General features: G+C 67.3%; 53 protein-coding genes and 14 pseudogenes. 22 read left to right on the top strand and 45 right to left on the bottom strand.

From position 1 onward, the window contains the following. Together KVT44_RS50600 and KVT44_RS50595 are read right to left on the bottom strand one after the other, a co-directional pair. Positions 1–961 (bottom strand): annotated as a pseudogene (locus tag KVT44_RS50600) (transposase); the annotation flags it as partial. 155 nt (positions 962–1,116) lie between these two features. Next, entirely contained in the window at positions 1,117–1,650 is a 534-nt protein-coding gene (locus KVT44_RS50595; RefSeq protein ID WP_254650999.1) for a class I SAM-dependent methyltransferase, read from the bottom strand. Positions 1,651–2,061: 411 nt separating this feature from the next. Between KVT44_RS50595 and KVT44_RS50590 the strand changes: the two genes are divergently transcribed. Next, the gene (locus KVT44_RS50590) at positions 2,062–2,931 is read left to right on the top strand and encodes an IS5 family transposase (protein WP_217575353.1); all 870 of its coding nucleotides are present in this window, start codon (positions 2,062–2,064) and stop codon (positions 2,929–2,931) included. A gap of 138 nt (positions 2,932–3,069) precedes the next feature. Here KVT44_RS50590 and KVT44_RS50585 read toward each other — a convergent pair whose 3' ends face one another. From KVT44_RS50585 to KVT44_RS59335, 3 genes and pseudogenes are all read right to left on the bottom strand, one after another. Beyond that, positions 3,070–4,233 (bottom strand): DUF6183 family protein, encoded by a 1,164-nt coding sequence (locus KVT44_RS50585; RefSeq protein ID WP_217575352.1) that lies wholly within the window; start codon positions 4,231–4,233, stop codon positions 3,070–3,072. A gap of 119 nt (positions 4,234–4,352) precedes the next feature. Beyond that, positions 4,353–4,751, bottom strand: coding sequence for a hypothetical protein (locus KVT44_RS59340; RefSeq protein ID WP_254650998.1), 399 nt, complete (start codon positions 4,749–4,751; stop codon positions 4,353–4,355). A gap of 24 nt (positions 4,752–4,775) precedes the next feature. Continuing rightward, positions 4,776–4,940: pseudogene (locus KVT44_RS59335) on the bottom strand (hypothetical protein); the annotation flags it as partial. Between the two features lie 624 nt (positions 4,941–5,564). On the opposite strand from KVT44_RS59335, the pseudogene KVT44_RS59330 reads away from it, so the two are divergent. The 3 genes and pseudogenes from KVT44_RS59330 to KVT44_RS50570 all read left to right on the top strand — a co-directional run. Then, positions 5,565–6,124, top strand: a pseudogene (locus KVT44_RS59330) (transposase); the annotation flags it as partial. A gap of 202 nt (positions 6,125–6,326) precedes the next feature. Beyond that, on the top strand, positions 6,327–6,806 hold the full coding sequence (locus KVT44_RS50575; RefSeq protein ID WP_217575350.1) for a transposase: 480 nt from the start codon (positions 6,327–6,329) through the stop codon (positions 6,804–6,806). A gap of 52 nt (positions 6,807–6,858) precedes the next feature. Continuing rightward, on the top strand, positions 6,859–7,407 hold the full coding sequence (locus KVT44_RS50570; RefSeq protein WP_217575348.1) for a hypothetical protein: 549 nt from the start codon (positions 6,859–6,861) through the stop codon (positions 7,405–7,407). A 253-nt stretch (positions 7,408–7,660) separates the two neighbouring features. On the opposite strand, the gene KVT44_RS50565 is transcribed toward KVT44_RS50570, so the two are convergent. Next, the gene (locus KVT44_RS50565) at positions 7,661–8,227 is read right to left on the bottom strand and encodes a dihydrofolate reductase family protein (protein WP_190169429.1); all 567 of its coding nucleotides are present in this window, start codon (positions 8,225–8,227) and stop codon (positions 7,661–7,663) included. A 216-nt stretch (positions 8,228–8,443) separates the two neighbouring features. Between KVT44_RS50565 and KVT44_RS50560 the strand changes: the two are divergent. Next, positions 8,444–8,698: pseudogene (locus KVT44_RS50560) on the top strand (IS110 family transposase); the annotation flags it as partial. Between the two features lie 180 nt (positions 8,699–8,878). Continuing rightward, entirely contained in the window at positions 8,879–9,202 is a 324-nt protein-coding gene (locus tag KVT44_RS50555; protein WP_302832229.1) for a transposase, read from the top strand. A gap of 18 nt (positions 9,203–9,220) precedes the next feature. Here the strand turns inward: KVT44_RS50555 and KVT44_RS50550 are convergent, their stop codons facing one another. The 3 genes from KVT44_RS50550 to KVT44_RS50540 form a co-directional block, all read right to left on the bottom strand. Continuing rightward, the gene (locus KVT44_RS50550; RefSeq protein WP_217575346.1) at positions 9,221–9,427 is read right to left on the bottom strand and encodes a hypothetical protein; all 207 of its coding nucleotides are present in this window, start codon (positions 9,425–9,427) and stop codon (positions 9,221–9,223) included. Between the two features lie 273 nt (positions 9,428–9,700). After that, on the bottom strand, positions 9,701–10,216 hold the full coding sequence (locus KVT44_RS50545; protein ID WP_302832228.1) for a hypothetical protein: 516 nt from the start codon (positions 10,214–10,216) through the stop codon (positions 9,701–9,703). Positions 10,217–10,713: 497 nt separating this feature from the next. Continuing rightward, positions 10,714–11,256, bottom strand: a complete 543-nt coding sequence (locus tag KVT44_RS50540; protein ID WP_217575344.1) for a hypothetical protein — start codon at positions 11,254–11,256, stop codon at positions 10,714–10,716. Between the two features lie 167 nt (positions 11,257–11,423). Here KVT44_RS50540 and KVT44_RS50535 point away from each other — a divergent pair, with 167 nt between their 5' ends. Together KVT44_RS50535 and KVT44_RS50530 are read left to right on the top strand one after the other, a co-directional pair. Then, positions 11,424–11,741: a hypothetical protein gene (locus KVT44_RS50535; protein ID WP_217575342.1), complete on the top strand. Its 318-nt coding sequence runs from the start codon at positions 11,424–11,426 to the stop codon at positions 11,739–11,741. A gap of 67 nt (positions 11,742–11,808) precedes the next feature. After that, positions 11,809–12,003, top strand: coding sequence for a hypothetical protein (locus KVT44_RS50530; RefSeq protein WP_217575340.1), 195 nt, complete (start codon positions 11,809–11,811; stop codon positions 12,001–12,003). Positions 12,004–12,145: 142 nt separating this feature from the next. Here the strand turns inward: KVT44_RS50530 and KVT44_RS50525 are convergent, their stop codons facing one another. The 5 genes and pseudogenes from KVT44_RS50525 to KVT44_RS50505 form a co-directional block, all read right to left on the bottom strand. Further along, positions 12,146–12,472 carry a hypothetical protein gene (locus KVT44_RS50525; RefSeq protein ID WP_254650997.1) on the bottom strand — a complete coding sequence of 109 codons (327 nt, stop codon included), beginning with the start codon at positions 12,470–12,472 and terminating at the stop codon, positions 12,146–12,148. A gap of 44 nt (positions 12,473–12,516) precedes the next feature. Then, on the bottom strand, positions 12,517–14,490 hold the full coding sequence (locus tag KVT44_RS50520; RefSeq protein ID WP_217575338.1) for an NACHT domain-containing protein: 1,974 nt from the start codon (positions 14,488–14,490) through the stop codon (positions 12,517–12,519). A gap of 306 nt (positions 14,491–14,796) precedes the next feature. Beyond that, positions 14,797–15,090, bottom strand: a pseudogene (locus KVT44_RS50515) (transposase); the annotation flags it as partial. A gap of 215 nt (positions 15,091–15,305) precedes the next feature. After that, positions 15,306–15,917, bottom strand: coding sequence for a transposase (locus KVT44_RS61300; RefSeq protein WP_368857613.1), 612 nt, complete (start codon positions 15,915–15,917; stop codon positions 15,306–15,308). A gap of 424 nt (positions 15,918–16,341) precedes the next feature. Beyond that, positions 16,342–16,923 carry a TetR/AcrR family transcriptional regulator gene (locus KVT44_RS50505; RefSeq protein WP_180293125.1) on the bottom strand — a complete coding sequence of 194 codons (582 nt, stop codon included), beginning with the start codon at positions 16,921–16,923 and terminating at the stop codon, positions 16,342–16,344. A gap of 225 nt (positions 16,924–17,148) precedes the next feature. On the opposite strand from KVT44_RS50505, the gene KVT44_RS50500 reads away from it, so the two are divergent. The 3 genes from KVT44_RS50500 (at position 17,149) to KVT44_RS61295 (ending at position 19,620) form a co-directional block, all read left to right on the top strand. After that, a complete protein-coding gene (locus KVT44_RS50500) occupies positions 17,149–17,997 on the top strand; it encodes an aldo/keto reductase (RefSeq protein ID WP_217575334.1) in 849 nt (282 codons plus the stop codon). 51 nt (positions 17,998–18,048) lie between these two features. Beyond that, positions 18,049–18,684, top strand: coding sequence for an NAD(P)-dependent oxidoreductase (locus tag KVT44_RS50495; protein ID WP_190169422.1), 636 nt, complete (start codon positions 18,049–18,051; stop codon positions 18,682–18,684). Positions 18,685–19,227: 543 nt separating this feature from the next. After that, on the top strand, positions 19,228–19,620 hold the full coding sequence (locus KVT44_RS61295) for a hypothetical protein (RefSeq protein WP_368857612.1): 393 nt from the start codon (positions 19,228–19,230) through the stop codon (positions 19,618–19,620). Between the two features lie 235 nt (positions 19,621–19,855). On the opposite strand, the gene KVT44_RS50490 is transcribed toward KVT44_RS61295, so the two are convergent. Continuing rightward, entirely contained in the window at positions 19,856–20,215 is a 360-nt protein-coding gene (locus KVT44_RS50490; RefSeq protein WP_217575332.1) for a hypothetical protein, read from the bottom strand. 121 nt (positions 20,216–20,336) lie between these two features. Here KVT44_RS50490 and KVT44_RS50485 point away from each other — a divergent pair, with 121 nt between their 5' ends. After that, a complete protein-coding gene (locus KVT44_RS50485) occupies positions 20,337–20,474 on the top strand; it encodes a hypothetical protein (RefSeq protein ID WP_180293123.1) in 138 nt (45 codons plus the stop codon). Positions 20,475–20,665: 191 nt separating this feature from the next. Then, positions 20,666–20,977, top strand: a complete 312-nt coding sequence (locus tag KVT44_RS50480; RefSeq protein ID WP_308314366.1) for a hypothetical protein — start codon at positions 20,666–20,668, stop codon at positions 20,975–20,977. A gap of 154 nt (positions 20,978–21,131) precedes the next feature. Here KVT44_RS50480 and KVT44_RS50475 read toward each other — a convergent pair whose 3' ends face one another. The 10 genes and pseudogenes from KVT44_RS50475 to ppgK all read right to left on the bottom strand — a co-directional run bounded on the left by KVT44_RS50475 (position 21,132) and on the right by ppgK (position 27,396). After that, positions 21,132–21,869, bottom strand: a complete 738-nt coding sequence (locus KVT44_RS50475; RefSeq protein ID WP_217575363.1) for a DUF4142 domain-containing protein — start codon at positions 21,867–21,869, stop codon at positions 21,132–21,134. A 129-nt stretch (positions 21,870–21,998) separates the two neighbouring features. Further along, positions 21,999–22,442: a hypothetical protein gene (locus KVT44_RS50470; protein ID WP_254650996.1), complete on the bottom strand. Its 444-nt coding sequence runs from the start codon at positions 22,440–22,442 to the stop codon at positions 21,999–22,001. A 31-nt stretch (positions 22,443–22,473) separates the two neighbouring features. Beyond that, positions 22,474–22,602 (bottom strand): annotated as a pseudogene (locus KVT44_RS59325) (FAD-dependent monooxygenase); the annotation flags it as partial. A gap of 28 nt (positions 22,603–22,630) precedes the next feature. Continuing rightward, a complete protein-coding gene (gene zwf / locus KVT44_RS50465; protein ID WP_217575328.1) occupies positions 22,631–24,040 on the bottom strand; it encodes a glucose-6-phosphate dehydrogenase in 1,410 nt (469 codons plus the stop codon). A 48-nt stretch (positions 24,041–24,088) separates the two neighbouring features. After that, complete coding sequence (gene pgl, locus KVT44_RS50460; RefSeq protein ID WP_217575326.1) at positions 24,089–24,781, bottom strand: 6-phosphogluconolactonase; 693 nt, start codon at positions 24,779–24,781, stop codon at positions 24,089–24,091. 5 nt (positions 24,782–24,786) lie between these two features. Next, positions 24,787–25,800 (bottom strand): phosphogluconate dehydrogenase (NAD(+)-dependent, decarboxylating), encoded by a 1,014-nt coding sequence (gnd, locus tag KVT44_RS50455; protein ID WP_217575361.1) that lies wholly within the window; start codon positions 25,798–25,800, stop codon positions 24,787–24,789. Positions 25,801–25,828: 28 nt separating this feature from the next. Beyond that, positions 25,829–25,939, bottom strand: coding sequence for a hypothetical protein (locus tag KVT44_RS59320; protein WP_268255988.1), 111 nt, complete (start codon positions 25,937–25,939; stop codon positions 25,829–25,831). After that, on the bottom strand, positions 25,890–26,096 hold the full coding sequence (locus KVT44_RS59315; protein ID WP_254651004.1) for a hypothetical protein: 207 nt from the start codon (positions 26,094–26,096) through the stop codon (positions 25,890–25,892). The genes KVT44_RS59320 and KVT44_RS59315 overlap by 50 nt, the downstream gene beginning before the upstream one ends. Before the next feature lie 271 nt (positions 26,097–26,367). Further along, positions 26,368–26,517, bottom strand: a pseudogene (locus KVT44_RS61290) (transaldolase family protein); the annotation flags it as partial. Between the two features lie 105 nt (positions 26,518–26,622). Beyond that, positions 26,623–27,396, bottom strand: a complete 774-nt coding sequence (gene ppgK / locus KVT44_RS50440; protein WP_308314365.1) for a polyphosphate--glucose phosphotransferase — start codon at positions 27,394–27,396, stop codon at positions 26,623–26,625. A gap of 361 nt (positions 27,397–27,757) precedes the next feature. On the opposite strand from ppgK, the gene KVT44_RS50435 reads away from it, so the two are divergent. Together KVT44_RS50435 and rpiA are read left to right on the top strand one after the other, a co-directional pair. Continuing rightward, positions 27,758–28,561: a Cof-type HAD-IIB family hydrolase gene (locus KVT44_RS50435; protein WP_190169417.1), complete on the top strand. Its 804-nt coding sequence runs from the start codon at positions 27,758–27,760 to the stop codon at positions 28,559–28,561. A 65-nt stretch (positions 28,562–28,626) separates the two neighbouring features. Then, positions 28,627–29,280: a ribose 5-phosphate isomerase A gene (gene rpiA / locus KVT44_RS50430; protein ID WP_217575324.1), complete on the top strand. Its 654-nt coding sequence runs from the start codon at positions 28,627–28,629 to the stop codon at positions 29,278–29,280. Between the two features lie 340 nt (positions 29,281–29,620). On the opposite strand, the pseudogene KVT44_RS50425 reads toward rpiA, so the two are convergent. Beyond that, positions 29,621–29,734, bottom strand: a pseudogene (locus KVT44_RS50425) (IS5/IS1182 family transposase); the annotation flags it as partial. A gap of 74 nt (positions 29,735–29,808) precedes the next feature. Further along, positions 29,809–29,958: pseudogene (locus tag KVT44_RS59310) on the bottom strand (pirin family protein); the annotation flags it as partial. A gap of 641 nt (positions 29,959–30,599) precedes the next feature. Here KVT44_RS59310 and KVT44_RS50420 point away from each other — a divergent pair. Further along, a complete protein-coding gene (locus KVT44_RS50420; protein WP_254650995.1) occupies positions 30,600–31,745 on the top strand; it encodes a tyrosine-type recombinase/integrase in 1,146 nt (381 codons plus the stop codon). A gap of 34 nt (positions 31,746–31,779) precedes the next feature. On the opposite strand, the gene KVT44_RS61285 is transcribed toward KVT44_RS50420, so the two are convergent. Next, on the bottom strand, positions 31,780–31,995 hold the full coding sequence (locus tag KVT44_RS61285) for a helix-turn-helix domain-containing protein (RefSeq protein WP_217575322.1): 216 nt from the start codon (positions 31,993–31,995) through the stop codon (positions 31,780–31,782). Beyond that, positions 31,992–32,519, bottom strand: coding sequence for a WhiB family transcriptional regulator (locus tag KVT44_RS50410; protein ID WP_254650994.1), 528 nt, complete (start codon positions 32,517–32,519; stop codon positions 31,992–31,994). The genes KVT44_RS61285 and KVT44_RS50410 overlap by 4 nt, the downstream gene beginning before the upstream one ends. Positions 32,520–32,719: 200 nt before the next feature. On the opposite strand from KVT44_RS50410, the gene KVT44_RS50405 reads away from it, so the two are divergent. Beyond that, positions 32,720–32,962, top strand: coding sequence for a plasmid mobilization relaxosome protein MobC (locus tag KVT44_RS50405; RefSeq protein WP_217575319.1), 243 nt, complete (start codon positions 32,720–32,722; stop codon positions 32,960–32,962). A 4-nt stretch (positions 32,963–32,966) separates the two neighbouring features. Next, positions 32,967–34,599 (top strand): annotated as a pseudogene (locus KVT44_RS50400) (mobilization protein). Here KVT44_RS50400 and KVT44_RS50395 read toward each other — a convergent pair. The 6 genes from KVT44_RS50395 to KVT44_RS50370 form a co-directional block, all read right to left on the bottom strand. Continuing rightward, positions 34,600–34,932, bottom strand: a complete 333-nt coding sequence (locus tag KVT44_RS50395; RefSeq protein ID WP_217575317.1) for a DUF6087 family protein — start codon at positions 34,930–34,932, stop codon at positions 34,600–34,602. A gap of 32 nt (positions 34,933–34,964) precedes the next feature. Beyond that, positions 34,965–36,152, bottom strand: coding sequence for an ATP-grasp peptide maturase system methyltransferase (gene tgmC, locus KVT44_RS50390; protein ID WP_217575315.1), 1,188 nt, complete (start codon positions 36,150–36,152; stop codon positions 34,965–34,967). After that, the gene (tgmB, locus tag KVT44_RS50385) at positions 36,142–37,104 is read right to left on the bottom strand and encodes an ATP-grasp ribosomal peptide maturase (protein ID WP_217575313.1); all 963 of its coding nucleotides are present in this window, start codon (positions 37,102–37,104) and stop codon (positions 36,142–36,144) included. Before tgmB ends, tgmC begins: the two co-directional genes overlap by 11 nt. 5 nt (positions 37,105–37,109) lie before the next feature. After that, complete coding sequence (gene tgmA, locus KVT44_RS50380; RefSeq protein WP_217575311.1) at positions 37,110–37,412, bottom strand: putative ATP-grasp-modified RiPP; 303 nt, start codon at positions 37,410–37,412, stop codon at positions 37,110–37,112. Between the two features lie 119 nt (positions 37,413–37,531). Then, a complete protein-coding gene (locus KVT44_RS50375) occupies positions 37,532–37,864 on the bottom strand; it encodes a hypothetical protein (protein ID WP_254650992.1) in 333 nt (110 codons plus the stop codon). Between the two features lie 23 nt (positions 37,865–37,887). After that, a complete protein-coding gene (locus KVT44_RS50370) occupies positions 37,888–38,304 on the bottom strand; it encodes an ATP-binding protein (RefSeq protein ID WP_217575307.1) in 417 nt (138 codons plus the stop codon). 251 nt (positions 38,305–38,555) lie between these two features. Here KVT44_RS50370 and KVT44_RS50365 point away from each other — a divergent pair, with 251 nt between their 5' ends. Further along, entirely contained in the window at positions 38,556–39,809 is a 1,254-nt protein-coding gene (locus tag KVT44_RS50365; RefSeq protein WP_217575305.1) for a helix-turn-helix transcriptional regulator, read from the top strand. Further along, positions 39,794–40,324, top strand: a complete 531-nt coding sequence (locus tag KVT44_RS50360) for a GNAT family N-acetyltransferase (protein ID WP_217575303.1) — start codon at positions 39,794–39,796, stop codon at positions 40,322–40,324. Before KVT44_RS50365 ends, KVT44_RS50360 begins: the two co-directional genes overlap by 16 nt. Positions 40,325–40,359: 35 nt before the next feature. On the opposite strand, the pseudogene KVT44_RS59305 reads toward KVT44_RS50360, so the two are convergent. The 3 genes and pseudogenes from KVT44_RS59305 to KVT44_RS50350 all read right to left on the bottom strand — a co-directional run. Then, positions 40,360–40,470 (bottom strand): annotated as a pseudogene (locus KVT44_RS59305) (YdcF family protein); the annotation flags it as partial. Positions 40,471–40,594: 124 nt separating this feature from the next. Continuing rightward, positions 40,595–40,930: a DUF3459 domain-containing protein gene (locus tag KVT44_RS50355; RefSeq protein WP_308314364.1), complete on the bottom strand. Its 336-nt coding sequence runs from the start codon at positions 40,928–40,930 to the stop codon at positions 40,595–40,597. Between the two features lie 407 nt (positions 40,931–41,337). Then, positions 41,338–42,186, bottom strand: a complete 849-nt coding sequence (locus tag KVT44_RS50350) for a hypothetical protein (RefSeq protein ID WP_217575301.1) — start codon at positions 42,184–42,186, stop codon at positions 41,338–41,340. Positions 42,187–42,633: 447 nt separating this feature from the next. On the opposite strand from KVT44_RS50350, the gene KVT44_RS50345 reads away from it, so the two are divergent. Further along, on the top strand, positions 42,634–46,134 hold the full coding sequence (locus tag KVT44_RS50345) for a type ISP restriction/modification enzyme (RefSeq protein WP_217575299.1): 3,501 nt from the start codon (positions 42,634–42,636) through the stop codon (positions 46,132–46,134). Between the two features lie 148 nt (positions 46,135–46,282). Here KVT44_RS50345 and KVT44_RS50340 read toward each other — a convergent pair. Continuing rightward, positions 46,283–46,537: pseudogene (locus tag KVT44_RS50340) on the bottom strand (ATP-binding protein); the annotation flags it as partial. A 63-nt stretch (positions 46,538–46,600) separates the two neighbouring features. Next, a pseudogene (locus tag KVT44_RS59300) lies at positions 46,601–46,768 on the bottom strand (XRE family transcriptional regulator); the annotation flags it as partial. On the opposite strand from KVT44_RS59300, the gene KVT44_RS59295 reads away from it, so the two are divergent. Continuing rightward, entirely contained in the window at positions 46,745–47,008 is a 264-nt protein-coding gene (locus KVT44_RS59295) for a hypothetical protein (RefSeq protein WP_254650991.1), read from the top strand. The pseudogene KVT44_RS59300 and the gene KVT44_RS59295 sit on opposite strands and share 24 nt — an antisense overlap. A gap of 577 nt (positions 47,009–47,585) precedes the next feature. Here KVT44_RS59295 and KVT44_RS50325 read toward each other — a convergent pair. From KVT44_RS50325 to KVT44_RS50305, 5 genes and pseudogenes are all read right to left on the bottom strand, one after another. Further along, a complete protein-coding gene (locus tag KVT44_RS50325; RefSeq protein WP_217575297.1) occupies positions 47,586–47,867 on the bottom strand; it encodes a hypothetical protein in 282 nt (93 codons plus the stop codon). A gap of 1 nt (position 47,868) precedes the next feature. Continuing rightward, entirely contained in the window at positions 47,869–53,052 is a 5,184-nt protein-coding gene (locus KVT44_RS50320; RefSeq protein ID WP_217575295.1) for a DUF6531 domain-containing protein, read from the bottom strand. Between the two features lie 606 nt (positions 53,053–53,658). Beyond that, on the bottom strand, positions 53,659–53,928 hold the full coding sequence (locus KVT44_RS50315) for a hypothetical protein (RefSeq protein WP_217575293.1): 270 nt from the start codon (positions 53,926–53,928) through the stop codon (positions 53,659–53,661). Positions 53,929–53,981: 53 nt separating this feature from the next. Further along, positions 53,982–54,116: a hypothetical protein gene (locus tag KVT44_RS50310; RefSeq protein ID WP_308314367.1), complete on the bottom strand. Its 135-nt coding sequence runs from the start codon at positions 54,114–54,116 to the stop codon at positions 53,982–53,984. A gap of 87 nt (positions 54,117–54,203) precedes the next feature. Further along, a pseudogene (locus KVT44_RS50305) lies at positions 54,204–55,362 on the bottom strand (ISAs1 family transposase); the annotation flags it as partial.

Genomic DNA, 55,362 nt, shown 5'->3' with positions numbered 1-55,362 from the left:
CCGGGCAGGCGGTCGACCTGGAGACGGATCAACGTGCCCTCGATGACGGGGAGTTCACCAGTGTGGTCGATCCATGCGGAGCGGGTGGTCAGCCGGGGGTGGATACGATCCCAGGCCATCGCGCGGGCAGTGCCGTACCGGTCGGTGACCTGCACTGTTGCCGCGTCCGACTCACCCCAAGTCTCCGGCTTGGCGAAGCGGAGCTCCTTGCCGTGCTTCGGAGGCCGTCCGCCCTGCGGCGGGGAGATCCAGGGCACTGGGACCGGCTTGCGCATCACGCGGTCCGTGCGCATCCGTCCGAGGACCTCCACCGGCAGCCCGGCCAGGAGGTGGGCCATGCGCGGGGCGTCGTAGCCGGCGTCGAAGACGACGAGGATGTCCCGGTCGCCAAGGTGCCACCGGCCCATCTCGATCAGGTCCACGACCACTCGGCGGACCTGGGCCGCGGTGACCTCGGCGACGTCGTCGGCCGGGCCGAGACGGACGGCGTCCAGCAACTGGCACCAGGACGTGCGTCCTGATTCCAGGGCGGCGACGAACGAGTACGGCCAGCCGGGCACGAACTGGTCCGAGGAGCGGCCGCTGCGGCCGTACACGTGACAGAACAGGCGATCCGCGCTGGTCGGGGCGTCGGGGCGGAGCCAGTTGCTGACGTCTACCGCGAGGACCAGGCGGCCGTCGGCGGCCCGCGGCATGGCAGGCAGGCCAGCACCTACCGCAACCGGGGAACGCCCACGTTTCCGCTGTTCAGCGCGTCATACATGGCACCGTGCCCGCGCCGGTGCTCGGCCACCAGCGTCAGATCCACCGGCGCCCTCACCGGCCCGTCCGCACACAGCAACGCGTCGGCGAGGTCGAACAGTTCGTCCCCGCGCGCGGTCAGGCGGTCGAATAAGTCGTCCCGAAAGCGTGATGCCACAGCCAGCGCATGCCGCTGGGTCTCGTGATGCAGCAGACTCATTCCCCCACGGCCTTCGTACTGATCAGGTGCGTCTTTGATCGGAGCACAGGATCAGGCGAAGGCCATGTTCACGTCCGGGGAATCACCATACGGGTGATCACGTTCGGGACATCGTTCGAGGCCAGAGTCCAAGGAACAGCTCAGCCGGCGCAAGGTCATGCCTTCAAGGCGATGAGCTGGTACAGCGGGTCCGGGCGTGCCGTGTCCTGGTCCGGAAGCTCAGCGAGCCGTCGGCGTACGTCGGTCACCTGGTCCGCGGTCGCATGCGAGCACCAGGGGATGTGGCCCGCCTCGATCACCTCCCACCACCTGCGCGGGCTGCGGCCCTGCCCCATTCCAGGGAAGACGGTCTGCCCTGCGAGACCCAGCCCCCGCTCTGCCGCCCAACCAAGCACCTGGGCGGAACCGTCCGGGACCCGGGGTGCGTACTGGCGCCGCAACTCCGCCGTGACCTGGGCGATGTCACTCTCCTCGACGAAGTACGCGTCGTCCTTGTCGACGGTGGTGATCAGCACCCCGCCGGGCCGCAACACCCTGACCGCCTCGGCCAGCACCGATACGGGGTCTGGCAGCAGATGCAGCAACCACACGATCACGACGGCGTCTACCCCGTCCGATACGAAGGGCAGCCGCGTGGCATCGCCGCGCACGACACCTCCCGGTACCCGTTGCCCAGCAAGGCTCAGCATCCCGGGCGAACGGTCGACGCCCACCACCACCCGCTTCACCGCCTCGGGACGCGTCGTAGTTCCGGGCCTCGTAGTCGATCACCCGTCCATCCTGTCTGAGGGTCTGCCGCGTGGCGCACCTTCTGTAGCCATCCTCAGACCCCATCGTTCGAGGCCAGACCTTAAAGAACAAGCTGAGAGGTCGTTTTCATCTGCTTTGGAAGTTTATGGACTGATTCTGGGAGGGTGGAGTGGCGGTGCGGAAGAGGTAGCAGGTGCGGCTGGGGTTGGTGGGCCTGGAGGGGGGACGGGTGGGGCGGGGTGCTGCTCGTTCCTGTCTCATTCCAGGATGTCCGACTTTCAGGGCTGCGTGCTTCGGTCGTCATCGCTGTGCGCCTGGGCGCACTCGGTCCGCGGCGATACATCACGAGCATGGCGAAGCGGCGTCCGTATCCGAGTGATCTGTCCGATGCCCGCTGGGAGTTGATCGAGCCCGTGCTCTCGGCCTGGCGCTTCGAGCGCCGCGGCCGCGCCCTGGACTTCGGCCGGCCGCCCGAGCACGACCTGCGCGACATCATGGACACGATCTTGTACGTGGACCGGACCGGCGTTCAGTGGCGTTACCTCCCGCACGATTTTCCACACTGGAACACGGTCTACGGCTACTTCGCCAAGTGGGCGGACGAGGGCGTGTTCGCGCAGCTCAATGGCTTGCTCCGGCAGCTCCTGCGGGAGAAGGAGGGGCGGGATGCCGAGCCGTCGGCCTGTGTGATTGACGCCCAGAGCGTCAAGACCTCCACCAGCGTCCCCGCCGCCGGCCAGGGCATCGACGCCGGGAAGAAGATCGTGGGCAGGAAGCGGAACATCGTCACCGACACCATCGGGCTCCTGCTTGCCGTGCTGGTCACCGCGGCGAGTGTTCAGGACTCCGTCGCCGGCACCAGACTCCTGGACCAGGTCGCGGCCGAACACCCCGGCATCCGCAAGGTGCGGGTCGACGGCGGCTACCGTCAGCACGTCGTCGAGCACGCGGCCACCCTCGGCATTGACGTGGAAATCGCTCAACGCAAGCCCGGGACCAGGGGATTCACCCCGATCCCGAAACGCTGGGCAGTCGAGCGGACCTACGGCTGGCTCATGCTCCACCGCCGACTGGCACGCGACTACGAGACCCTGTCCGTCCGCTCCGAAGCCGTGATCCACATCGCCATGACCGACCTCATGGCCCGCCGCCTTACCAGCGAGAACGCCATCTCCTGGCGCGACCCGACACCGCAGACCAAACAGCAGATTCCTGGATGAAACAACGGGAGAAAACGACCTCTGACATGCGTCGGAAAGGGTCCCTCGTCCGCCGGACGCCTTGTGGGTTCGGCGGACGAGAGGCTTTCTGCCCTCCCGGGACCGCGGAGCCGCCGGCGTCGGCGGACGCCGCTGGAATCAGTCGGTGTCCGTGGCGGCGAGGACCGCGATGTCCTGTCCGCCCGGTCGCAGGACGGCCACGGCGAGGTCCCAGGCCACCTGGTGGAACCAGTCCGATGAAGGGTCGGCGATGAACCAGTGCGCCTGCTCGACCAGCATCGCCGTGTCGTCGACCGGCGCGTCCGGGGCGGCGCCGACCAGGCCGCCGAGCGAGCGCCAGACAGCGAGCCGCCCGTACGCACCGAACATGCCGCTGCCGTAGGCGGGGCTGCGCACGGCAGCGGTGAGCAGCACCCGCAGCACCCTGTCCGAGGCGGCCGGATGCAGCCGGGCCCTCTGCTCTTTCCCCGGCCACGGGGTCAGCGGCAGCCGCTCGAAGACGGCCGCGAAGTCGTCCGCCGAGACAGGGGACGTGCACCAGAACTCCTGCGCGGCGACCGTGCCGTTGGACTCCTCGAGCCAGTGCCGCACCGCGGCGCCCATGGCCTCGGCCGCCTCCGGCACGGTGACGTCCACCGGATCGAACTCGGCGCCGCGCCGGCGCATCTCCGCTGAGACATGGAGTTCGGGTCGGTCGCTGTGCTCCTTCACCGTCGCGGGAGGCAGGGTCCACGTCCAGTCGCGCGGAGCGTGCGCCGGCCTGAGCAGCGCGCGTTCCGTAGGCAGCAGGCGGAGCGGCAGGGGCGCGAGCGGATGCTGCTGCGTCACGAGCGCTTCGCCGAAGGACCGCAGAAGGGGGAACTCCGGGACCGCGACGTCTTCGAGCACCAGCTCGTGCAGCAGGCATGCCTTGAACTCGTCCGACGCCGCGATGCCCGGCTCCTCGTCGTAGACGACCGAGACGATGTCCTCGGGCCGCTGACCCAGGGCCACCAGCTGCGCCAGACGCCGCTCCGCCCTGATCTGTGCCGGCCCTTCGGCTGGCAGACTGCTCGGCAAGCACATCAAAGCGCGCAGGCTCCGCTGTCCCGCCGTCGCGGCGAGGGCCGTCTGCAACCGGTCGAGCAGGAAGGCGTGTTCGGACGAGCCCTCGCCTTCGCGGGCGGCCCGCCGGGCGAGCTCCGCGCCGAGCAGCGTCGCCCACTCGAAGTCTCCGGACGAAACCCGGCGACGGATCTCTTCGCCGAGTGCGGACGCCGCCGAGAAGTCACTGTCCAGCAGTTCTTTGATCCGTTGAGTCATGTCGTTGTGCATGGTGGAATCACTTTGCCTCACGCTCGTCAAGTGCGGGACCCGTCCGGCGCCGTACAGCGCCGGACGGGTCCCGCACCTCTGCTTCTTCTACGACACGGCGCGGGCCGCTACGGCGAAGCCACCGGATAGGCGCTCAGAATCTCCTTGGTCTGCGGATTGACCGCGATCTGCAGATACCTCTCGCCCCTGGTTCCGATCGTTCTTCCCATGGGGAAGACGAACCTGAAGGCGTCCGCGGGATCCTTTATCGCCTTGCTCTGCATGGCCCACGCCTCGTCCACCAGGGCGAGCACCTTGCCGGGGTCCTTCTCGACGAACACCGTGTGGGTCGCTCTGGAGGCATCGGCCACCGCGTGGGCGAGCACATGGTCGATCTTGTTGCCGAACCTCCTGTCGAGACCGTAGATCAGCCCGCCGGGCGACTCGAGCTTGCCGCCGCCCAGGTCGGCGAAGCCGATCGGGCAGAACGTGTTGTGCACGAGTACCGGCGTGGCTCCGGCCAGCACGTAGTAGGTGTGGATGTCGGCGACGCCGAGGTTGTAGGCGGAGTGGAGCCGCTGGTAGCGGTGGACGCGTATGACGGCGACGGTGTCACCGCTGCTGGTGCGCAGCGTCTGGCCGGGCTTGAGATCGCGGGCGTCGATCCATCGGTGGGCGCTGGGCGACCAGAACGGGTGGTGCTGGGTGGCGGTGATCCGTGACCGGCCGGCGTCGATCGTGATGTCGGCGAAGTCGGTGTCGTCCGGCGTGTAGACGGTGTCGGTGACAGCGCGGCCTTCGGGCGGGAGTCAGGGGCGCACAGCGCGGGCTGGACCAGCGTGCGCGGACGGCCGGTGTGACGGCATGACGAAGCAGCCCCTCCCCGTGGGCGACGGTGTTCCCCCGGTCGCCGAAAGACAGACGCGTGTGTCCGGATTGGTCAAGATCCACCGCACGCGACGCTCACCATAGGCAGAGAGCACGTGAACGCAACAGGGAAAATTCAGGGCCTCCGGGCGCACCCACACGCCGCTCCCGAGGAGTCGAGACCGTTCCGGAATGCGTCGTTCACGTGTGCATCCCATGCGGGACCTGTGTGATTCCTGTAAAGCGGAACGACCTGTGAAGTCTCCGACAACTTCCCGCATCCGCCATCGGGTGATGCACATCACGACCTCGAGCCGAGAGCGACACAGCAGGGAAGCGGGCGGGGACCGATGCCGGGCACACCAGCGCAGCCTGCGGCCGGCGTGAGCGGGCCTGCCGACGACAGAAATGTTCCCTGAGCTTGTTCTTTAAGGTCTGGCCTCGAACGATGGGGTCTGAGGATGGCTACAGAAGCATGGATCGACCACACTGGTGAACTCCCCGTCATCGAGGGCACGTTGATCCGTCTCCAGGTCGACCGCCTGCCCGGCGGCCACGACCCGCTGCCGCTCTGGCTGTGGTCGTCGGCCACGGGCCTGAGCGGCGAGGACGTCGACGTGCGCTGGCAGGCGTTCCTGAGGAGGTTCGATCTGGAGCACACCTTCCGGCTGATGAAGCAGACCCTGGGGTGGACCCGGCCGAAGCTCCGCACCCCCGAGGCCGGAGACCGCTGGACATGGTTCGTGATCGCCGCCCACACTCAGCTCCGGCTCACCCGCGAAGCCGCGGCGGATCTCCGGCGCCCCTGGGAGAGGCCGGCCGAGCCCGCACGGCTCACCCCCGCCCGGGTCCGTCGAGGGATTCGAAACCTCCGCCCGCGCCTTGCCTGTCCGGCCCGTGCACCGAAACCTCAACACCCGGACCAGGGCGGCCACTTGGCTCCAAGAACCGCCGTCCCACGACCCGCTATGACGTCGGGAAAACGACCAGACGACCCGACAGCATCATCGAGCGCGACAGCCTCAGAGATTAAAAGACAAGCTGATGGATGAAGGCATCGGGTCACAGCCGCGGGTTGTCCTCGCCGGCGGCGTTGCCCGTCACGCGGTCTTCTCTGATGCGATGAAAGGAGCGGGGCCTCCCGCTCCTGCCGGGTGCGCAGGATGCTCGGCTCAGGCAGAAGTCCGAACTCGGGGAGGCCCTCGATGACTTCACCGCACGAAGGTGTGCAGTGGGTGGGATTGGACCTGCACCGGCGGCGCTCAGTCCTGGTTCGCATGGGATCGGACGGGCGGCAGCTGGGGAAGACGGTCCGCTTCGACAACGACCCGGTCCGGCTCAAGCGGGAGATCGCCAAGGCCGGTCCGCGCGCGAAGGTGGTACTGGAGGCAACTCTCGGCTGGTACTGGGCCGCTGACGTCCTCACTGAGGCCGGGGCCGATGTTCACCTGGCCTACCCCCTGGGGGTGGAGGCGTTTGCTTACCGCCCGGTCAAGAACGACGAGCGAGACGCCGTCGACCTGGCCGACCTACCGCGGATGGGCCGACTGCCGGAAGCCTGGCTGGCGCCGCCCGAGACCCGGGAACTGCGGGAACTGGTGCGGGGCAGGCACAAGTTGGCCATCACGCTGATGACCCGGCGGCTCACCCGACGCAGGACCCGCCCCACCGAACGGCGCGACGCGTCCCCGTACTACCTGGCGCAGGCGGCCTGACCCGTCAGCCCCTGTTTCAGCGCTGTCAGTGGGGCAGGGCATGATCCGTTGGATGCGCTACACAGCGTGGACTTCGGATCGCATGTCCGTCTCCTACAGGCAGTACTACCTGCAGGGCGACGACTTTCTCAGCGAGTACGACGACACCGACACGGTCGGGCGGATCTTCGCGGGAAACAGCCTGGCAGCCGGGGGCCCGGAGCACCTCACGGTGCTCGCGGGCACGCACACCGGCTGGATACGCCTGACCACCCAGCACTGCGCGGATGAACCACTCCTGCCGGGCCAGGAGTGGGAGACCGTAGTGGACGTAAGCATCTGCAGCACGAGTGGCATCCTGCGGCTATTCCGGTGGGGCGGGGATGTCGAGGAGGATGCCGGGAACTTCGCCACGGCCGGCACGGGCTGGTACCGGGTCCGCGTCCAGGCACGCGGACGCGATGAAGGCGATGCACACGAAGGCGACACCCCTGTGGAAGAGCACTTTCTGAGCGTCTGGCCAGCACCGCCGCAACCCGACACTGTCCACCGCGCAAACGACACTTTCGCCCGCACGCACTACGACCCCACCCGGCCGCCCGGCCAACCCATTCAACCCTGAGCACGTTCACCTGAACTGCGTGGAGCAACGGCATCTTGACGTGGGGGCCAAGGGCACCAGCACGGACCATCGGGGAAGGGAAACAGGCACTGACAGTTGCGACACCGACGGAAGGGCGTACGAAGTTGGGGCAGCGACCGTCTCCCACGGCCCGGAAGACCGTTTCCTGGCACCCCTGGTGGGCGGTTCCGCAGCCCACCAGCGGCCGTGGGCTCGCTATCTCGCACCTGTACGACCTGTGTCTTGGCCGAGATCAGCGTTGGCTGGCAGGCTTGCTCGGAAGTTCGGTGCGACTTCCCCGGCAGGAGTAGACGATCTCCACTGAACCGCCGGGGAGAGCACGTTCGCGCTGGAAGGTCAGCCCGGTGTCGGGCCTGAGCACGGGTGTCAGTTGCATCCCACCGCCGAACAGCATCGGCAGTACGACCAGTTCAAGGGTGTCGAGTGCGCCAATGGCATGAAACGTCCCGATCGTCTGCGGGCCCCCGATGAGGTGGACGTCGCCACCCCGGTTGGCCGAGCGAAGCTTCTCCAGCAGCCGCACCGGGTCACTGTCGGTGGTGACGTGATCGGGGGTGCCGTCCGGACGGTGTGAGCCGAGCACGAACACGTCGAGGTCCGGCCACGGCCAGCGGTTGTTGGTCAGCGCGGGCTCGAAGGTGGTGCGCCCCATCAGCGCCGCCTCGCAGTCATCGAGGAACTCCCGGATACCGTGGCTTTCGCCGGAGACGAACGCGGGGTCGGCGGTCAGGGCGGGCCACCCGTTCGGCGTGGTCACGTAGCCATCGGCACTCATACTCATACGGGCGCGGATCTGCATGATTTCTCCTTGGGACGTCCGGCGGCCGGCTATGTGGTCGGCAACCCACCGCTGGTCGACGAATGGACAACACTTGTTGATCACAGAGCCGCGGCCTGTCCGGATTCCGCTTCGCGGGTCGCGCCATCTACCCGAGCGTCGAACGGGAGACCCACCGATCGACACGCTGCCGAGAAGTTCTTTCTCGCCACAAGATCATGAACCTGCGGTATCCGGTCCCCGGCCCAGATCCGCAGAACAGGCAGGCGTCAGCTGGTCACCCTGCTGCGGCCGAAGGCTCCGCGGATGGCAGAGCGCCTGGTCGAGGACTTCTTCGACGCTCTGGACGAGCAGACCGTCACCGTCCCGGGCACTGGGGCGGCCTCGCTGATCGTCCCGAGCCTCGCCGCCTCCCTAACGGCTGTCCTTGACCAACGGAAAGTGCTGGCCGGACGACTCGAGGAACTCCTGGAGGCACACCCTCTAATGCAGTGCGTACGTGCTTCCGCACCCACTTGTTGAGGCGGGTCTGGAGCGCGTGGAGCGGATGCCTCAGTTCCTTCTGACCTGTGAGGTCTCAAAGAAGACAGGCACCGTTCTCCACGGTGAGTTTCGTGGTGGTCTGGTGGGCGTCGGGATGACTCCGAACCCTCTTCGGCACGGCGATGCCTATTGAAAGACTGGCAGCGCCCGGCGTCCTCCGGCCACCTCGCCGCCTACGCGGGTCTCGCCCCGGCGACCCGGAACTCGGGTTCCTCGATCCGAGGCGAACAGCCCTCCAGACGGGGAAACAAGCAGCTCAAAAGGGCTTTCTTCCTCTCCGCGTTCGCTGCACTGGGCGACTCGGAATGGCGCGCCTACCACGACAAGAAGATCGCGCAGGGCAAGCACCACACCCAAGCCCTGCTCTGCCTCGCACGACGACGGGCCGACGTCCTCTTCGCCATGCTCCGCGACGGAACCTTCTACGAACCCCAATCCGCTGCTTCCAGGTGAGAAGTTCAGACCGATCAGTCAGTCTTCCGGTCGAAGTCGCTGACGAGCGGCCTCAACCCGCTGGTCATAGTCAGGCTCGAACAACTCAGGAAGCGCTTCGTCCAGCGTTCCGGCAATCCGATGGATCGGTGCCCAGACCGCCGGATCGTCGACAACGCGACTGAGGTCCGTCATCTGCAGCTTCTCCAGCCAGTGCGACAGCACCAGCGCCTCGTCACTCGTCACTCGTCAGCTTGAACGTGACCTCGCTATCGCCCACGAACGCCCCCTACGGCTCGATCCCCACCCCGGGCACACGAACCTACTGGTCTTCGACCTTGACCAAACACATAGGGGCACCCCCCGACAGCCGCCGCCTTGCGGAACGGGCCGACGTGTCCGGACTCGCCGTCGACCCACGAGGCCGACGGCCAGCCGCACGTCCATCCGCTACTGCCGACCCCCGAGAGACGCGCCGTCCGCCCCGACCCGGGGCCGCAGTACTTTCCCCGCCAGCCCTCACGCCGCCGCGTCGTACGCGGCCCGCAACCGGACGCCGTCGCCGGTCCGGGGCCGCGGGGCGCGCTCCGCGAACACAGCCAGACGCAGCACGAGATAGCGGCCGATCCCGACGAGCGCGGTGGCCGACAGGTACACCGTCTGCTGCAGGACGAGTCCGGCGCCGGGACGGAGCACGGCCAGCGAGCCGACCGCGGCGGACGTGACCAGCCAACCGAGGGCAATGGTGGCCGCGCTCTTCAGGTGGCCGGCCAGACCGGGCCGTCCGTGGCCGAACGAGACGCGGGCGTGCAGCTCGGTGGCGACCAAGGTGGAGGCGACGGTGGTCAGCGCGTTCGCCGCCATCCACGGAATCCACTGCGAAAGCAGGACCAGGGCCGCCGAGGCCGCCAGGGTGACCCCGCTGCCCAGCCCGGCGAAGCGCCCGAAGGCCGCCGCGTGCTGACGGATCAGTCGCAGGCCGTTCATGGTGATCCCCTCCCAGTCTGCTGCCCCTAGCGGGGCCGTCGTCGTCATGCCGCAGAGCGTGGCCGACCCCCCATTCAGCGCGGTTTCAGAGCGTTCTCAGGGGTGCCGGCGGTGGTGAAACCGGTGCGGCGATACACCGCCGCCCGCCTCGACGGTGATCAGCTGCTCAGCGGACTGGAGTTGGGGAGCGCCCCGAGTCGGCCGTGCCGGCCGGCTGGACCAGCGTCACCGTCAAGGCCGCGCCCCGCTCAACCACCACGATCTGTGGACCCTGGAGGGAGTCGGCATCCGCGAGGAACGGCGGCCGATGATCCTCGGCTGCGACGGGGCCGGCAACGAGGTCGTACACCGCAATGAGCGACGACCATGCCTCGACGTGTCCTGTCTCATCGAGCACCTCATCTGGATGCTCCCTGACCTGCGAGGTGTCAGGTCTGGGTGAGACTCGAGTTGAGGCCGGAAAGCCATGAGGTCGGGGACTGGATCCGAAGGGATCGGATGTCTCATGGATCATGGCGGGTCTGTGGGTCCTGAGCTGTGGTGCCTCAGCTCGGCCGAGACACCACCGGTGTGATTCTCACCGAGCATGGCAGTTTCGGGGTGCGATTCACCTCCAGTAACTGCCGCTGGCCGCTGTCTCCTCCCCCCGTTTGGAGCGTGAGCTGCTGCCTGCAGGAGATGGTGGCTTTCGTCGCCCAGTCCCGGAAGGCTTCGGGGTCCTCTGCCAGGGCGTGCAGTTGCCGGGTGGACTCCTGAGTTCGGACCATCCAAGGCGCGAAGGCGTCCTCGGCCAGGACCTGGTCGAGGCGTCGCCGCGCGGTGGAGACATCACCGGTCAGTCCGGCGGCAATCCCGGCGTGGTAGTTGTCCCAGAAGTAGCCGGGGCGAGGCTTCTGCGAGGTCAGGACGTCGGTGGTGGACGGCAGGTCAATGAACCTGGCCCGGTTTTCCAGCGCCAGGTCGGCGGCTCGCCGCACGAGGGTTTGCGCGTCGAGGGCGAACTGGGCCGGGTTCACGAACCGCTCGAATCCGGGCTCGCAGCCGCCGACATCGAATGCCAGGTGATCTCTTTCCTGCCACAACCACATCACGCCGACGTTCAGATAGCCGCCGTCGTTCCGGCCAGGCTGGAACTCGACGATGCCCAGCCACCATCCGTGGTCGTCGACCCAGGTTCGCGACCTTCCGCGTTGCAGGAGACCGAGGGGCCGGAGTACCTCGCGGGCTGCTGCCGTGACCCGACGGGGAGCGGTGGGTGTGGTACTTCCCGGTGTGGCCGGCGCCCTCTCCGTGGAACACGCAGGCCGCGCACGCCCGCGATTTGCGCACGCTCTTCGACTTCCTCTGGTTCGTCCGCGGGCAGTCTGCCTGGAGGAACGCCACGGCCAACGACCGAGCGACGTACGAGTGGTGGCGCCGACGGGACGAGCACGGGCCTCGGATGGAGGACGTGACTTGGAATCGCCTCTCGACAGGCCGGCGAGTGGTCAACGCCGCGCACGCCCGCGCCCCGGCCGTCGGCGAGCAGGCCATGGCGCCCCTGAAGACCTGGCGCCTGCAGCGGACTGTTTGACGCACCATCACGGGCCAAGCGAGACCCCCTGACCTGGACGGCCCACAGCCTTCTGGCATGGACACCGATGGACGACACCGAACGGCGCGTGCTGCCGCTGGCTGGCTTCTCCTGGGGGTTCAACATCGGCTCGGCCAGCCACATCACGCTGCAACAGGTCCAGACACTGACAGCTGTGGACCGGGACGCGCACCTGCCCTACCTCCGCACTTCCCATCCAGGCTGGGTATTCGATAAATGGCAGCCCGGCAGTGAGCCCTGACGGTCTTCGCGGCTCCCGGACGACGCCGAGGCCGCGCTCGGGGTGTCAGGGCCCGCGGCCGGGGAGTGGTGGCCCTGCCCATCGGTAGTGCCACGATGATCAGTCGCGTTGCTACGTCCCGACAGATGGCCCGGCGACTTCGTCACCGCTGCATCGTCCTGAGGTCGTGCAGCGTCAACTCGTTCGCGCCGCGGTCTGCCGCGCTGCTCTGCGTCCAGGCGAGGATCGCGGAGTGCGCCTGCTCGTACGAGGCACAGGCGGCCGTGTTCCGCCCGTCGGTGTCGGCGACCTGGGTGAGGTAGGCGGCCAAGGCGTGCGGGCCGCCGCCGTTGTACCCGATGTTGTAACCGAGAGCGTTCCACTGCGGCAGGATCGACAGGAGCCCCCTTTCCGTCCGGGCCCAGAACGGGCCGTGTACGGGACGCGGCCGCCGCCCGAGGAGGAAGGCGATCTCACCGAGGCCCAGCAAAATGGTTGCGCTCCTGTTCTGCACCGACCCGTGTCAACGAGTGATCAGCCACCATCCCCAGCTCTGGCGAGATGACGTTGCAGGTCGATGTGCCGAAACTGGTAAACCGCTCCAACTTGCCGCAGCACACCCCGATGCTGGTGAGCGTCGGCGAGGAATGCCATGAGGTTGCGAGGAATGCGGTGGCGGGAGGCCAGGTGAAACTTGGCTGCTGAGAACGAGCCCCAGGCCGTCCTGGTGAAGGCGATGGTCAGGCCGAGCCATAGGGCACCCGCCAGCACGGCCGCTTGGCCCGCTGCGTCTGCACCGCTCAAGACGAGGAGTATCCACGGACCGAGACCCGCAGAGGCTGCGACTCCGAGAGTAAGAGTCCAAAAGACGCGTCTGTCCCGCGACCAGAGCGCCACAGGGCCGACCGCCACGGCAGTGTCGGCTGAAGTGACTCCCAGCCCGAAGGCAATACACAGGCCCAGTCCGACTGTCGCGGCCGAGGCAAGGGGCAGCCCGGCGGGTGCGCACAGTAGGACAGTGGTGGCTACCGCGATGGCCGCCCCCGGCCAGTTCGGCGCCCACCGCAGTCCCGATGCAGGACGACGTGGTGCTTCGTCGAAGGCCAACCAGCCTGGCACCGCGAGGACGATGCCGGCGAAGACACCGAGGATGGGTCCGACGAGCAGGGCCCAAATCCTGCTTTCGGCATCGGGAGCGATGATGAAGCTGATGGCCGTGAACACGACGCTGAGAAATAGGCACATCGCCTGGGTGACCATCGCGGGGATGCTGCGTTGAACGGCTCGTCGTAGCTTCCACCAGGCTAGGTCAGGGGTGGCGTTGTGGACGCGGTGAAGGTAGCGCGCGAGGAAGACGAAAGTTCTCTGGGCCTGTTGAGGCGTCCACCGGCATGGATAGCGGGGATGGGAGCGGTAGGCAGCTGTGATGAACGCGGAGAAGAGGTGGCGCTCGACGGCGACACGAGTGGAAAAGCGTGACGTATCGCAGAGTTCTCCAGGGTTGGGCAAGCCGTGGGAGCTCTCGCCAGGGCGGGGGTTGTAAATGGCGCGGGCCAGGAAGAGCATGAGCGGTGTACGCAATGCCTCGCCGACGGGAGTTGTGGTACCCAGCTGAGCAGCCACAGGGCCCCAGCGGTCAGCGGCGTATCCGCCGGCTCCGGCATCGCGCCGCAAGTAGGCTGCGACATCTTCGGCGTCCAGAGGACGTAGCTCAATGCCTGCTGCTCCAGCCAACCTGGCAGGCATGCCGAGGTGGGGGTACAGCACCTCCCGGTATTCGCCGACTCGGCTGGACAGGACGACGGGATGCCCCATGGGAAGTGCTTCGTTGATCGCGCTGAGAGCTGCCGCGCGAAGGGGCGTAGGAATCTCGTCGAAGCCGTCCAAGACGGGGAGGATCAGACGGCGGCCAAGCAGAGCGCGGGCGCGATCAATCTGCCCGTACCGCTTAGGTGCAGGCTCAGCCAGGGTGGGATAGTCCAAGGCGAGCCGCTCCGCCATCCAAGCGTAGAGATCCTGTCGTGTGGGATTCCACGTCGCCAGCGGAAACAGCACTGGAACGGCACTGGTGTGCGGGCCGGCAGCGCTCGTCATCCGTCGGTGAAGCAGCCCCAACACCAGCCGTGAGAGAAGGACCGTCTTCCCCGCGCCAGGTCCTCCCAGCACCAGAAGTCGCTGAGTAGGAACCCTTCCTGCGAATACTCGCGTAATTTCCGCCCCAGAGCCTTCCAACTCTGCTGGCGAATTCGCCCACTCCTCAGGGACACTGCCCAGCTCTCCAGGCCACTCGCCAGCAGTCGCCTGGAGCCGCGGCCAGGATTCGACCAGATCGTCCGGGGCGGCCCTCCACCTCACCGTCATGGGATACGGATCGTTCACGCGCCGCACCTGGACCTCGGTCTCCCACTGATTCCGCACGGCCTGCGCCAGATGCTCTGCGATCTCCTCCAGTGGCTGCTCGTCAGCACGTTCCGCACCCGAGCGGAAGGTCACCCAGGACAAGAACAACGGAGCCAGCGTAGGCAGCAGCGACGCTGCAGTCGCGGCCGCCCCAAGGTGAAAACGGTGTGCGACCCACAACGCGCCGAGGATCCCGCCTAATGCCAACGCAAAGTAGACCGCACTAACTCGCCGCGTTGCGCTTCCCCATGCCCCCATGCCCGCCATCATCCTGCGCGCGTCCGTGCCTAGGAAGGCAGATGGTGAACTGGGTGGATCGACTACCTCTCCACCATGCGAAGTGGCTGGTTCAGCGGCCCAGCGCTGACCATGCGGCCACGCCATGAGCCTTCTAGGCCGTGTCTGACAAAACGATCACGGTTCACGGAGCCAGAGGATGAGCGATGCGAGTCGGAGGCCCGCGAGGTAGCGGGCGGCCAACTTGTCGAAGCGGGTGGCCACGGCCCGAAACTGTTTCAGCCTGCAGAAGCAACGTTCGACCACGTTGCGGGCCTTGTACCGCTCTGCATCGAAGGTCGGCGGCCGGCCGCCGACCGATCCTCGGCGTTTTCGATTGGCGATCTGGTCGGCCTGTTCAGGGATGACCGCTCGGATGCCGCACCGTCGTAAGCCCGTCCGTATGGCCCGTGCCGAATACGCCTGATAGGCACGTGAGTTGGCCGTTGAACCGGTCCTCGCAGGGGTCGGGTGAGACGTCTGGTCTGTATGCGGCGCCTGGGAACGCTTCGACAAAAGGGACGCATGCGCGGCCCCTGCCGTTTCGAATTCGGTCGGCGTACCGTGCCGCGGTTCGAGCCGTCCCCAGGGCCACCTCCCGAACAGCCCGAGCCGTGGAGCTCTTCACGAGAGCGAGGACTCTGGGCTCAGTTGGGGCCACGGACGGCTGATGGGGTGGTGCGCCAGCGAGCGCTTCTATTAGGTCGCCGAGTGGTCCTGCCTCGGCTCGATGCCGAGGGACAGCGAAGGCTCGAAGGGAGCGCGTGTTGCACGTGACCTGCGGAATCGACTGGGCGGAGGATCACGTGCGCCACGAGGTGTGCTCGACGACGTAGCGGAAGATACCCAGGCCGGTGCCATGGGGCTGGCTCGGTTTCCGCCGGTCGGCGACACCGCGAGCGGGATGCCCTGCCCGTCGACGATGAGGTGGTGCTTGCTGCCCGGCCGTGCGCGGTCGAGCGGGCTGGGACCGCTTTGGGGCCCCGCCGGGCCGCGCGGACGTGCGAGGAATCGATCACCGCCCGGGACCGGTTCAGCTTGTCCTTCGACCGCAGCTTCTCCGGCAGCACCACGTGGAGCTGGTCCCGGGCGCCGGCCTCGCCCCATGCGGCCGGCCGCCGCCGGCAGGTCATGCCCGAGCCGAAGCCCAGCTCCTGCGGCAGGTACTCCCACTGGATGCCGGTGTGCAGGACGAACAGGATCCCGCACAGGGCCTGCCGGTCCGGCACCCGCGGCCGTCCCTCGACCAGCTTTGGCACCGGCTCGGGCAACAACGGCTCGATCAGCGACCACAGTTCATCCGACACGATCCACGGCCGCGACTGACGATTCCCCACGACCGGACCAGCGAGCAGACAAGCCAACCGTCACATGATCAACGGCTTTTGTTAGAGCCCGTTATCCGCCTCCGAGCGATCCCCAACGAGGCCACCCTCTTTTCCCTACGGAGATCGCATCAGAATGCCCTGCGTGTTTGCATCACCTGTCAAGGTCATCTCTCACTAGATGCCACCGCAGTTGGGGCAGATGCCCAGATCAACTCGGGTTCAATAGTGACACTCATATGAGAGACCTCTGCGACAACTCGGCGCGAGATAACAGATGGGCCGGGCCTTCTGCTGTGCTCCCGAGCCTCCGCCGGGGGGGGCACACGCCGATCAAGTGCGGTACGACAAGGGCGTCTCAGTCGCGCGGGACGACGAGAGGCAGGACGATGGTGTCCAGGATCTCCTCGATCACGCTGAGGGGCAGCGCCTCATGGGTCTGCGTGAGTTCGAGGCTGACGAGATCGAGCGGCAGGTCCCGGATGCGCGGCGTGAGGGCGGCCGGGTCGACTTCTCCCCGTGCGGCGGCGCGGTCCCAGATGTCCTCGGTGCCCAGGGCCCGGTAGATCCGCTGTCGCAACTGCTGCGCGAGGTCCTGGTTCTCCTCGGCCGGCCCGCCGAATCGCGCCCCGAAGACGGCCCTGATCTCCGCTCGCCTGTCGGACTTGCTTGCCAGGGAGGCCAGGAGGTCTCCCCGCAGCGTGCCAGTGTCAGGGACGGGCGGCCTGTTGTGGTCGATCCAGTGCAGGACGGCCGCGGTGAACAGCTCCTGGCGGCTTCCCCAGCGCCGGGCGATCACGGGGCGGCTGGTCTGGGCGCGTTCGGCCACCGCTTCCATGGTCAGCCTTTCGTAGCCGTTCTCCATCAACTCGTCCCACGCGGCCGTGAGCAGCGCACTTTCGAGTGCTGCTCCGCGGCGACGGGTCTGCCGGTCGGTCACGATCCCTCCATACGATCCACTGATGCATCTAATTGACCGAGGCACCCTCTCCACGTAGAGTGCACACGTGCATCTTATGTGAATGAGGGGCGACCGCAGCCATCGCGGCGGCGGACCGTTGCAAGGCTCCACCCGCGAGCGTGCGGATCACCTGATGCGCCGGTGGCCGCGCCAGCGGCTCGGCCGTCCGAAACCCTCCCCCCTGTGTGGAATCGAAGGGGTTACATGACCAGCGAATTCCGCCTCGGCGGCGACCTCCCCATCAACCGTCTGGGGTTCGGTGCGATGCGCCTGCCGTCCCAGAGCGGCATGGGTGGCGAGCCCCGCGACCTCGAAACTGGCCGTGCGGTGCTCCGCCGTGCCCTTGAACTCGGCCTCAACCACATCGACACCGCCGACTTCTACCGCAGCGGCGACAACACGGCTCACGCCAACACGCTCATCCGCGAGGCCCTTCACCCCTACCCGGACGGCCTGGTCATCGCGACCAAGGTCGGCCCGCTCATCAGGCCCGACGGCTATTCCGCCGGCGCGCCCAGCGACATGCGTGCCCTAGTGGAAGAGAACCTCACCGGTCTCGGCATTGACCGTCTCGACCTGGTCTACCTGCGCGTGGGACACATGGAGCCCCCGCACGGTGAGTCCATCGCCGCCCGTTTCGAGGCGCTCGCCGAACTGCGCGAAGAGGGCCTCATCCGTCACCTAGGGCTGAGCAACGTCGACACAGGACACCTCCCCGAGGCCCGCGCCATCGCCCCGGTCACGGCTGTCCAGAACCAGTACCACGCCGCGCACCGCGCCGACGTGGAGATGCTGGCCGCCTGCGAGGAGGCGGGCATCGCCTTCGCGCCCTTCTTCCCTCTCGGCGGTGGACGCGAGCTCGACGACGACCGCCTGGCCAAGGTCGCCGCCCGGCACAGGGCCTCCGTCGCCCAGATAGGGCTGGCCTGGCTGCTGGCCTCCTCGCCGGTCACTCTCGCCATCCCCGGCACCGGCTCGGTCCGTCATCTGGAGGAGAACATGGCCACCGGATCGGTCGCGCTCTCGGACGAGGACCTCGCCGACCTTGCCTGACCAACACGACGCCCAGCGTGCCGATCACGCAGCACGAAAGGTCCCTTTGCTATGAAGCTGCTCGTCCTTGGAGCGACCGGGCTCACCGGTCGCCATGTCGTCGACATGGCCCTACGGTCCGGCGACTCGGTCACGGCGTTCGTCCGCAACCCGGCGGCACTGGCCGATCTGGCCGACCGGGTCACGCTCACCACCGGAGACGCCACATCACTCCAGGATCTCTCCGCCACCCTGCCTGGTCATGACGCAGTCATCTCCGCCCTCGGCGCAGGCAACTCCTTGACTTCGGTACGCGCCGACGATCTCTTCACGCGCTCCTCCACGGCCCTTATCGCCGCGGCCAAGGAAACGGGCGTCTCCCGCCTGGTCTGGCTGTCGTCGTTCGGCGTGGGCCACACCCTCGCCTGGTCGAGCATCCCGCAGAAGATGATCTACCGCACGCTCCTGCGGAACATCTATGCGAACAAGGCAATCGCCGACGAGAGTATCCGCTCCAGTGGGCTGGACTGGACCATCGTCCTCCCGTCCCGGCTGACCAATGACCCCGCCAAGGGCACATACAGCATGGGCGACAGACTGCCGATGAAGGGCAACCCGAAGATCAGTCGGGCCGACGTGGCAGCATTCATGCACAAGGCGGTCCACGGCAGCGAGTGGATCCATCGCAGCCCCGTGATCAGCGACTGACGCCCTCCACCCCGTTCCAGGCCGATCTTTCAGAGGCCGTCGTCGTACGGATCACGGTGAGCATCGGTTCCAGGAGGACAGCTCGTTCGGGTGGTCTGCGGCTGGGATGCGCATGAAGGCGGGGCCTCCGGCTCGGTTCGGGATTGCTGAAGTCCCAACGAGCTGCACCGGGAGGCGCCTGTGCCGCAGTCTTGCGTCCTCACGCCGGTGGAGTCCGACTCGCCAGCCCGGTCGTGCAATTGCCTCACGCATCGGTTCGGGAATGCGGGCGATCGTCCGGACCGGGTGCGCCGCTATCCCTCCGACGTGACGGACGTGGAGTGGTCAGTCGCGCGCGACGCGATGCCGGTCCCGCCCTGGCTGGAGGGCCTCGGCGGGCAACCCGAGGGCTACTGCCACCGACAGATGCTTCCCAGTCTGGGAGCGGGTCTACGCCTTCTACCGCCGCCGGCGCGTGGCGGGCGTGCTCGCCGAGCTGCACGACCGGCTGCGCGGCTTGGTCTGTGAAGACGCCGGCCGGGATCCGGAGCCGACGCCGCAGTCATCGACGCGCAGTCGCTGCGGGCCGCGCCGACCATCCCGCGCTCCACGTCCAAATGGGACGGCGGGAAGAAGGTGGGCGGGCGCAAGCGGCACGTCGTAGTGGACTGCCTGGGACTGCTGCTGGTCGTGATGGTCACTGCGGCCGGTGCTGTCCGGCATGCAGGCGTGCCGTCCGTTCCTCGGGCGGGCTGTCTGCCGTCCTGTCGCCCGGCTGGCCCCGGCCCGCCCTCTCGAGATTCTCTCGTACAGCAAGCTCCAGTGCCTCCCGCGTCACCCCAACGGCCCAACCGGCTCATCGCGACAACCGGCTCTCGCGGCCGTGTCCCTGCATCAGCTGGAAAACCCGAAGCCACTGACCCAAGTGGCGCCACCGCCACCCCTTGCAGACAGTAAGAAATATGAACCGTCACCGACGCTCACCCCGTCGAGCCCCGTGGATCGCGGGCGGTGCCGCCGTGCTGGTCGCCGGTGGCATCGGCGTCGGCATTTGGGCGATAGTGACCCCCGACCATGAAGCCCCTCGGCCCACGCCGTCGGACATAACACGGCCCACGTCGACACGCACTCCGAGGCCCAAGCCGACAGCGACGGCTCGTCCCCGACAATCGGCACCCTCGAGCAACCGACCTCAGCCGACGCCCCACCAGACGGCAACGGCCCCCTCGTCCGGGCCGAAACCGAAGCCACCGGCAACACGGCTCCCCGTGCCCAAACCGTCGGCGACAGCAGTGCCGAAGCCCACGCCGAAACCGCCTGTACCGTCCCTGCTCGAGCCCACGCCCACGCAGCCTCCAGCACCCAAACCACCGACAACAGCAACAGCAACAGCAACGCCCATACCGATACTGACCGCGCCGCTCCCGCCCAGGCCCACACCGATACGGCCCTCTGCGCCCAAGTCGCCGACGACAACACCGAAGCCCGCACCAACGCCACCTACGCCCAAGTCCACGCCGCCCCCGCCGTCCATGCCGTCCATGCCGTCCATGCCGTCCGTGCCCTCCGTGCCGCCTCCGCCTCCGTCGCCATCGCCATCGCCATCGCCATCGCCATCGCCATCGCCGACACGGTGGTACACGAGCGCGGCAGCGACGGCCGCTGCTCAGCGCATGGCCGCCACCGGAGTGGTCGGCGATCCTGCCTGTTCGCTGGCGGCCGTCGGCAAGCCGGACCCGGCGCTGCTTCCACAGGGCCTCACATCGGTCGGCACCGGGCAGGCCGGCAACTACTGGTGCCTGATCTGGTAGCGCCCTGGGTCCGGTCGTGTCAGGTGTCCTCGCGGCCCGAGCGCAGCACTCACGGAAACGGGGAGACCTTGCCCTTGCCGAATCACCCGCCCTGGTGGGAGCGGGTATGGGGGGTGCCGTGGATGTCGACCGAGGCCGCTCGAGTCGGCGTTCTCGCGCGGCTGGCGATCAACGCAGCATGACGATCGATCGTGCTGCTGCGACTGACCTGCCTGGGCGTGGTGAACGCGTTCGCCACGCTGCGCCTGCTGCCGATGAGCGATCGGGACAAGGACGCGGAGATCCTCGCCCTGCGCCATCAGATCACGGTGCTGGAGCGCCAACTCGGCACAGGGAAGGTGCGGTTCACTCCGCGCGACCGGGCGTTCCCAGCGGCGCCGCTGAACCGGCTGCCCTGCCACATGCCCGTGTCAGCGGACCACCCAACAAGCGGCTTCTGCTCGTCGCTCATGGCCGCCATGGTGCCAGGCCGTCTGCCACGTGACACCGACCCACCACCTTGACCAAAGACATAGGGGCACCCCCACGCGCATCACTACGAGGCAAGAACGACATCAGCCGATCCCACTCCGCATTCGCCAGATCCCCACGCCCCATACAGCCGGCCTGACCCCCACCCCCACCCCCACCCACGTCGGGAGATCCGAGAAACAGCGCCTATCTGCCGTTGGCGGACTGGCCATTCAAGGCCGGGCCCAGGTCCACCGGGGTGGACGTAGCGTTCGGCGGCGGAGGGAGGACGATCGGGGGCTGGCCGGCGGGCGGGACCGGCGGGGTCATGTCCGACTTGGGCAGCTTCGGCGGGGTGGTCTGCTTGAACAGCGTGGTGTCGAAGTCGACCAGGCCGGTCTTCTCCATCACCGTGATGTGATCCAGGACGGTGTCGTTGGCCTGGTCGGCCAGGGCGCGCACCAGCGTGTTCTTCGTCGTCGAGCGGATCTTTGCCACGGTGTTGAAGATCGAACCGTGCGTCTGGCGAAGAATGTTGGCGAAGTCGATGTCGAACTGCTTGCCGCTGGCCGCCTTGAGGGTGTTGACGAACCCTTCCTGCTGCGGACTGGCCACGTTGGGCAGGGTCACGTTCAGCATCGGCGCGATCTTGCGGCAGGTCTCGTCCAGCGCCGCGTGCCCGTCGATCAGGTGCTGACTGGCGGTGAGGACCCCCTTGCTCTGCCCCTTCTGGAGCCCGATCTGCCCCACCGGGTGCTCCCACAAACCGGCAGCGCGCACCGCCACCACGAAGGCCCGATCACCCTCGGTCAACGGCCCCCACTGGGTGTTGGCAAGGATCCGGTCGTTCGAGGTCGACACGGTGTCAACTCCGAGCATCGACGGGTAGACCAGCGCGCCAAGTGTCAGGGCCAGCGCGCCCCCTACGAAGATACCGCCCACCATGTTCAGCGAACGCTGCACCGTTCCTCCTGCCCGTCAAGAAATCCGCCGATCCGTCATCGCCCTACTGGGGCGGACGAAGAGCATTACGCGCGCGGTGCCGTCCAGGTTCACCCAGCCCGGAAAAAGGGTTCATGAACGGCGCACGGGAAGGGTGTCCTGCGGCGCGACCAGGAGTTGGGGGTCGGTGGATCGCCGCCAACGACGATCGCTGCGACGAGCGACGGCATCGAAGGAACGGAAGCGGATCTCGCGGTGTCCGGCGACGTCGAGGCTCTGGATGACCGGCTTGCCATTTCGGGTGTCGCGCCGGCGCAGATGTACCGGGAACGGTGGGGCAGGGCGTCGGGCGGGCAGAGCGAAGCGGAGGATGAGCGTGCCGGTGGCGCTCAGCGTGACCGGGCCGTCTGTGCTTGGCCGAGGCGGCCGGAGGTAGGCGGGCGTTTCCGCCTCGTTGGGGGTGAAGTGGCTGATGAGTTCCGCTTCGAAGGTCTCCCGTGGTCCGGTGCTCGATGCAGGGCTGTGGCAGTAGTGGATGCCGAGTTCGGAGACTGTACGGAAGACGCGACCACGCATTCCGGTCGCGCGTAGCGCCAACGGGAGCAGTCGCGGGGCCGACCGGGGCGCGCTCGGCCTCGTAGGTCTCCAGCGGTTCCTCAGGTGCGGCACCCCGGCAGACGAGGGTGAGCTTCCAGCCCAGGTTCAGCGCGTCCTGGATGCCGGTGTTCATACCCCGCGCGCACCGGGTCCGGGGCGCGGGTGTGTCAGTCGGGAGAGCTCGCCGGCAGCCAGGGTTCGTGCCATCGCGGATATCCGGCGACGATCTTGCTCGCGCCCGCCGGTCCCCAGGTCCCCCGCCGGTAGCGCTCGGGGTCGCCGGGCGCCTCCAGCAGTGGCTGGACGATGCGCCACGTCTCCTCCACCGAGTCCTCCCGGGTGAACAGGCTCGCGTTGCCTTGCATTGCATCACTGAGCAGGCGCTCGTACGGTTCGGGTGCCTCACCCAGCTCGGCCGCGAAGAGAAGGTCGAGGTCCACCAGCTGCGTGTCCTGCTTGCCCGGCCGCTTGGCCTGGATGCGGAAGTTCATGCCAGGGCTCGGATCGATCCGCAGGATCCACTGGTCGGGCTCAGGCGCGAACCGCTCCGCGAACGCAAGCCGCGGCGGGCGCTTGAACATGATGCGGATCTCGGTCACTCGCTCGGGGAGCGACTTGCCTGCGCGGATGAAGAACGGCACCCCGGACCAGCGCCAGTTCTCGACCTCCAGCCGCAACCCGACGAAGGTCTCGGTGCGCGAGCGCGGCCGTACGCCGGGGACCTGCAGGTACCCCTCGTACTGCCCGCGGACGTAGTGGGCCGGGTCGGCGTCGGGGATCGCCCGGAACACATCAACCCGGCGGTCTCGGAGCGCGTCCGCATCGGCGGCTGATGGCGGCTCGGACGCCACCAGGGCGAGCAGCTGCAGCAGATGGTTCTGCACGACGTCGCGGAGCGCGCCGACCGGGTCGTAGAAGTGGCCGCGGTCCTCGACCCCGAAGTCCTCGGCCATGGTGATCTGCACACAGGAGACGTGGTCGCGGTTCCACACCGGCTCGAACACGGAGTTGGCGAACCGCAGGAACAGGATGTCCATCGCCGGCTCTTTGCCGAGGAAGTGGTCGATCCTCAGCAGCTGATCCTCGTCGAGGAGCTGGCGCAGCTCGGCGTTGAGGGCGCGCGCCGACGCGAGGTCATGCCCGAATGGTTTCTCCACGACAACCCGGGCACCCTTGGTCAGCCCGGCGCCTGCCAGGCCCCCGACCACCCGGGCAAACAGCGACGGCGGGATCTCCAGGTAGAAGACGGGGCGCCGGCTGCCGTTGACCGCCCGGGCGAGGCGATGGAACGTCTCCTCGTCGGCGTAATCGCCCTGCACATAGCTGAGTCGGGCGGCGAACCGGGCAAAGACGCTGTCGTCGAGCGGCTCGCCAGCTGCCTTGATCGCCGCGCGGGCATGGTCACGCAGCGCGTCGTCGGACCAGCCGTCGCGCGCCACTCCGACGATCGGGCAGGTCAGCAGCTTGCGCCGCTCAAGCCGATAGAGCGAGCGAAACGTCATCTTTCGCGCGAGGTCGCCAGTGATCCCGAAAATGACCAGCACGTCTGCGGGAACGTTCGACGAGTTCAGGGCCATCTGATCCCCCTTACGGGGCCGGCACGGCAATAGGGTCGGGCGTCATGGTCATGCTGGCGGCTGGGCGCCGGCGCGAGCCGGGACCTGGCCGGCCGCCGCGTCCGCGAGGACGAGCGACGCCGCCGCCTCGACCCGGCCGGCGGGAATCGACCGGTCTCCCGCAACGAGCCTCGAGAGCGGTTCGCGCTTGTCCGCTCCGGTGATGAGCCAGAGCACTTGCTGGGCGCGGGCGAGCGCAGGATAGGTGAGTGTCATGCGCTGGTGGCCCATGTAGGGCGCCGTCAGGGCCACCAGCCGGTCCGAGACTTCGAGCACCGGGTCCCGTGGCACCAGCGAGGCGGTGTGCCCGTCCGGGCCGAGGCCCAGGTGAACGAGGTCGAAACGCCCGGGCAGCGACCGCCCGTAGGCGGCGGCCGCCGCGTCAAGGTCGGTGTCGTTCACGGGCATCGCGATGACTTCGGCCGGGGCCGCACCGAGGCTCTCCCGCAGGTGCGTGAGGTTGCGGTCCGGATCGCCGTCGGGCGCGACCCGCTCGTCGACCTGGAACACCGCCACGTGCTCCCAGGGGACGTGCTCATGTGCGAGCCGAGCGAACATCGCCCATGGCGTGTGGCCCCCGCTGACCGCGAACGTGAATTGGCCGTGGGCTTGCACGCAGGCCCGGGCCAGCCGCGCCACGAACGCCGCCGCGGTGCCGGCGACCGCATCGGGATCGGCGACGACTTGGAGTTCGTGATGCACAGCCCTCAGCCCTTCTTCTCGGCGTGCCCGCCGAACTCCGAGCGCATCGCCGAGAGGATCTTGTCGGTGAACTCCCCGGCCTCTCTGGATTCGAAGCGCTCGTAGAGCGAGGTGGTGATGACCGGTGCCGGGACGCCTTCGTCCACCGCGGCGAGGACGGTCCAGCGGCCTTCCCCGGAGTCGGAGACCCGCCCGGCGAAGCCGTCGAGGGAGGGCGAGCCGGCGAAGGCGTCGGCGATGAGGTCGACCAGCCACGAGCCGACGACCGAGCCGCGCCGCCAGACCTCGGCCACCTCTCCGACGTCGATGTCGTACTGGTAGGCCCACGCATCGCGCAGGGGCGTCGTCTCCGCGTCGACCTCTTGCCGGCCTTTGCCGGCGTCCGCGCGCTTGATGATGCTGAGGCCCTCGGCGATCGCGGCCATCATCCCGTACTCGACCCCGTTGTGGACCATCTTCACGAAGTGCCCGGCGCCGTTCGGCCCGCAGTGCAGGTACCCGAGCGGGGCGGTGCCGTCGGTCCGGGTCCGGCTCGGCGTCGGCTCGGCGCAGCCCTCGCCGGGAGCGATCGTCTTGAAGATCGGGTCCAGATGGGCCACGACCTCGTCCTCGCCGCCGATCATCAGGCAGTAGCCGCGCTCCAGGCCCCAGACCCCACCGCTGGTCCCGCAGTCGACATAGTGCAGCGACTTGTCGGCAAGACGCTTGGCGCGTGTGATGTCGTCGCGGTAGTAGGAATTGCCACCGTCGATCAGGATGTCACCGGGCTCCAGCAACGGCTCGAGCTGGCCGAGGATGGAGTCGACGATCGCAGCCGGGAGCATGAGCCATACGGCCCGTGGCTTGTCCAGTTTCGCGACGAAGTCCCGGGGTGAGTCTGCGCCCGTCGCGCCCTCGCCGGCCAGTTCGGCGACGGCGGCCGCGTTGACGTCGGACACGACGCAATGGTGGCCGTCTCGCATCAGCCGACGTACCAGGTTCGCCCCCATCCGGCCGAGCCCGATCATCCCGAGCTGCATGGGCTTGTCTGTCGCCATGTGGCGCCTCCTAGTCCTTGAGCGTGCGGTAGTGCCGCATCAGCGCGTTCGTGGACGAGTCGTGGCCGAGTTCAGGGTCGGTCGCGCTCTCGAGCTCCGGGACGATCGCGACAGCAAGCACATTGCCGAGCTCGACGCCCCACTGGTCGAAGGAGTCGCTCCCCCAGATCGTCCCCCGGGGTGAACACGCTGTGCTCGTAGAGCGCGACCAGCGTGCCGAGCTGGTACGGGGTGAGCACCTCGGCCAGCAGCACGTTCGTCGGGCGGTTGCCCTCCATCACCCGGTGCGACGCCACGGCCTCCGCCGTCCCCATCGGGCATCGTGTTGACCGTGAATGGCGCGGCCAGACCGTGGACTTGAAGCGTGTCGGAGGCGGCAGGGTCCTTCGTCCTCGTGCCGGCCCAGAGCAGCCGCCGCATTCGCGCGCCGGCATTCTCCAGCCGCTGGAAGCGCTGCGAGCCCATCACTTCGCGGTACGCCCGGTACACGTCGAGGCCGACGGCGAGGGCGACGGTGTCGGTGAGGCCGGCTGGTGCGGTGATCGCCGGCAGCCCCTCGGGCGTCCCGGGGATCTTGATGAAGAGGTTGCGCCGGTCGGCCCTGGCGTGCAGCGCCTTGGCGGTCGCCACCGTTCGCTGCGTGTCGTAGGCGAGCAGAGTCCCCGGACGGCCGGAGTTGGCCGCCTGGATGGCGTCCATGCACAGAGCGCGGATCGTGTCGACGGAAATTGTTTCCAGGTCGTTGTTGCTCAATGCGAGCCTCCCTGAAGGTGCTGCCCCTGCGCTCATATCGAGCGCGGCAGACTAGGGTTGAGCTTTCCCGGCCGGGGCGAAGAGCGCCGCGCCGACAATGCCCGCATCGTTCAACAGCTGCGCCGGCACGATCTCGGTCCTGAGCTCGATGTACGGCAGGAACTTGTCGGCCTTCTTGCTGACGCCGCCGCCGAGGACAATCAGGTCGGGCCACAGCAGCCGCTGGACGAGCTCGAGATATGTCTCCAGACGGTGCGCCCATTTCTTCCAGGACAGGTCGTCGTGCTCGCGCACCGACTCCGCGGCCCAGTCCTCGGCATCCTCGTGGTGCAGCGGCAGGTGCCCCAGCTCGCTGTTGGGCACCAGGAACCCGTCGGAGAAGACAGCGCTGCCGATACCGGTGCCGAGCGTCACCATCACGACGACGCCCTTGCGTCCCTTGCCGGCGCCGAAGCGCATCTCGGCGATCCCGGCCGCGTCGGCGTCGTTCACCACCCTCACGTCGCGGCCGGTCGCTCGTGCGAAGAGCTGGGCCGCGTCCGTCTCCATCCAGGCCGGGTCGATATGGGACGTCGTCTGGACTTTGCCGCCCCGGATGACTGCCGGGAGCGTCAGCCCGACCGGTCCTGGGACGCCGATCCGGGAGAGCACCTGCACGACCACGTCCGCGACTGCCCCCGGGGTCGCCGGATGCGGGGTCGGGATCCGGACCCGTTCACCGATGAGGCTGCCGAGCTCGAGGTCGACCGGCGCTCCCTTGATACCGGTTCCGCCGATGTCGATCCCCGCCACGTGGGCCGTCTTGTCCAGACTTGCCTGCGCCACTGCCCGCTCCCCTCAGGGGCCGGCCCAAAATGTGTTGTGTGAATTTTGGACGTCAGGCCCCATAAGAGCTTCGCCATGTAATCCTTAACGCTCGCACATATCCCTTATATTCGCCACATCACTCTTACAGGGTTATATCGAAGCCCAAGGGGTATATCCAAGCATTGCGCGCCCTCAAGGGCATTGGCCTTCCCCTCTGTTCGAGAGGAACGCGAATGCGACTCATGCCGGCCGCGACGGTATCCTCCAGCAACTTTCGGAAATCAAGCCGCCTGGGAACCCGTCCCACAGGTCCCCCGCATCCATGAGCCGTTGCCTCTTCCCACCCGGACCGGCCGTGACCAGAGCTTACGGAGGCGTGATGCCAACCACCCCGATCCGCCTGCTTCTTGCCGACGTCGACGGCACTTTGGTCACGAGCGACAAGGTCCTCACCGACCGCGCCGTCCGTGCGGTCCACAAGCTCTACGACGCCGGCGTCCTCTTCGCGGTGACCAGCGGGAGACCGCCCCGCGGCATGTCCATGATCATCGAGCCCTTGGCGCTGACCACTGAACTCGCCGCCTTCAACGGTGGTCTCATCGTCAACCCGGATATGACCGTTGTCGAGCAGCAGGTCATTCCCGCGGAGGTGGTGGCCCCGGTCGTCGCGCTGATGGAGTCGTTCGGCCTCAGCGTCTGGATCTACCGGGGTGCCGACTGGTACGTCCGCGACCTGAAGGGGCCGCACGTGGATCGCGAGAGCTGGACGGTGCAGTTCGCGCCCACGCTCGTTCCCGGCTTCGACGGGCTCGAGCAGGGCACCGCCAAGGTCGTCGGGGTCAGCGATGACCACCAGGTCGTCGAGGCGGCCGCGGTCGCAGCTCGCGCGCAGTTCGGCGAGCATGTCTCGGCCGCCCGCTCGCAGCCCTACTACCTCGATGTGACCCATCCGCAGGCCAACAAGGGCGGTGTCGTCAAGTACTGGTCCGCCAAGCTCCAGATTTCCCCCGAACAGATCGCCACGATCGGCGACATGCCCAACGACGTACTGATGTTCGCCCACTCGGGACTGTCCATCGCGATGGGCAACGCCGGCCACGAGGTCCAACGCGCGGCGAGGCGGGTTACCACGAGCAACGAGGAGGAGGGCTTCGCGAACGCGGTCGAGCAGTTCGTCCTATGACCCGCCTCACCGCATGCCCGGGCCTGGCCGCCCTCAGCCTGAGACCTGACCCAAGGAGGAGGACCGTGAGCGTCGAGCATGAGAAGCAACGTGCCGCCGAGGCTGCGGCCGAGCTAATAGAGGACGGCATGACCGTCGGCCTCGGCACCGGCTCGACCGTCGCCTACCTCCTGCCTGCGCTGGCCCGCCGCGGTCTGTCACTGCGGTGTGTCGCGACGTCGCCGCAGACCGAGAAAGCGGCCCTGATGCTCGATCTGCGGGTCGAACCGTTCGGCAGCATCGACCGCTTCGACATCACGATTGACGGCGCGGACCAAATAGCGCCGGACGGCTGGCTCGTCAAGGGCGGCGGCGCCGCGCACACCAGGGAGAAGATTGTCGCGGCGGCCGCCGTCCGCTTCGTCGTGATCGCCGACTCGAGCAAACGAGTGACCGCGCTGCACCCGCCGGTCCCACTCGAGCTGCTCGAGTTCGGGCTGGCCGCGACCATGCGCCTGCTCCACCCGGTCTCCCTGCGCGACGTGCCACGCAGCCCCGACGGCGGCGTCATCGCGGACTACCACGGTGCCGTCGACGACCCCGCGGGCTTGGCGGCGCTGCTCGGCGCCACCCCCGGCGTCGTCGAGCACGGCCTGTTCCCTCCGACGCTGGTCGCCGACGTATTCGTCGCCCGCGGCGACTCTGTCGAGCACCACAATCATGCCAAGTCCCGAGCCTGAGGGGATAGTTGGTGTGGACGGATTGCCCTTTGTCTCCTCTGCTCCGGCGCCCGGTCCTCCTCCGGCTTCTCTGCCACCAGTTCCCGCAACTGCTGATTCCCGGCCATCAAGCATGGGCCTACCGTGATGAGTGGGGGTGGGCGTGCGCTGTGCCGAATGAACGAGGGGGCCACGGGTGCCCTTTGGCGGTGGGCTGGAGTGGCCGAGGGCCCCTGATCCGGGCCTGCGGGCGGCGCGTCGTTCGGCGCGGGTGACACTGGTGGCCTGCACGGGGTTCTGCGCGGCGCGCTACGGCCTGGGAAACCACGTCGCGGCGGTCTACGCGCTGTTCGGTGATCGTCGTCTTACCGACGGCGGCTTTGGCGCCGGACTCCTCCCGTCCGCGAAGGTCGCGCTGGTTGCCCGGCAGGGGCCGGCCGACTACAACGACCCGCCGGGTATCGGCATCGATAACTGCGTTGGCCTGTGGTCATGCTTTTGGAGCGGGCGTCCGTGAGACGTGGTTGGTGCCCCTGGGTAGGAGGTCCCGCCCCGCGGCAGCGGCGGGACTTCGGGAGTGGGCAGCGGGGCGCCCTCGTAGCCGTGTACTTCGCCGGGGCGAGTCCTCTCCATCCAACCCTTCCGCCCCTCATCGATGTCCTGCCACGAACGCCCGATGAAGTTCCACCACGCGACGATCCCTCCACCGAATGCAACCCCGCCAGGGCTTCAGCCGCCGTCCCCTCCGACCCCCTTCACGACATCTGGCAGCCAGCCAGAATTTCGGGGATGCTCGGTTCTGCGGGCCGCAGCAGACTTCTCCACCACCAGGCCTGCATGGAATGGGGAACACCCCCGAGCCTGGGATCGAGACACGAAGTGCTTACTACACTCGCGCCGGAGCCCTCCGCGCCTCCGATGAACACTCCGTCGGACAGTGTCTCTACCGTCCGCCCCGAGGGCGGGCTTCGCCCGGCAGCCGGACAGTCGCAGGCGTTTCCGTTCGCATTCGCACAGATGATCACCGCATCCCCGGCACCGACACTTCCCGGAGCAGGCTTCTCGGGTCGATCCGTATGCATGCCGACCGTATCTGACACCCTGTCACCAAAGTCGGCACCGGGTCAGCATCAGCACCGCCGGAACCCGCTCCCGACCAGCACGAACCGCCAAGATCATTTGCTCGCCCAACGTGGTCTGACCTGCAAAAATAGAGGTCAGAGGCTCACCTGTTAGTCTCACCAGGAGGTACCCATGAAGATGCTCATCAACGTCTCGTAGTTTGGCGCGGCCGCAGGTCAGGACCATGCTAAGAGTTCATTGGTCAGCAAATTCCCAGCATGGGGCAGGAGACGCGCACGTTGGCAACCCAACTCATCCGTGGCATGGGCAGTTTCTTCAAACTCTGTGCCTGTTCCCGGCAGAGCCGGTGCCCCCACCCTTACACCATTCGCTACCGCGACGCGACAGGCCGTCAAGTTGAGGAGACGGGGTACTCGACGCAGCCGGACGCGGTCGAGCAGCTGGCCAAGATTTACACCGAGAAAAGAGATATCCCTCGCCAACAGGCGGACCTTAAACGCCAGATCGCAAAACAACGCTTCGGGGAGTACGCCTCCAGCTGGCTGGCCCGACAGCGGCACTATGCCCCAAGTAGCGTCCGCTCAGTCACCCAGGTACTCAACAGCCAAGTCCTTCCGACACTCGAATCCCGACGGATGAACTCATTCACGTCGACTGTCGTCGAGGACTTCATCATGTCGATGGAGGAACGTTCCGTCGGCTTGGCTGCGCAGCAGAATGCCTTCGACACCCTCAAAAAGATCCTTCTCGACGCTCGACGTCGGGGCGGCATCACCGACGATCCCTTCGACGGGGTCATCCCGCCCGAGTACATTCCCCGGAAGATCACCATCCCGACGCTGGACGAGATCCACCACCTCAAAGAGGTCAGTAGTGATGAGCTGCGCGTCATCATCGACCTGATGTCCGGCTGCGGACACCGGAACGGGGAGGCCTATGCCGCCAACTTGGAACGCATGGTCGCAGATGACGTGTATCGCATCACCGAGCAGATCGACGGCACGACGCGCCAACGGGCCCGTCTCAAGCACCGCAAGCCAGGGGAGTTCCGCGAGACCCCCATGCCGTCGACCGTCCGAGAGTCCCTGCTGCGGTATGAGAAGGGCCACGGTGCCGATCCGAACGGATACCTCCTTCGGACCCAGCGATCCCCGTACTGGGCACACACAACGCTCGAATACCAGTGGAGCGCCGCGAAGAAGAGAGCGGGCATCACCAGGAAGTTCACCACCTACTCGCTCCGTCATTTCTTCGCGTCCAACTGCCTGTCCAGGGGGATACCCGTCACGGATGTCGCAGAGTGGATGGGTCACAAGAACATCAACATGACCTTCAAGATCTATCGTCACCTCATGCCGGCGTCGATCGGACGCGCTGCCAAGCTCCTCAACGAGGGTCTGTAGCAAAAGAGGGGCCCGGGGAATCCCGGGCCCCTCTTCAGGAGACCTTCTGCTGCCTTGCCCAATGGTCCAGGTCAGCTACCTTGAACCTGAGTTTTCCACCAAAGTAGTACCGGGGCAGCCCATAACGGCCGGATTCTCGATACATCCAGCGCCGACTCAAGCCAAGGTATGCTGCCGCTTCATCAACTTTCAGATACTGATGACCGCGCCTCTCCCCCAGAGAATCACGGGCCGCCTTCCGGCCACTCATGCCGGGATCCCCTCTACAGTGGCATATGAGACATCCTGTTCTCCCTGGGAAGCGCCTGCGATCTTACGGCGCTCTCGTCGGAACAGCTTCTTCACGTGAGCCTCGGACACCTTGAGAACTTCGGCCACTCGGAGAGTTGCCGTCCCGGACCTGGACGCCAGGCGGACGAACTCCTGCCGCTCGGCTCCAGTGAGATGCACGTCCCTTCCCGAGAGTGCGGCCATGACACGGACAGAATCACAGCGGCGCTCAAAGCCGAGCCGGGCGCCCTTGCGCTCAGCCGCCGTCATGCCGCCTCGGATTCCGTTCGTATCCCCGCAATCGAGAGCGGTTTCAAGGCATGCCATCCTGACCTGACAGGACGAGCAGATCCTTTTCGCCAAGGCGACGCGTTGATCATCCGCCGCCGTCGTCGGGAAGAAAAGATCGGGATCCCTCGCTACCGCAGCGGCCACGGCGCATGCCGCCCTCTCCTGCCAAGTTTGGTCCCCCCTGATCCGGGGCCCGATGCGCCCTTCGTACATACCCGTTGCTTCCTGTTCAGAGGCGTGTGCTCAGCCTGGGATCCGCAAGCGGTTCACCAGACGTACGTACAAAGCATCCAGACAAGTGCCGGTTTCCCTAACCGCGTATTGTCGGCTATGTTGCGACGCTCGTCCCGCAGGAGCGGGCCACTGCTGCCCCCACTCGCCGATAACGTGGCCGAAGCCACAGAAGGGTGGACATGACGCCTACATGCGAAACAGAGGCCTCGGCCCTCGCCGACTATCGCGCCATGGTGAAGACGCTGATGGCTGCCAACAGCCGGCTCGGCTCGGAGGGCAACAACCTCAACCAGTTCACCTGGCACCTCAACAAGGACGGCGCCTGGCCCCGGTCCGACACCGCCCACCGACTCCTGGCCCGCGTCGAAGCGGCCGTTGAAGCCATCGACTCCGCCATCGCCCAAGTGGTAGAGGGGCGGTGAGCCAGTGATACCGAAGATCATCCTTGGCAAAGGTCCGCGTGCCACGCGCCGCCTGATCGGCTGCCTCTACGGACAGGGCACAGCCAACGAGCACGTCGACCCGCATCTGGTGGCGTCGTGCAACGACTTCGCCCCCGACCCCGGCCGCAGCCGCACCGCGACCCGAAAGAGGTCGAAGACCAGCTCGCCGCTCAGCTCGATCAGCCCTGAAGATGCTGGGCAATCGGGCACCGAAGTTCACCGTGTGGCACTGCCCCGTCCGCGCCGCCCCCGAGGACCCGATCCTGACCGATGACCAGTGGGCCGACATCGCCCACCGGATCGTGGCCGCCGCCGGCATCGCCCCCGACGGAGACCCGGAAGCCTGCCGTTGGGTGGCCGTACGCCACGCGGACGACCACATCCACATCGCCGCCACCCTCGTCCGTCAGGACGGCCGCCGCCCCAAGCGCGACTACGACATCCGCGCCGTGCAGCGCAAGCCGGGCGACGGCACGGCCGCCAAGCACCCAACCAGCAAGGAGCACTTCAAGGCCAAGCGCCTGGGCCAGGACGCCACGTCCCGCGAGATCCTGCGCCTGCGCGTCCGCCGAGCGATGGCCGCGGCCTCCGTCGAGGCCGAGTTCTTCGCTCTGCTGGAAGCGACCGGCGTGAAGGTACGACCGAAGTCCGAGCCGTCCGGCGACGTAACCGGCTACAGCGTCTCCCTGCCCGGCGACGTCGACAAGCAGAAAGAACCGATCTGGTACGCCGACTCCACCCTCGCTAGCGACCTCTCCCTCTCCAAGATCCACCAACGCCTCGCCACCACCGCTCCTGAGCCGGTTGCCGTCCGTCCGGGCAAACCCGGGCACCAGGGCACCGCCGCCACCGAAACGTCCCCCATCACCTCACCCACAGCAACGACCAAGTGGCCCAAGGACAGTTGGCCGCGCTTGTCGGAGCACTCGGCCTGCTCCCGCTCACTGCCCCGCCCGAAGCGCGGGCCGAACTCGAACGGGCCGCCGTCACCTTCGAGCGTGCCACCCGCTCCCGCTTCGCCGCCGACCACGCCAGCGCCCGCGCCCTGCGCCGCAGCGTCCAGGTGATCTGGAACGACCCCACACGACACGGGGACGACGCTGGCCTGGCAATGCTGCTGGACGCCACGCTCACCGCAGTCGCCTACGCCATGCACTGGCACCGCACCCGCCAGCACGCACAACAGGAGGCAACGGCCGAACAGGCCCTGGTCCACCTGCAGGCCGCTTACGCTCAGATCGCCGATCCGGTCCTGGTCGGTCTCGCCAGCAGGAAACCCAGTCCGCGGACCAAGCGCCGCTACGCCCACCACCTCAAGCAGATAGTCCCCGAGCACGCCGAACACCCTGAGCGGCCCCGCCTGGGACGCCCTCGCCACCGTGCTCGCCGAGGCTGAAACCGCCGGCCACACTGCGGCCACGGTGCTCGACCTGGCCCTCAGCCAGCGCACCCTGGACGATGCCCGCAGTCCTGCCCGAGCCCTGACCTGGCGCATCCGCCGCCTCGGCGAACGCCACGCCCCAAGCCCGAGAGCGCAGGCAGCCAACTCTCGGCAGGCCGCAGAGCGCCGCACCACTCCGCCTTCATCACAGGAGTCTCGGGCTCGGCGACGCTGATCACGACCGCGCCCGACCACCACCGTCCGACCTGGGCGCCGGAGGTTTGCGGTGCTTGCCGGTGCCGGAGCCGAGTGGCTTCGGCACCGGCCCAGGGGTTGAGGTCGGGGGCTCGCTGGCCTCTGGGTAGAGGACGGCCTTGGCCTCGGCCAGGTTGGCGGCGAAGCCGTGCGGCTCCCACGCGTGTCCGTTCCATCGCTCGATGGCGCGGGGCGCATCCGAATGGAGATGCGATGCCCTCGGGCCGTCACCGGAGACAACAGGCACGGCGCGCAGGCGGCCGATCTTCGCGTCACGGCGTTCCGCCCAGTCCTTCAGCGGTTCGTCGTCCATCCTGGCGTTCCCTCGCGTCGGCGGTGGTTGTCTCAGGAGGGTAGCGGCCACTGCCGGCCGTTCGGGTTCCCCAGCCAGACCAGCTGTGCGTCGCGGGAGACCGTCAGACCGAAGGCGGCGGTGTTCGGTGAGCCGTACTCCTCCCAGGTGGCCACCGCCGACTCGACCGCGTCCCAGAGGCGGCGCGGGCCGCCCTGACGGACCTGCCAGCCGCTGTCCACGGGAACGAGGACAGCGAAGGAATCGGTCACGCTGTCCAGCACAAACGTGCTGACTGGGCCGCCGTCGACCGCCATGGAGAAGCAGCGGACGTCCGGCGCTGCAAGCTGCGCCATGAAGGCCGGCCCGGAGCTCGTGAGAACGCCTGGCCCGTACGTTGCTTTCCGCTCCGTTCCATCATCGGGCCGAGGGAGCATTCCGAGGCTCTCCGGCGCGTCCTGCTGGCGGGCGATCATGAAGCTCGGCTCGTCCTCGCTGAACCAGCCGCTCGCGCTGTCGCCCGTGACGATGAGCTTGACCAGGCCGAGGGAGCGCATCCAGCCGCGCAGGGTGGTGAGGATGACGCCGCCGGGCAGTACCTGCTCCAGCCAGGCGGGAGGGATGTTGCGGAAGCCGCAGGTGGCGATCAGCCGGTCGTACGGGGCTCCGTCAAGGTGGCCGGCGCGGCCGTCCCCCACAAAGAGGTGAGGAGTGTAGCCGGATCTGGCGAGAGCCTCGCGGGCGCGCCGTGCCACGCCCTCGTCCGTCTCGATCGAGGTCACCGACTCGCTGCCGAGCCGGTGGCACATCAGTGCCGTCGAGTAGCCGGTACCCGTCCCGATCTCCAGGACATGCATGCCCTCGTGCACGTCCAGGTCTTCGAGCATCCGTACCACGAGGCTCGGCAGCGTGGACGACGAGGTGGGGGTGGCGTTGCTGACCGGCTGGGGGTCGCTCCAGTCGATGTCCTGGCTGTCGAACTGGGTCACCCATGTCTCGTCGGTGTAGACGAGCCGAAGCCATTCCTCCTGGCCAACGGTCTCCGGGGTGACGGGCTCCCAGGTGGTGACGCCGGGGACGTCGCTCTCCCGGTAGAAGCGTGGGATGAAGGCGTGGCGGGGCACGGCCTCCACCGCGGCGCGCCACTCACGTGACCGTAGTCGGCCGTCCTTCTCCAGCCGGTCTGCGAGCTGCCGCCGGAGGTCCGCTGCGGCCGTCTCGATTTCGGGCTCAGTGGGCACGAAGCCCTCCCTCCAGGAGATCGGCGAGTGCGGCGGTCATGGGCAAACCGGTCGGCGGCTCCATCCATGCCCACTGCCCGGAAGGGTTGCACTCGATGAAGATCCACTCCCCGGAATCGGTCAGGGCGAAGTCGAACGCCCCGAAGACAAGCCGGAAGTGATCTAGATAGGCACGCATGGCCCGCTCCACCACGGGTGGCGTGACCAGGGGCGTGTACGTGTGAGTGCCGTAATCCATGCGCCAGTCAAGGAGACCGGATTCGATCCGTACCGCGAAGATCTGCTCTCCGATGACCGTGACCCGGACGTCCGCGACCTTGTCCACGCGCCTCTGGAACAGGTGCGTGGTGCCGGCCACTGACTCGTCGATCTCGTCGGCGGTCACCTCGGTTACGGGAACCGTCTGTGCCTTGCCGTCGACCAAGTAGAGCGGCACCGAGATGGGTTTGAAGATGGCAGGGCCGTGCTGCTTGAGAAACGCCCGCGCGTCGTCGGGCACGTTGGTGATCAGCGTGGGCGGCAGGGTGAAGCCGGCCGCCGCCGCGGCGGCGAGTCCGGCCGGTTTGTACTCGGCATCGCCGATCCGGTTCGGGTGGTTCACGTATAGGCAGCCGGGCAGCGAGGTGAGGACTCCGCCCAGCCCGTAGCGGGCCTGGGCGATGGCAAACCGCTCGTCCTGCCTGCCGAGGTGCGGGAAGGCGAACCCGGAGGGGCGCCGGAAGTACATCGACCGCACCGCGCCCAGCTCGGCACGCCTGCTCGGGGTCTGCACGCTTCCCCGCCATCTGTCGGTGTCGCCGATGGAGGCGGAGCACGACAGAGTGGCGGGGAAGTCACCGGAGTCGAACCGCACGACCGGGACGCCCCGGTCGTGCAGCTCGGTGATCACGAAGTCCGCGGTCGGGTCATCGAGGTTCGTGACGACCAGGACCGGACGATCGTCGTTCGTCACCGAAGTCACTGGTCGGTGTCGTTCCCCGTGTCGCTGTCCGGGGAGTCGCTGTTGCGGTCGCCCTGGCCCGTGGTGCCGGTCGACGGGTTGGTGCCGGAGGACGTGCCGTGCCCGGGGGCCATGGTCGGCACCCCGGCGGCATCGAAGTACTGGGCGGTCTGAGTAGCCGGGTCCAGCTGCACCCTCACGTAGTCGGGGACCGCGACGGACGGGTACGGGGCGATGCAGCGCAGGCCCCAAGGCGCGATGGTCAAGTGGCCCTGCGGCAGCGGGCTGCCGGTGGGAAAGCGATCCATGTGGTTGAACACGGTCTTCCTTTCGCTGCGGAAAGTGCCTGGGTTTCGACTGCGTTGCCTGCCCGCTCGGTACCTCGGACACCGAGTTGCCGGGCGGGAGTTGTGGGGCGCCGGTCGTGCTTCGAACGGGGTCAGACGGGCGCGAGAACTTGCCGACGTAGCCCCTCAAGCACACGCACCAGGAGGGCTACCTCCGGCTCCCTGGACTCGACTGCGACTCGGCCCTCCTCGTACCAGCGCCGGAGGCCCCGTTGCCACGCGATCTCCGCCCGGATGGCCTCGGCGCGGATTGCGTCGAGCGTCAGGGAGGACTCCAAGTGCAGCCGTACAAGGTCCGCAGGCGTCATGCGCAAGGGCTCGGCGAATATGGCGGCATCGAGATCGCTCATCGAGCCGAGGGGATCGAGAGTGAGTTCCACGCATGCCTCGGGACTGGGGTCGTTCACCAGCTCCTCGGCCTGCATCAGCCGTAAGGACACGCGGGGCCTCAGCACGGGGCCGGCACTTTCAGCTCGGCCCACACGACCTTGCCCCAGCGCTTCCGGTCGTAGCCCCACCTCCAACTGAGGGCATCGACCAGGAGCAGGCCGCGTCCCTCTTCGGAGTCCTCATCTGGGCTACCCGTCTCCGGCGTATCCCGGCAGGTGTCGGCGACGCCGATACGGACCACGTTCTCTGCCGGACACGTGACCAGGACACGGACACTGCGGCAAGGAGTGTGGTCGATGGCGTTGTTGACGAGCTCGGCCACGACCTGCACCCCGACCTCAGCCAACTCGCCTATGCCCCAGGTGTTCAGGGCGGCGGAGACGAGCAGACGGGCCCGGCGGGCGGATTCCGGCTTGCACGGCATCGTCTCGGTGTAGCCGGGGGTGCCGGTAGCAGTAGGTCTGGCTGCGGTCATGGTCACAGGAACATCCCTCCGGGGTGGACGCCCGCCCCCGCGATGGGGTGGCGCCGGGGCGGGCTCTCCTCCATGCCGTCGAGGGAAGGGGAGAGTCAGGACCTCGACGGCCTGATACCGAGTCAACGCCCTGTGGCCCAAGAGGAACAGGAAAGGTCGTGCTCCCAGCGGCCGCTCCGAACCGGAAGACTTTGCGTTCCCGTGACCTGCGGTCTGGTTCGGTCGGTGACCGCGGGTCTACGGTCGGCGGCATGGGAGCGAACGCCATCCTCAAGAGCCGGATGGAGGAACTCGGGCTCACACAGGACGAATTGGCTGATCGGATGAACGCTGCCCTGGTAGAAATCACCGGCAGGCTCGGCGATGTCTCGGCCCGCACGGTCCGCAACCTGCTCAACGGAACCTCCCGTCGTCCCATCGGACGTACATGCGCAGCTCTGGAGCGGGTGTTCGGGTGCCCCGTCGGGGAATTAGGGTTTAGCGCACCACGCACGATGCACCACCCGCAGGAGGACCCTGTGCGGCGTCGCACCTTCATCGCTTCGGCCACCGGCACCGCAGCCGCCGCGGCTCCGCTCGTGGCCCAGCGCCGCGCGGTCGGCATGTCGGATGTGGCCCGCGCCGCCGCCGGGATGAACGACCTCGTCGAAGCCGACGACCGTCAGGGCGGGCATGTGAAGTTGGAGAAGGCAGCCATCAAGGGCCGCAACAGCGTTCTGGAGTTGCAGCAACGCAACGCCGGCGAACGCGTCCGCCGAGCCCTGTACGCACTGGCCGCCGAGTACTCCACCATCGCGGCCTGGTCCTGCATCGACGCCCGCAACCTCGAGCAGGCACAGCGGCACCTGAACGAATCCGCCACGTACGCCGGCCTCTCCCAGGACGGCCCGACCGAAATGCGGGTGTGGGTCAACCTCTCGATGCTCGCCTATCAGCGCCAGAACTGGCCGGAAGCGCTCGCGGCGGCGCAGGCCGCACAAGCCTCCTCGGCCGCTCGTCGTGACCCGTTCTTCGACTCGCTGGGGCGAGTCCGTGCCGCCCTCGCCTACTCGGCTCTCGGTAACGGCCGCATCGCTGTGCGATCTCTGGGATCCGCCCAGGACGCCTTCACCAGGACGCCGGAACGCGAGCGGCCGCGCTGGACGGCCTTCTACGGCCAGGCCGAACTCGATCACCTCGCTGCCGTTGTCCACTACAACAGCGGACATCACGCCCACGCCGAGGCCATGGCGTACCGTGCTCTGGCCAAGATCCCGACAGCATTTCGGCGCAACAGGGCACTCGCCACTGCCCAGCTCGCCCTCGCGCAACTCCATCAGGGCGACGCAGAACAGGCCACGGTGACCGCCGCCGACGTCTTCACGATGATGGGCGGCGATCCCCTGCCGGGTCGTATGCGTACGCTCATCGGCGACTTCCACCGGGGCCTGTTCGTCCTGGCTCCTTCCGCCTCCTACGCACGAGACTGGGCTGACCGCATGCGAACCGAATGGAGTCGAGCGTGACCGACATGCGTCACTTCCAGCACGGAAATCTCCCCGAGGGCTTCCGGCAGATGCTCGTCGACGTACACGCCGACGCCTACGCCGACCAGATGGACGACCCCTTCCACCAGCGCTTCGCGTGGTTCGTCGACCACTGGTCGGGCATGGACGGCTTCTCCTGCGTAGTGGCGTACGACGGAGACGAGCCGGTCGGCTTCGCCTACGGCGCCCCGCTCGTCCCCGGCCGGGAATGGTGGCGCTCCACCGGCTACGAGCCGAACAACGGATACTCCTCGACCTACGCCGTGTCCGAGGTCATGGTGCGTCCGCACTGGCGCAAGCGAGGCATCTCCGAACGGCTCCACGAGGCGCTGTTGAAAGAGCGCACGGAAGACCTCGCCGTGCTCCTGGTCGACGTGACCCACCCCAAGGTGCAGGAACTCTACGGGTCGTGGGGGTATGCCAAGGTCGGCGAGCAGCAACCGTTCGCCGACTCACCGGTGTACGCGGTCATGGTCAAGGGCCTTCGAAGCTGAGCAGAGTACTCGCTTGATCATGCTGTCGTTGTTCGTCAGCTGGTGACGAGGCGGCTGGTGAATCCGGCAAGCAAGAGACGTTCGTAAGCGTCGTAAACGTCCCCCGGTACGTCCTGCTCGACCGCGAAGCCGAACTTCGGGTATTCGGTCTCCCGCGATTGGACCAGGGCCCGTCCGGTCGGCGGGGAGGAACACCGGACAGGCCCTGGTGGATTCGGGACGCGAAGGGGCATAGGAGGACGTCGGCGGGGATGGTCCCGTCGACGCACGTCAGTCCCGGTGCAGCAGGACTGTGGTGTCTGGCGGCAGCGTCCCGTCCTTGCTCAGCGGTCCTGAGGCGAGGAGGGGGCTGCAAGCGTCGGGGAGCGGGACCGGCTGGTCGGTGAGGTTGAGCGCGCACAGCAGGCCGTTGCCGCGTTCGAAGAGGAGCGTGTCGGGCGGGCTGTCCAGCCAGCGGAACTCTTCGCCCCGCAGGCCGGGGTGGGTGCGGCGCAGGCGTAGGGCGGAGCGGTAGAGCTGGAGCATGGAGGTGCGGTCGGCCTGGTTGGCTTCGGCGGTGTAGGACTTCCAGTCCGCGGGCTGGGGCAGCCAGGGGGTGGCGGACACGGACGTGCTGAAGCCCGTCTGGCGCGTACCGCCTGAGAATCTGGCGATCGTGATCGGTGAGTCCGTCGAACTCCACCTCCACAGAGATACGGCCGTCCTTGGCCGCCTAGTGGATGTCGTCGTCACTGAGAGCGACACGCACCACTGCCCGTACAGCCCCGGTCTCTAACCCACATCGCCGTCGTACCGCCCGGATCGCTCGCCCGCCCGACCTGCACAGTCAGAGACGGGACCGGGTCGGCGAACGCCTACAAGTACGGCGACAGCAACCCGGTCAACGACTACGACCTCGACGGTGGGAGCTGGTGGTCTGATCAGGGCACGGCCGTCCGCCCCGACGGGCGTATGTAGCGGGTCGGACCGCCCGGCGGTGTGAGACGGCAAAGTGACGCTCCACCGGGCAGACCTCAGCCGGATGTGGTTGCGGATGGCGCCTCCGCCGATACAGCCGCCTGTACGTATCCAATCCCGGCACTCGTGATCCATTCGGCGGCCCCGCCATCTAGCTTCCACGGAGCCTTCAGCAAGGTAGCGCGCAAGACGCCACGGTCGTGTACGGCGGGCGGTTCGGCGCCGAGCTTCTTTCGCCATGCGCCGTCGGGACCCCAGTGGGTGTCGGTCGGACTGTCCAGGACGGAGACGAAGCGCTCGACGCGGTCGGGCCATGTGGGGTGCAGCCACCACTGGGCGCAGGCGAGAGCGCCGTGACAGGCAGTACGGAGGAGACCGAACCTGACTCCTCTGTCCTCCATCTGCCCGACGAATGCTCCAAGGCTCCGGTCCGCGTGGTCCTCGTACTCGTTGAGGTCTTCCTTAGTGCGTGCCAGTTCTCCAAGCGTCATGCCGACAGGGAGCTTGCGCCCGGGGTTGGTCAGCCACCGGAAAAGACGACCGGCGAGTACGTCAGCGTCTTCCCCGTCAACTTCCTCCAGTGCAGCGCTGCTCGCCGAGGTGATCCCGAACTCGGTAGTCCACCCGGTCAGGCGGCGACGTATGCCGTCCGTGGTGTAAGTGTTGATCCGCATCATGTCGCCGTCCGACAACCGTCCCTCGGCATGCCAGTTCTCGACGCAACTGTTCCGCCAGGCACTGTTGGTGATGCCGAGCGCGAGGACGTCCAGCAACACGTTCAGGTCGTCGGGCTCCACATGGGCCTGAGAGCGGAGTGTCTCTTCAAAGACCTCCTCGGTCATCCGCTCCTGGGCTTCTTGGATCATGCGTAGCACTTCCGGGGAAACGCCGTCCTCGTCGCTCATCTCAGGAATCCTCCCACTCATCTCGGGTCGTTCGGTTGAGCCTATGTGTGCGCGCAGACAGCACAGGGCCCGCAAACAGCTCCGCCGCTCAAACACACTGGATGCGTGTGCGATGCGCGTGCGGACGGAGCGGTATCCGCTGTCAGGGGCAGGGTCGATGCATCGGGCCGGGTGGCTGCCCTGCACGAACAGCCCCACCCGGCACGGGCAATCGCTCCCGATCACAGAATCGATCCCATTCCTAAAGCGGGTGTCGCAGGCTCGAATCCTGCCGGAGGCAGGGAAACACCTGTTTCAGCGGCCCTTCCGTTCAACCAGCGGAGGGGTCTCTGCGCTTCCAGAACCCGTGCAGCGCGCGGAGAAATAGGCGCTGCCGCAGGCCGGTGGGTATACGCAACCTTGAGGCCCTCTCGACGTTTGGTGACATGGCGCTTACCGTGTGTCGAATTGGATACCGGGAGTGTGCTGGCCTCGGGGGGCGGGATGCGGCGCAGGGACGGGCTTCGGCGGATCATCAGCGAGTTCGGTGCAACGTGCAAGCAGGCACTGCTGCATGGGCAGAAGGAAGCCGCGATCCGTCGCGCCGTAGAGACCCTTCTCGTGGACGCGGCGAACGTGTTGGGGCTGCAAGCCATTCTGCACGCCGAGGTCGCAATCGCCGCGCACCGCATCCGTCCCGACTTGGCTGTGCGGATCGGGAAGTTACCGCGCAACATCGTCGGCTACGTCGAGCTGAAGAGCCCGGACAAGAGCGTGATCCATCCTGGCGGGCTGAATCAGCGCGACCGCCGTCAGTGGGAGGGCATGTCGAAGCTCCCGAACTTGATCTATACCAACGGCCAGACGTGGATCATGTACCGCTCGGGCCGACAACGCGGCGAAACCATCCACCTAGAAGGCGATCTACACACCGCGGGCTCGCGCTTGCGGCTGCCGACTGCTGGCGAGGCCGCCTTCGAAGCGATGCTGACCGCCTTCTTCAGCTGGCAGCCGCAGCCACTGACGTCGATGCGGGAGGTGGTCGCCCAGGTGGCGCCTCTGTGCACCCTCCTGCGTGATGCCGTCCACGACCGCCTCGACGCCGAAGCTGGCCTCCCGCGCCACCAGCGCCCCTTCACCGATCTTGCCTCCACCCTTGAAGTCGACCTCTTTCCCACCACCGACGACCGCGACAAACGCGCGGCTTTCGCCGACCGCTACGCCCAGTCTGTAACCTTCGCTCTCCTGCTCGCCAGCTCTGACACCTCTGACGGCAACACCAGCTCATTGGCCGGTTTGAGCCTCCACGAGATAGGCCGGCGCCTGGGGGCGGAGCACTCCGTCATGGGCCGTGCCCTGCAGATCCTCACCGACCAAGTCGAGGGAGAATTTCGCGACAGCCTCGACATGCTCGTCCGCGTCATCGACGCCATCGACTGGAGAAGCGCTCTAGCCGACGACCCCAGCTTTCACATCCATCTCTACGAGCACTTCCTGCAGGAGTACGACGCCGACCTGCGCAAGGACTCCGGTACCTACTACACCCCGGCCCCGCTGATGACGGAGATGATCCGCCTTGTCGATGAGGTGCTGGCCACCACACTGGATTGCCCGGACGGTTTCGCCGATCCTGGTGTGTCCATCATCGACCCGGCAATGGGTACCGGCACCTTCCTCACCGGCATCATCGACCTGGTTGCCCGCAAGCGGACCGAGGGCGGAAACGACGGCTTCCGCGCCGAATCAGTACAAGAACTCGCTGGCCGACTGATCGGGTTCGAAAAGCAGATGGGTGCCTTCGCCGTCGCTCAGATGCGCGTCGGGCAGATGCTGCGCCAACTCAACGCACGGGTCCGTCTGCGTGACATGCGACTACACCTGGCCGACACCCTCGCCGACCCCTGGCGGCCCAGCGAACTCTTCGATCGATATGGCGCCTTGTGGGGCCCCTTGCGTGATGACGCCGAGGCTGCCAGCACCATCCAGCGCAACGAACGCATCACCGTCGTCATTGGCAACCCTCCCCACCGCGAACAGGCAGAAGGCCAAGGTGGGTGGATAGAGAAGGGTTCGCCGGGCCGCGGTGCCCCGCCTCTGGATGCCTTCCGGCTACGCGGTGCGGCAGGCGTGTACGAGAACAAGCTGAAGAGCCTATGCACCTACTTCTGGCGCTGGGCCACCCACAAAGTCTTCGACCAGCACGACGACCACCGCCATGGCGTTGTCTGCTTCGTCAGCACCGGCGGATTCATCCGAGGCGCGGGCTTCCAGGGCATGCGCTCCTACCTGCGGCGCACCTGCACCGAGGGCTGGGTCATCGACCTCACACCCGAGACCAAAAGGCCGCCGGTCAACAGCCGCTTCTTCCCCGGAGTCCAGCAGGAGTTGGCCATCGCCATCTTCGTTCGCCGACAAGGCGAGCGACAAGACGTGCTGGCCCCCATCCACTACGCGGCCGTTCATGGCACCCGCCAGAACAAAGAAGTGCAACTGCACAACTTGCACATCAGTGGTCCCAGCTGGCGCACGTCACGACCTGCCGAGCCCGCCCCCTTCACACCCGCCTCCCAGAGTGGATGGGACACCTTCCCCGCCCTCACCGACCTCATGCCCTGGCACAAACCCGGCATCAAGCCCAACCGGAACTGGGTTATCAGCCCCTCGAAAACCCTCCTGCGACGGCGCTGGAACCGCCTCATCCAAGAACGCGACCCCGCCACGAAGCAGGCGCTGTTCAAGGAGACCGGCGACCGCACCCTCGACAAGGAGGCCCTCCAGATTCCCGGCCACCCTCACCCGCCGACCCTCTTCCGCGACGAGCAGAACCCCTGTCCTGCTCCGATACGCATCGCCCGCAGAGCCTTGGATCGCCAGTGGCTCATACCCGACGGACGCGTCATCGACCGCTCCCGTCCAGAGCTGTGGCAAGCCTCCATCGACGGCCAGCTCTTTGCCGTTGAACAGCACACACAACGCCTGAAGACCGGACCGGCTCTGCTCTTCACTGCACTCATTCCCGACAATGACTACTTCAAAGGAAATGGCGGTCGTGTCCTGCCGCTCCTCCACGCCGACCACACCCCCAACGTCGCTCCAGGACTGTTGCACCACCTCGCCAACTCCTATGGCCTCCAAGAGGTCCTCCCTGAAGACCTGTTGGCTTACATTGCCGCCGTCACCGCACACCCCTTCTTCACCGAACGCTATGCGGACGACCTCAACTCCCCCGGCGTACGAATCCCCTTGACCGCCGCTAGCGGCCTCTGGCACGAGGGCACCAGTCTGGGACACCACATCCTGTGGGCTTCCACCTTCGGCACACGCTGCATCAACCCCAGCGACGGCCGGCCAGCAGGCACATCGAACTGGTGGCGACGCCTGCACCCCGAAATCACATACGCACGAGAAGTCGCGCCTGGCACGCTCCCTTCCACGATCACCTATGACCCCGAAAACGAGCACCTGCTCATCGAGGGAGGTGTCTTCACCGGCGTAACGCCGCGCATGCGCAACTACACCACCGGCGGGCGCAACGTGCTCGACAGCTGGCTCGGCTACCGCAGCAACCACGCCACCGGCAAAGTCACCAGCGAACTGGACCGCGAGCATCCCGAGCACTGGGAACCCGACTGGAGCCAGGAGCTTGTCGAAATCCTCGCCGTACTCAGCCACCTCACCTCCCTAGAAGCTAAGCAGGCGGAGTTACTCAACCGCATCGTCGCAACCCCCCTGATCGACGTCGCTGAACTCACCCGACGCCGCATCCTGCCGGTACCCGAGCATTCCAAGCACGCTCACACCGCCCTGGGCAGCGCCTTCTTGCCTGGCCTGGAATCAGTCGATGGCCAACCACCTGGACCCGTCGACCCCCTAACGCCTCCGAACGACTCGCCAGGTGCCGCCCCGCCCGGGCGACACTCACCTGTACGCGCCGTCCCACGCGTGGGACGGCGCCGCGACCGGTCCTGATCAGGACAGGCAGTGGCCAGTTCATAGTTCGCGGTGCCACCTCACCTGTCAACGGTCATTGAGATGCCCAGGTGGGTGATCGTTGGGTGTCCAGGGTGGTGGCCATCAGAAATCCATGCCTGTGGCCAGTAGTGTTCCTGGGTGGGGGTCAGTGCAGGGGGATCACGCCCTTGCCTGCGAGGGCCTCGGCGAGTCGGTGCGAGTCACCGGTCGTGGTGACGAGGTGGGCATGGTGCATCAGGCGGTCGGTGCTGGCTCCGGCCAGGGTCTTGGGCATGATCGTGTCGAAGCCTGAGGGGTGAATGTTGCTGGTCACCGCTATCGAGCGGCGTTCGTAGGCGGCGTCAATAATCCGGTAGAACGCCTCGGCGGCGTCCTCGCCGACGGGTAGCAGGCCGATGTCAGGGACGCAGCCGCCGGGCCGGGGGCGACGAGCAGCCGGAGACGCTCGGCGTCGGGTCCGCGTCCAGTCCGGGTTCAGCTCCCCGACCAGCGGGTGGCGGACCCGCATCCGGCCGCGCGTGGTCTCCGCCACGTCATGACGCGCCCACAGGCCCGCGAACTCGTCGCTGCGGACGGCGAGTTCACCGACCAGCTCGACGGCGCGCGGATGTCCCGGCTCGGCCGGGACCTGCACACCATCGGCGGGGCGGCCGAGTACGTCGTCGTCCCCGCGAACCGACACGCGCCCGCACCGGCGGGACTCTCCGCGGCCGACGCGGCCTCCCTGGTCGTCGCCGGTGCGACGGCGCTGATCGCGGTGCGGGACACCGTGCGCCTCGCGCCCGGAGAGAAGGTCCTGGTCCGCGGCGCGGCGGGCGCCGTCGGCACGGGCGCCGTCCAACTCGCCCACGCCCTGCGGGGGGCCACGTGACCGCACTGGCCCGCGCCCGTCACGCCCCCGCCCTCACGGACCTTGGCGCGGACGAGGTCCTCGACCACGGCTTACCACCTCGGACCGGATCAGCCGCCGCCCTGGCCGCGATCGCGGCATCCAGCACGTGGTCGCCGTATCCGAATGAAGTCCCACGAACGAAGCCCCGACGAAGGACGAACGAGACGTCGGCGGAAGAAGACCGGCCAAAGAAGACCGCACCCGGACCGTCATGGACGCCATGTTCGGCGTCCCGCGGGCCGGGTGCGGGCAGAGGGGCCGCGTGACCGGAGAAACCGAACAGGTCGCGGGTCGAGCCGTATGACCAAAGGTCAGGCCTTCTTGGTCTCCTAGTAATGGGCCGGGTCAGTGGCCTGCTGGGATCTTTCCCGTAGGTCACTGACCTGGCCTTTTATCGATTGCTAGCGATGGGGCACGACGGTCTTGATTGGGTGTCTTGCGGACTGTGGGCGGACTGCCGTGCCGTTCCGCTGCCCTGGAACGGCACCCACTCGGCCGTTCGGGCCAGAGGACACAACAATCCACTGGTCCACGGCAAGTGACCGCGAGCGCGCAGTCAGAGCAGATCGCGCTCCATCATGTCCTCTGCGTCCTCCCGGGTGATGAAGGAGCACGCTCCGGTGCTCAGGTCCACGGCCACGGGCAGGTTCCCGCCGAGTTGCATGTCCTCACGCCCGTGATCGAGGTACTCGACATGGTCGTAGGGAGCGATGAACCGTCCGCGGTCCGTGAAGCAGTACTCGGTGATGATCCTCACATTGGAGGACATTCCCCATGTACTGCTTTCCTCCGCCAGGAACTCTGCGGCCCTGCGCTCAGCTTCTTCCGGGTCGAGCATGTTAGTTGGTCCTCATCACGTAGTAGTAGCGGTACTTCTTGAACGCCGGATTGGCTTTGCCCGACTGGAAGTCGAGGAAGACCACCTTTCCATCGATGTTGACGACGTTGAAGTAGTGCCCGATGCCGGTACGCGGCCATGCTCCTACGATCGCCCGCGCTCCGGATCCCCAACGCAGCATGTCGCTCACGATGACGTTCAGTCCACCGACCTTCTGGAACGGGAGGCCCGTCATTGCCGACACCTCGGCACGCGTCAGCGGGCGGTCTGCCCCAGACACCCCGTTCGGGTTCCGGCCGGCCATCAGGTCGTCGCCCGCGGTCGCGCACAATCCGCAGTTCCTTCTGCCGCCCTCCGGGTTGATGCGGCTCATCGACGAGGGGGTCTCCGGCGTGTAATAGGGAAGGCCAAACCGCGTCGAGCTCGGTTCCCCGTAGTACCGCCCCCCGCCCGGCTCGACTGCGGCCCTGCGCCACCCCGTCAAACCGCCGATGCCGGTGGCGGCGAGCTGCTGGGCGAGTTCGTCCGCTGCGTCGGCGTAGAGGTCTGCGAGGGCGTCGCAGCCCTGTTGGCGGAGCATGTACTCGGCGCGGTAGAGCCGGTAGGCGGGGCGGACGGGCAGGTACTTGTCGAGGAAGGCCCCGGCGCCGCCGTTTGCTCCGGTGACGGCGTCCTGAGCGTCACTCAGGAACTCGAAGGGCGCTTTCAGGCCCTGCAGGAATCCGTCGCCAAAAATCTTCAGTCCTTCGCCGAGGCTGTCGACCTTTCCGTTGCCGTTGCTGTCGCCCGGCACAGGTGTCCGACCGCTCGGGTCGGTGTACCGCGTGGGTGCGTTGTTGGCGTAGGCGTATGCGGAGACGTAGGGGCTGTTGCGGTCTTGAGCCGCCGGGTCGGGGCGGTTGAAGCGGCCGGTGGTGGTGTTGTACTGGCGGGCGTGCAGGTCGAGGTTGCCGGTGGTGGTCTCGTAGCGCGCGCCCGTGTAGGAGGGGGTGCTGGCAGGTGCGCCGCTGGTGACGGTATTCAGGGTGCGGGTGCCGTACGGGTCGTAGGTCCATCGCTGGTAGAGGGTGCCGGTGCTGCCCGTGACGTCGACCGGGGAGCCTTGGGTGTCGTGGTGGTAGTAGAAGAGCGCGCCCGAGCCGGTCTCGGTGGCGGTGGGCTGGCCCAGGGGGTCATAGCGGTACGACTGTTTGATCGCCCCGGCGCTGTCGTACTCGGTGGCCAGCATCGGCAGTGGAGCGTTGGGGTCCCACTCGGTGCGGTTGGTGACCGTGCCGGCCTTGCTGGCGGTGAGCTGGTTGCCGCTGGCGTCGTGGGTGTAGGCGTAGCTGCTGCCGGAGGCGGTGGCGGCGGAGATCTGTCCGGTCAGGTCGTAGGTGTAGGTGTCGGCGCCCGCCTTGGTCTGGTTGCCCTCGCCGTCGTAGTCGTAGGCGGTGGTCGTGGTGCCGCTGGTGGTGGACTTCAGTTGGTCGGCGGCGTCGTAGGTGTAGCTGGTGCTGGTGGTGCCGAGAGTCGAGGTGAGCCGGTTGCCGACCTTGTCGTAGGTGTATGTGGTGGCCCGGGATGCGGGGCAGCCCACATCCGTGGGCTGTGGGGCGCAGCTGGAGGTGAGGCGGCCGGCGTCGTCGTAGGTCAGGTCCCAGCCGCCGCTTCCGACTCCGGCGCGTGAGACGTACATGCTGACTGGCAGGCCGCCGGGGGACAGCGCGAGGGAGGTGGTGGTGACGGCGGTGCCGGCCTTCGCGGAGGTGACTGCGGTCACCTGCCCGTTGCGGTCGTACTGGCGGGTTTCGGTCTCGGTGTTCGGCAGGGTGGTGCTCGTCAGGTGGCCTGCCGCGTCGTAGCCGTAGCTGGTGGTTTTGGAGTCGGCCACCATGGTCGCGGTGCGGCCGTCGCCGTCGTAGGTGTAGCTGATGGTGTTGCCGTCGGCGAGGGTGCGGGTCAGGGGCTGGCCCGCCGCGTCGTAGGTGTAGGAGAAGCCGCGGGTCTTTTTGATGTTGCCGACCGCGTCGTAGACGAAGTCCTCGGACAGGGAGCTGTTGGCGCGGGATGCCAGGCGGCCGTTCGCGTCGTAGCCGTAGGTGACGTCCGGGGTGGAATCCGAGTAGTCGGTCTTGGTGAGCAGGCCGCGGGCGTCGTAGGTGCGGGTCGTGGTGCCGCGGGGGGTGGTCGTTCCGGTCGGATTGCTGTCGGCGTCGTACGCGTACGAGGTCACCCGGTTGAGCGGATCCGTGACCGACGTCAGACGACGGGCCGCGTCATATGCGTAGTCGGTGGTGTGCTTGTTCGCGTCGGTGCGCTGCTTGACGTTGCCGACGGTGTCGTAGGTGTACGAGGTGGTGCCGCCGTCGAAAGCGTTCACCTTGGTCAGCTGGTCGAGGACGTCATAGCCGTAGGTGGTGACCCGGCCGTCGGCGTCGTTTATCCGGGTGACGTTCCCGTTCGGGTCGTCGTAGGTGTACGTGGTTGTGCCGAACGGGTCGATGACGGTGCTCTGCAGGCCGTCCGCGTTGTACTCGTAAGTGGTGGTGTAGTCGGCCTGGTTGGCCCCGGCGGCGTTGCCCCGGGGGTCGGTGGCCGAGAGCTGCCGACCGTCGGCGTCGTAGGTCCAGCTCTCCTTGTTACCCAGCGGGGAGGTGCGGCTGAGCTGGTTTCCGTCGGCGTCGTAGCCGTAGCTGGTGGTCTTGCCGAGTTGGTTGGTGGTGGTGCTGGGCCGGTTGTTCTTGTCGTAGACCGACGAGACGCTGTTGGTGAGAGGGTCGGTGACCTTCGTGACGTTGTCGTTCGCGTCGTACTCGTAGAGGGTCGACTTGTTCAGCGCGTCAATGACCTTGACGGGCCGGTTCACGGCGTCGTATTCGGTGCTGACGGACGCGCCGGTGGGGCCGGTTACCTTTGTGCGGTTGCCGGCGTCGTCGTAGGCGTAACTCGTCGTGTAGGCAGCTGCATTGGCGCCGGAGACGTTGCCGCGCGGCGGGACCGTGCTCAGCAGCCGGCCCGCCTTGTCGTAGGTGTGCGTCGTCGTGTTGCCGAGCGGGTCGGTCTCCGAGGTGACGTTGCCGTACGCGTCGAAGGCCCGGGTGACCGACTTGCCGGAGGCGTCCGTGGTCTTGGTGAGGTTGCCGGCGTCGTCGTACTCGTAGCGCGTGAAGTTGCCCGCCGGGTCCTTGATGGACGTCAGCTGTTCGGCACCGTTGTATGCGTAGCTGGTGGTGCGGCCCAGCGGGTCGGTGGCGGAGCTCAGCAAACCGCGCCCGTCGTAGGCGTACGTCGTGGTGTACGGGGCCGGGTCGGCGCCGGAGACGTTGCCGCGAGGGCTGGTCTTGGAGAGGATGCGGCCCGCGCCGTCATAGGTGAAGGTGGACTTCTCGCCCAGAGGGGTCGTCACCGCCGTCCGGTTACCGGCCGCGTCGTAGCCGTACGTCGTCTTGTTGCCGCGCGGTGTGGTGAGAGTCTGCAGAGCGCCCAGTGCGGTGTACGTGTACGTCGTCTTCCCGCCGAGGGGATCGGTGCTGGAGGTGAGCTGGCTGGCCGCGTTGTAGCCGTACGACGTCTTGTTGCCGCGGCCGTCGGTGTGGCTGAGGACGTTGCCCGCGGTGTCGTAGGTCCAGGTCTCGGAGTAGCCGAGCGACGACGGGGAACTACGCGAGAGCATGTTCCCGGCGCTGTCATACGTCATCGACGTGGTGTTGCCGAGAGGGTCGGTGATGTCGACCGGGTGCAGCTTCTGGTCGTAGTCGTAGGAGACGGTCTTGCCGTACGGGTCGATGCTCTCCAGCAGCACGTTGCCGGAGTAGACGTCGGTCCAGATGCCGCCGTCGGGGGCGGTGGTGTGCGACTCGCGGCTGCCGTCCCAGGTGAAGTTCGTTGTCTTGTTGTTCTGGTCGGTCTGTGACTTGATCCTGCCGTTCGTGTCATAGGCGTTGGAGACCTTGCCGCCGGCCGGATCGGTGTACGAGGACAGCCTCTTGTTCGCGTCGTAGGCGTAGGAGGAGGTCTTCCCCGCCGGGTCCGTGACCGAGGTCAGCAGGCTGTTGTCGTAGCCATACGACACCGAAGTCCCGTCCGGCAGGGCCACCTTGGTCAGCAGCCCGCCGGAGTCCACGGTGAAACTGGTGGTGCGCCCGGCGGCGTCCTTGACCGAGGCGAGCCTGCCCGATGCGTAGGTGAGGCTCAGCCCCTGACCGGCGGTGTCGACGACAGAGGTGAGCTGGCCGCCGCTGTTGAAGGTCCGCTTGGTATGGTCCTGAGTGGTGAGTGTGTAGTTGCTGCCGCTCTTGACCAGCTTCGTCGTCGAAGCCGCCGGTGCGGTGTACGTGCCGTCACTCGCCTGTGTGAAGACGAACTTCGCTCCGTCGTCCGCCTGATAGGTCACCTTGCCGGACGCGATCGCCAGATTCGAGTCGAAGGGCGTGGCCCAACCCCGCCCCAGCAGCCCGGTCGTGGATGAGTCCGAGCGATAACTGCGCTCCAGCGACAGCGGGATGCCGACGCTCACCAACTTCGCGTCCGTCAGCTGCTCGAAGAACACACCGGTCGCTGTGTTGACTGGGTCGGCACGGTGCGCCTGCGCATAGCAGGTGCAGATGCCCGCTTGGGCGCCGGGGATGTCCGGCGTGTAGAACGCCTCCACCAGTGGGGAGGTGGTCCCGCCCGGGCTAGAGCTCCCGTCGGCACTGTTCAAGAAGACCCAGGCGTAGTACTTCGTGCCGTCCTTAAGGATTCCGCCCAGCGCGCTGCCGGCCCACCAGAAGCACTGGTCGGTGGGATAGGTGTTGCTCGACCACCAGTCGTAGCACCAGGCCCCGGTGTCCGGGGTGTCGCCGCTGGGATCGTCCGTGGCCTTCTTGATCTCCTGTTGCACGACGGGGTTGCCCGCTTCGTCCAGGACGTACAGCCACATGCCGGTGTAGGACGATCCCCGCCTGGGCAACTTCACCTGTCCGCCGATCGACAGCCGGCCCGGGTACGCGGTGGCCCAGGACGACACCCACGTCGGGTTCTCGCCCGCTGGCGCGAGAGGTGCCGTGGTTCCTTCGGCGGCTGGGCCGCGCTCAGCCTTCGCGTCAGGACGACTGTGAGGTTTCCCGGACGGTTTCCTGGAAGATGGGTTGACATAGCCGCGCATGGGCGACAGCTCGTCCCGGGAGCGCTTGACCTGCATCCGCCGCTCCGCCAGCGTCATGGCTTTGGGCGGCTTCGGGAGGTCCGCCGCCGTCCGTACTTTGGTCGGGGCAGCTGCTGGCGGGGCGGTCGGGGAGGGCCGAAGCCGGTACGACGCCTGCAATGGCTATCAGAGCCAGGGTCAGGACCGCGATGAGTGATCTTCGTGCTCGTGTGTGCACTGTGCACCCCTTGTGTGGTTACCGTGAACGGACGTTCCGGTGATCCTTGATCAAGGGATGCGGTGCTTAACCCGCGCAGCCCGTATGTGACCGGAACTCGGGCGGGGGTGCGGCTTGTTCAACGGCAGAAATCCTGATCAAGCGGCGCGCTGTAGATATGGCGGCGGCCAGGATTGGCGCGAACATGACCTGGACTGTGCGGTTTTGAAGGTAAACCTGGCATGTATAACCTGTGAACGGCGAGGATTCGACCTGGCCCAGCACCTGTTAGGAACTGTCCGGCCGATCAAGAAACAGATCGATCCAGCTGGCTTACAGGGGTGCGATTGTGGACGCATGAGCGATCTCATGCCGCCACCCCCGCCTAGCCGTGAGGAGGTGGCTGCTCGATGGCAAGCACTGGCGCGGGTGAGGTGACCCGTGAGGCCGTCCATTCATGGGCAGCCTCACGGGTAGAAGGCGAGGAAGAACGCGGTTTCACTCCTTTGGTCTTCGGGGCCCTGCAGTATCTGCATGGTTTCGACCTGTGCCAGGATCCGAATCGTCCGGGAGTCGTCTGGCACGGCACATCGGCCGAGGGCAAATGGATTCATTCGCTCGACGACATCGCCAGTGGACTGGCCCGTTGGCAGGCGAGATGCGAACTCCACGACGCGGATCCGCTGGCCTGGCCACAGACGGAAGACGAACGAGGAAACCAAAGTGCTCAGCTCCATCAGCCACTCGGAAAGGGTGGCCCGCGAGTGGAAGATCAACGCCGAGGCGGCCCTCAACTCGACGCGCCTGAGGCGATAGCCCGAAGCAGCGGCGTCAGCTCCTCCGCCAAGGCGATTAGGACATGGTCGGCATACGCCGGTCCGATGATCTGGACGCCGGTCGGCAGCCCCTCCTCAGTCGCGGTCACCGGAATGACCAAGCTGGGCAGGCCAACGTGGCTGGTGAGATTGGTCCACCCGCAGGGCCCCGGCGAGTGCCTGGATGGTCCGGTTGATCATGTGATGCGGTAGAGGGTGAGGACGCCGGGGGCGGTCGGTGTGGGCTCGGCGTTCGGCGGCGGTGTTGACGTAGCCGGCGAGCTTGAGCGCGCTGCGGATCAGGTCGCGGAGGGCAGCGAGTACGGCGGGCGCGTTGTGGGTCCTGACTTGGGACTTGTCCTCGTTGAAGGTGACATCCCGGCACCAGTGGATGGTATTTTCCACGGTCCAGTGTCCGCGTGCCCAGGAGGCGATCTCGGCTGCGTTCGCTTCCTCGGCGGGCAGGTCGGTGATGGCGTAGACGGCTTCGCTGGACCATTCTTTCGCCCCGTAGAGACGGCGCCGGCGCTGGATGCGCAGGGACCTGGGACGCGTGCGGGAAGAGCAGGCCCTCGACGGTGACGACCTGCACGAGCCGCTGCTCGTGACGGCCGTGGCCCCGGGCGTCGTCGCGGTGGATCACGGGGATCTCCTTCCAGGGCAGGGCGTGGAGTTGACAGGCCTGGCCGCGCTGGTTGTTCTTGATGGTCAGCAGGTAGTGAGCGCCGCGTTCGCGCAGGTAGGTGGCGTGGTCGCGTTGGGCGTGGAGGGCATCGGCGGTCACGACCACCCCCGCGAGATCCGCGTCGTCGATCTGGTCGAGGAGAGGTGCGAACTCGGGGATTTCGTTGGTCTTCGCGCCGATCTCGCGGGAGGCGAGCGTGACACCGTCGCCGTGGCGGACGGCGGACAGGACGAAGACCTGGCTGCCGTCCGGTCGCTTCGCGCCGCGCAGGCATTTGCCGTCCACCGCGATCGCCCGCCGCCGCAGCCGTACCGGCTCGGCGCGGGCGGCCGCCCGGTGGGCCCGGCGCTGTTCGCGCTCGGTTCCGCCGTCGGGCGTCACCGGATCCGGCCGAGGGGGCTGCGTGGACAGCAGGGGGCGGAGGTAGCCGTAGCCGGCCGCGCTGATCTCACCGGGATCGAGCCGCCCCAGGACGCTGCGCAGGGTCTTTTCACTCGGGACTCGGTAGCGGCCCAGCAACGGGTGATAAGGCAGGCCGAAGGCGGCAAGCTCCTGCGGCGTCGCACGCCGGCACCACTCCGCCGCCGCGGTGATCGAGTCGTGGCCGGTGGGTGTCATCGCGCAGACCACCAGGGCCAGCAGCGAGGAGATCCGGTAACGCACCCCGCAAG

The organism is Streptomyces sp. GbtcB7, from assembly GCF_019091445.1.
GTDB lineage: Bacteria > Actinomycetota > Actinomycetes > Streptomycetales > Streptomycetaceae > Streptomyces > Streptomyces mirabilis.
This window is presented reverse-complemented; position numbering and strand designations above follow the sequence as displayed.

Excerpts from the sequence above, each read along its gene's own strand:
- KVT44_RS50405 (WP_217575319.1), top strand. The coding sequence starts at position 32,720 with ATGACGCCTACATGCGAAACAGAGGCCTCGGCCCTCGCCGACTATCGC.
- KVT44_RS50530 (WP_217575340.1), top strand. The coding sequence starts at position 11,809 with ATGGACGACACCGAACGGCGCGTGCTGCCGCTGGCTGGCTTCTCCTGG.
- KVT44_RS50435 (WP_190169417.1), top strand. The coding sequence starts at position 27,758 with ATGCCAACCACCCCGATCCGCCTGCTTCTTGCCGACGTCGACGGCACT.
- KVT44_RS50485 (WP_180293123.1), top strand. The coding sequence starts at position 20,337 with ATGGCCGCCACCGGAGTGGTCGGCGATCCTGCCTGTTCGCTGGCGGCC.
- KVT44_RS50495 (WP_190169422.1), top strand. The coding sequence starts at position 18,049 with ATGAAGCTGCTCGTCCTTGGAGCGACCGGGCTCACCGGTCGCCATGTC.
- KVT44_RS50320 (WP_217575295.1), bottom strand. The coding sequence starts at position 53,052 with ATGACGCTGGCGGAGCGGCGGATGCAGGTCAAGCGCTCCCGGGACGAG.
- KVT44_RS50490 (WP_217575332.1), bottom strand. The coding sequence starts at position 20,215 with ATGGACGGCATGGACGGCATGGACGGCGGGGGCGGCGTGGACTTGGGC.
- KVT44_RS59315 (WP_254651004.1), bottom strand. The coding sequence starts at position 26,096 with ATGGAGGGCAACCGCCCGACGAACGTGCTGCTGGCCGAGGTGCTCACC.
- KVT44_RS50595 (WP_254650999.1), bottom strand. The coding sequence starts at position 1,650 with ATGCTGAGCCTTGCTGGGCAACGGGTACCGGGAGGTGTCGTGCGCGGC.
- KVT44_RS50565 (WP_190169429.1), bottom strand. The coding sequence starts at position 8,227 with ATGCAGATCCGCGCCCGTATGAGTATGAGTGCCGATGGCTACGTGACC.
- zwf (WP_217575328.1), bottom strand. The coding sequence starts at position 24,040 with ATGGCCCTGAACTCGTCGAACGTTCCCGCAGACGTGCTGGTCATTTTC.
- KVT44_RS50315 (WP_217575293.1), bottom strand. The coding sequence starts at position 53,928 with ATGGAGCTGAGCACTTTGGTTTCCTCGTTCGTCTTCCGTCTGTGGCCA.
- KVT44_RS50395 (WP_217575317.1), bottom strand. The coding sequence starts at position 34,932 with ATGGACGACGAACCGCTGAAGGACTGGGCGGAACGCCGTGACGCGAAG.
- KVT44_RS50590 (WP_217575353.1), top strand. The coding sequence starts at position 2,062 with ATGGCGAAGCGGCGTCCGTATCCGAGTGATCTGTCCGATGCCCGCTGG.
- KVT44_RS50470 (WP_254650996.1), bottom strand. The coding sequence starts at position 22,442 with ATGCGTGGTCGCGTCTTCCGTACAGTCTCCGAACTCGGCATCCACTAC.
- KVT44_RS50420 (WP_254650995.1), top strand. The coding sequence starts at position 30,600 with ATGGGGCAGGAGACGCGCACGTTGGCAACCCAACTCATCCGTGGCATG.
- KVT44_RS50475 (WP_217575363.1), bottom strand. The coding sequence starts at position 21,869 with ATGGTGGGCGGTATCTTCGTAGGGGGCGCGCTGGCCCTGACACTTGGC.
- KVT44_RS50570 (WP_217575348.1), top strand. The coding sequence starts at position 6,859 with ATGCGCTACACAGCGTGGACTTCGGATCGCATGTCCGTCTCCTACAGG.
- KVT44_RS50375 (WP_254650992.1), bottom strand. The coding sequence starts at position 37,864 with ATGCAGGCCGAGGAGCTGGTGAACGACCCCAGTCCCGAGGCATGCGTG.
- KVT44_RS50545 (WP_302832228.1), bottom strand. The coding sequence starts at position 10,216 with ATGACGACGACGGCCCCGCTAGGGGCAGCAGACTGGGAGGGGATCACC.
- KVT44_RS50585 (WP_217575352.1), bottom strand. The coding sequence starts at position 4,233 with ATGACTCAACGGATCAAAGAACTGCTGGACAGTGACTTCTCGGCGGCG.
- KVT44_RS50370 (WP_217575307.1), bottom strand. The coding sequence starts at position 38,304 with ATGACCGCAGCCAGACCTACTGCTACCGGCACCCCCGGCTACACCGAG.
- KVT44_RS59295 (WP_254650991.1), top strand. The coding sequence starts at position 46,745 with ATGTCCCGGCTCGGCCGGGACCTGCACACCATCGGCGGGGCGGCCGAG.
- gnd (WP_217575361.1), bottom strand. The coding sequence starts at position 25,800 with ATGCAGCTCGGGATGATCGGGCTCGGCCGGATGGGGGCGAACCTGGTA.
- KVT44_RS50410 (WP_254650994.1), bottom strand. The coding sequence starts at position 32,519 with ATGTACGAAGGGCGCATCGGGCCCCGGATCAGGGGGGACCAAACTTGG.
- KVT44_RS50540 (WP_217575344.1), bottom strand. The coding sequence starts at position 11,256 with ATGTGGTTGTGGCAGGAAAGAGATCACCTGGCATTCGATGTCGGCGGC.
- KVT44_RS50500 (WP_217575334.1), top strand. The coding sequence starts at position 17,149 with ATGACCAGCGAATTCCGCCTCGGCGGCGACCTCCCCATCAACCGTCTG.
- KVT44_RS50365 (WP_217575305.1), top strand. The coding sequence starts at position 38,556 with ATGGGAGCGAACGCCATCCTCAAGAGCCGGATGGAGGAACTCGGGCTC.
- KVT44_RS61285 (WP_217575322.1), bottom strand. The coding sequence starts at position 31,995 with ATGAGTGGCCGGAAGGCGGCCCGTGATTCTCTGGGGGAGAGGCGCGGT.
- KVT44_RS50360 (WP_217575303.1), top strand. The coding sequence starts at position 39,794 with ATGGAGTCGAGCGTGACCGACATGCGTCACTTCCAGCACGGAAATCTC.
- KVT44_RS50350 (WP_217575301.1), bottom strand. The coding sequence starts at position 42,186 with ATGAGCGACGAGGACGGCGTTTCCCCGGAAGTGCTACGCATGATCCAA.
- KVT44_RS50325 (WP_217575297.1), bottom strand. The coding sequence starts at position 47,867 with ATGCTCGACCCGGAAGAAGCTGAGCGCAGGGCCGCAGAGTTCCTGGCG.